The organism is Streptomyces lycii (assembly GCF_009735685.1).
Classification (GTDB): domain Bacteria; phylum Actinomycetota; class Actinomycetes; order Streptomycetales; family Streptomycetaceae; genus Streptomyces; species Streptomyces lycii.
Window position 1 is genome coordinate 1 of sequence record NZ_WHPN01000391.1, and the last position, 56971, is coordinate 56971.

General features: G+C 72.4%; 46 protein-coding genes and 1 pseudogene. 21 read left to right on the forward strand and 26 right to left on the reverse strand.

The window, feature by feature from the left end:
* Positions 1-126: 126 nt before the first annotated feature.
* From GCU69_RS26600 to GCU69_RS26610, 3 genes are all read right to left on the reverse strand, one after another.
* Positions 127-1158, reverse strand: coding sequence for an alanine racemase (locus tag GCU69_RS26600; protein WP_098752896.1), 1032 nt, complete (start codon positions 1156-1158; stop codon positions 127-129).
* A gap of 116 nt (positions 1159-1274) precedes the next feature.
* Complete coding sequence (locus GCU69_RS26605; protein WP_098752897.1) at positions 1275-2393, reverse strand: lipid II:glycine glycyltransferase FemX; 1119 nt, start codon at positions 2391-2393, stop codon at positions 1275-1277.
* A gap of 194 nt (positions 2394-2587) precedes the next feature.
* Positions 2588-2914: a hypothetical protein gene (locus tag GCU69_RS26610; protein WP_098752898.1), complete on the reverse strand. Its 327-nt coding sequence runs from the start codon at positions 2912-2914 to the stop codon at positions 2588-2590.
* A gap of 277 nt (positions 2915-3191) precedes the next feature.
* On the opposite strand from GCU69_RS26610, the gene rpsF reads away from it, so the two are divergent.
* The 4 genes from rpsF (at position 3192) to rplI (ending at position 4935) form a co-directional block, all read left to right on the forward strand.
* On the forward strand, positions 3192-3482 hold the full coding sequence (gene rpsF, locus GCU69_RS26615) for a 30S ribosomal protein S6 (RefSeq protein ID WP_003978891.1): 291 nt from the start codon (positions 3192-3194) through the stop codon (positions 3480-3482).
* 102 nt (positions 3483-3584) lie between these two features.
* On the forward strand, positions 3585-4175 hold the full coding sequence (locus GCU69_RS26620; protein ID WP_098752899.1) for a single-stranded DNA-binding protein: 591 nt from the start codon (positions 3585-3587) through the stop codon (positions 4173-4175).
* 58 nt (positions 4176-4233) lie between these two features.
* Positions 4234-4470, forward strand: coding sequence for a 30S ribosomal protein S18 (gene rpsR / locus GCU69_RS26625; RefSeq protein WP_004950692.1), 237 nt, complete (start codon positions 4234-4236; stop codon positions 4468-4470).
* 18 nt (positions 4471-4488) lie between these two features.
* Complete coding sequence (gene rplI, locus GCU69_RS26630) at positions 4489-4935, forward strand: 50S ribosomal protein L9 (RefSeq protein WP_098752900.1); 447 nt, start codon at positions 4489-4491, stop codon at positions 4933-4935.
* Between the two features lie 145 nt (positions 4936-5080).
* Here the strand turns inward: rplI and GCU69_RS26635 are convergent, their stop codons facing one another.
* On the reverse strand, positions 5081-6418 hold the full coding sequence (locus GCU69_RS26635) for an MATE family efflux transporter (protein WP_098752901.1): 1338 nt from the start codon (positions 6416-6418) through the stop codon (positions 5081-5083).
* 472 nt (positions 6419-6890) lie between these two features.
* On the opposite strand from GCU69_RS26635, the gene dnaB reads away from it, so the two are divergent.
* Positions 6891-9515, forward strand: coding sequence for a replicative DNA helicase (gene dnaB, locus GCU69_RS26640; RefSeq protein ID WP_257155770.1), 2625 nt, complete (start codon positions 6891-6893; stop codon positions 9513-9515).
* A 22-nt stretch (positions 9516-9537) separates the two neighbouring features.
* Positions 9538-10917, forward strand: a complete 1380-nt coding sequence (locus GCU69_RS26645; RefSeq protein ID WP_156207393.1) for a serine hydrolase domain-containing protein — start codon at positions 9538-9540, stop codon at positions 10915-10917.
* A 120-nt stretch (positions 10918-11037) separates the two neighbouring features.
* On the opposite strand, the gene GCU69_RS26650 is transcribed toward GCU69_RS26645, so the two are convergent.
* On the reverse strand, positions 11038-11490 hold the full coding sequence (locus GCU69_RS26650; protein ID WP_156207394.1) for a GNAT family N-acetyltransferase: 453 nt from the start codon (positions 11488-11490) through the stop codon (positions 11038-11040).
* Between the two features lie 213 nt (positions 11491-11703).
* Positions 11704-12393, reverse strand: a complete 690-nt coding sequence (locus tag GCU69_RS26655; RefSeq protein WP_408055849.1) for a DUF2269 domain-containing protein — start codon at positions 12391-12393, stop codon at positions 11704-11706.
* Positions 12394-12945: 552 nt separating this feature from the next.
* Here GCU69_RS26655 and GCU69_RS26660 point away from each other — a divergent pair.
* The gene (locus tag GCU69_RS26660) at positions 12946-14403 is read left to right on the forward strand and encodes a globin domain-containing protein (RefSeq protein ID WP_156207395.1); all 1458 of its coding nucleotides are present in this window, start codon (positions 12946-12948) and stop codon (positions 14401-14403) included.
* A complete protein-coding gene (locus tag GCU69_RS34105; protein ID WP_408055850.1) occupies positions 14400-15479 on the forward strand; it encodes a pyridoxamine 5'-phosphate oxidase family protein in 1080 nt (359 codons plus the stop codon). The genes GCU69_RS26660 and GCU69_RS34105 overlap by 4 nt, the downstream gene beginning before the upstream one ends.
* 405 nt (positions 15480-15884) lie before the next feature.
* Here the strand turns inward: GCU69_RS34105 and GCU69_RS26670 are convergent, their stop codons facing one another.
* The 3 genes from GCU69_RS26670 to GCU69_RS26680 form a co-directional block, all read right to left on the reverse strand.
* On the reverse strand, positions 15885-16364 hold the full coding sequence (locus GCU69_RS26670) for an NUDIX domain-containing protein (RefSeq protein WP_156207396.1): 480 nt from the start codon (positions 16362-16364) through the stop codon (positions 15885-15887).
* Positions 16365-16740: 376 nt separating this feature from the next.
* The gene (locus GCU69_RS26675; protein WP_408055851.1) at positions 16741-17877 is read right to left on the reverse strand and encodes a cystathionine gamma-lyase; all 1137 of its coding nucleotides are present in this window, start codon (positions 17875-17877) and stop codon (positions 16741-16743) included.
* A 47-nt stretch (positions 17878-17924) separates the two neighbouring features.
* A complete protein-coding gene (locus GCU69_RS26680) occupies positions 17925-18305 on the reverse strand; it encodes a phage holin family protein (protein WP_098752916.1) in 381 nt (126 codons plus the stop codon).
* A 58-nt stretch (positions 18306-18363) separates the two neighbouring features.
* Between GCU69_RS26680 and GCU69_RS26685 the strand changes: the two genes are divergently transcribed.
* The 3 genes from GCU69_RS26685 to GCU69_RS26695 all read left to right on the forward strand — a co-directional run bounded on the left by GCU69_RS26685 (position 18364) and on the right by GCU69_RS26695 (position 19793).
* Positions 18364-18681 carry a cupin domain-containing protein gene (locus tag GCU69_RS26685; protein WP_156207411.1) on the forward strand — a complete coding sequence of 106 codons (318 nt, stop codon included), beginning with the start codon at positions 18364-18366 and terminating at the stop codon, positions 18679-18681.
* Between the two features lie 136 nt (positions 18682-18817).
* The gene (locus GCU69_RS26690; RefSeq protein ID WP_098752909.1) at positions 18818-19039 is read left to right on the forward strand and encodes a DUF5326 family protein; all 222 of its coding nucleotides are present in this window, start codon (positions 18818-18820) and stop codon (positions 19037-19039) included.
* 316 nt (positions 19040-19355) lie between these two features.
* Positions 19356-19793: an SsgA family sporulation/cell division regulator gene (locus tag GCU69_RS26695; protein ID WP_098752910.1), complete on the forward strand. Its 438-nt coding sequence runs from the start codon at positions 19356-19358 to the stop codon at positions 19791-19793.
* A 55-nt stretch (positions 19794-19848) separates the two neighbouring features.
* Here the strand turns inward: GCU69_RS26695 and GCU69_RS26700 are convergent, their stop codons facing one another.
* Entirely contained in the window at positions 19849-21306 is a 1458-nt protein-coding gene (locus tag GCU69_RS26700) for a YibE/F family protein (RefSeq protein ID WP_156207398.1), read from the reverse strand.
* Between the two features lie 215 nt (positions 21307-21521).
* On the opposite strand from GCU69_RS26700, the gene thiC reads away from it, so the two are divergent.
* The gene (thiC, locus tag GCU69_RS26705) at positions 21522-23318 is read left to right on the forward strand and encodes a phosphomethylpyrimidine synthase ThiC (protein WP_235978713.1); all 1797 of its coding nucleotides are present in this window, start codon (positions 21522-21524) and stop codon (positions 23316-23318) included.
* Positions 23319-23360: 42 nt separating this feature from the next.
* On the opposite strand, the gene GCU69_RS26710 is transcribed toward thiC, so the two are convergent.
* Positions 23361-24782 (reverse strand): serine/threonine-protein kinase, encoded by a 1422-nt coding sequence (locus GCU69_RS26710; RefSeq protein ID WP_156207399.1) that lies wholly within the window; start codon positions 24780-24782, stop codon positions 23361-23363.
* Positions 24783-25183: 401 nt separating this feature from the next.
* Here GCU69_RS26710 and GCU69_RS26715 point away from each other — a divergent pair, with 401 nt between their 5' ends.
* A complete protein-coding gene (locus GCU69_RS26715) occupies positions 25184-25519 on the forward strand; it encodes a hypothetical protein (RefSeq protein ID WP_107644910.1) in 336 nt (111 codons plus the stop codon).
* Positions 25520-26110: 591 nt separating this feature from the next.
* Here GCU69_RS26715 and GCU69_RS26720 read toward each other — a convergent pair.
* Entirely contained in the window at positions 26111-27022 is a 912-nt protein-coding gene (locus GCU69_RS26720; protein WP_156207400.1) for an LLM class flavin-dependent oxidoreductase, read from the reverse strand.
* Between the two features lie 167 nt (positions 27023-27189).
* On the opposite strand from GCU69_RS26720, the gene GCU69_RS26725 reads away from it, so the two are divergent.
* Positions 27190-28104, forward strand: a complete 915-nt coding sequence (locus GCU69_RS26725; RefSeq protein WP_098752915.1) for an HAD family hydrolase — start codon at positions 27190-27192, stop codon at positions 28102-28104.
* Between the two features lie 476 nt (positions 28105-28580).
* Here GCU69_RS26725 and cydC read toward each other — a convergent pair.
* From cydC to hisC, 4 genes and pseudogenes are all read right to left on the reverse strand, one after another.
* A pseudogene (gene cydC, locus GCU69_RS26730) lies at positions 28581-32720 on the reverse strand (thiol reductant ABC exporter subunit CydC); the annotation flags it as partial.
* 73 nt (positions 32721-32793) lie between these two features.
* Positions 32794-33795 carry a cytochrome d ubiquinol oxidase subunit II gene (gene cydB, locus GCU69_RS26735; RefSeq protein ID WP_156207401.1) on the reverse strand — a complete coding sequence of 334 codons (1002 nt, stop codon included), beginning with the start codon at positions 33793-33795 and terminating at the stop codon, positions 32794-32796.
* A 39-nt stretch (positions 33796-33834) separates the two neighbouring features.
* The gene (locus tag GCU69_RS26740) at positions 33835-35403 is read right to left on the reverse strand and encodes a cytochrome ubiquinol oxidase subunit I (protein WP_156207413.1); all 1569 of its coding nucleotides are present in this window, start codon (positions 35401-35403) and stop codon (positions 33835-33837) included.
* 474 nt (positions 35404-35877) lie between these two features.
* A complete protein-coding gene (gene hisC / locus GCU69_RS26745; RefSeq protein ID WP_098752920.1) occupies positions 35878-36951 on the reverse strand; it encodes a histidinol-phosphate transaminase in 1074 nt (357 codons plus the stop codon).
* A 406-nt stretch (positions 36952-37357) separates the two neighbouring features.
* Between hisC and GCU69_RS26750 the strand changes: the two genes are divergently transcribed.
* The 7 genes from GCU69_RS26750 (at position 37358) to GCU69_RS26780 (ending at position 44522) form a co-directional block, all read left to right on the forward strand.
* Positions 37358-38461 carry a LacI family DNA-binding transcriptional regulator gene (locus GCU69_RS26750; RefSeq protein ID WP_098752921.1) on the forward strand — a complete coding sequence of 368 codons (1104 nt, stop codon included), beginning with the start codon at positions 37358-37360 and terminating at the stop codon, positions 38459-38461.
* Positions 38462-38745: 284 nt separating this feature from the next.
* A complete protein-coding gene (locus GCU69_RS26755) occupies positions 38746-39738 on the forward strand; it encodes a metallophosphoesterase (protein ID WP_408055852.1) in 993 nt (330 codons plus the stop codon).
* Between the two features lie 178 nt (positions 39739-39916).
* Positions 39917-40783, forward strand: coding sequence for a hypothetical protein (locus GCU69_RS26760; RefSeq protein WP_098752922.1), 867 nt, complete (start codon positions 39917-39919; stop codon positions 40781-40783).
* 133 nt (positions 40784-40916) lie between these two features.
* On the forward strand, positions 40917-41948 hold the full coding sequence (locus tag GCU69_RS26765; protein ID WP_098752923.1) for an ABC transporter ATP-binding protein: 1032 nt from the start codon (positions 40917-40919) through the stop codon (positions 41946-41948).
* Complete coding sequence (locus tag GCU69_RS26770; RefSeq protein ID WP_098752933.1) at positions 41938-42855, forward strand: ABC transporter permease subunit; 918 nt, start codon at positions 41938-41940, stop codon at positions 42853-42855. The genes GCU69_RS26765 and GCU69_RS26770 overlap by 11 nt, the downstream gene beginning before the upstream one ends.
* A gap of 2 nt (positions 42856-42857) precedes the next feature.
* Positions 42858-43775, forward strand: a complete 918-nt coding sequence (locus tag GCU69_RS26775) for an ABC transporter ATP-binding protein (RefSeq protein WP_098752924.1) — start codon at positions 42858-42860, stop codon at positions 43773-43775.
* A 27-nt stretch (positions 43776-43802) separates the two neighbouring features.
* Positions 43803-44522: an ABC transporter permease subunit gene (locus GCU69_RS26780; protein WP_156207402.1), complete on the forward strand. Its 720-nt coding sequence runs from the start codon at positions 43803-43805 to the stop codon at positions 44520-44522.
* A gap of 258 nt (positions 44523-44780) precedes the next feature.
* Here the strand turns inward: GCU69_RS26780 and GCU69_RS26785 are convergent, their stop codons facing one another.
* The 10 genes from GCU69_RS26785 to GCU69_RS26835 form a co-directional block, all read right to left on the reverse strand.
* Positions 44781-45530, reverse strand: a complete 750-nt coding sequence (locus GCU69_RS26785; RefSeq protein ID WP_176604661.1) for a hypothetical protein — start codon at positions 45528-45530, stop codon at positions 44781-44783.
* A 211-nt stretch (positions 45531-45741) separates the two neighbouring features.
* Positions 45742-46560, reverse strand: coding sequence for an HAD family hydrolase (locus GCU69_RS26790; protein ID WP_156207403.1), 819 nt, complete (start codon positions 46558-46560; stop codon positions 45742-45744).
* The gene (serS, locus tag GCU69_RS26795) at positions 46557-47894 is read right to left on the reverse strand and encodes a serine--tRNA ligase (RefSeq protein ID WP_098752927.1); all 1338 of its coding nucleotides are present in this window, start codon (positions 47892-47894) and stop codon (positions 46557-46559) included. The genes GCU69_RS26790 and serS overlap by 4 nt, the downstream gene beginning before the upstream one ends.
* A gap of 697 nt (positions 47895-48591) precedes the next feature.
* Entirely contained in the window at positions 48592-49527 is a 936-nt protein-coding gene (pheA, locus tag GCU69_RS26800) for a prephenate dehydratase (RefSeq protein WP_098752928.1), read from the reverse strand.
* A 72-nt stretch (positions 49528-49599) separates the two neighbouring features.
* Positions 49600-50868: an iron uptake transporter deferrochelatase/peroxidase subunit gene (gene efeB / locus GCU69_RS26805; RefSeq protein WP_156207404.1), complete on the reverse strand. Its 1269-nt coding sequence runs from the start codon at positions 50866-50868 to the stop codon at positions 49600-49602.
* The gene (locus GCU69_RS34110; protein WP_408055853.1) at positions 50868-53288 is read right to left on the reverse strand and encodes a copper resistance CopC/CopD family protein; all 2421 of its coding nucleotides are present in this window, start codon (positions 53286-53288) and stop codon (positions 50868-50870) included. Before GCU69_RS34110 ends, efeB begins: the two co-directional genes overlap by 1 nt.
* Positions 53289-53679: 391 nt before the next feature.
* Positions 53680-54147, reverse strand: coding sequence for a copper chaperone PCu(A)C (locus tag GCU69_RS26820; RefSeq protein WP_098752934.1), 468 nt, complete (start codon positions 54145-54147; stop codon positions 53680-53682).
* The gene (locus tag GCU69_RS26825; protein ID WP_098752935.1) at positions 54144-54827 is read right to left on the reverse strand and encodes an SCO family protein; all 684 of its coding nucleotides are present in this window, start codon (positions 54825-54827) and stop codon (positions 54144-54146) included. The genes GCU69_RS26820 and GCU69_RS26825 overlap by 4 nt, the downstream gene beginning before the upstream one ends.
* Positions 54828-55139: 312 nt before the next feature.
* Positions 55140-55895, reverse strand: a complete 756-nt coding sequence (locus tag GCU69_RS26830) for a YcnI family copper-binding membrane protein (RefSeq protein WP_156207405.1) — start codon at positions 55893-55895, stop codon at positions 55140-55142.
* A 100-nt stretch (positions 55896-55995) separates the two neighbouring features.
* Complete coding sequence (locus GCU69_RS26835; RefSeq protein WP_156207406.1) at positions 55996-56796, reverse strand: hypothetical protein; 801 nt, start codon at positions 56794-56796, stop codon at positions 55996-55998.
* Between the last annotated feature and the right edge of the window lie 175 nt (positions 56797-56971).

Sequence of the window (56971 nt, forward strand, 5' to 3'; positions counted from 1 at the left end):
CCGACCGGGCAGGTCGGCTGTGCCGGCCCACCGTGCGGATCGGCCGTACGGCCGCGCTGTGCGGCAGCGCTGTACGGGCGCGATCCCGGCGCGGCGGTCCGTACGACGCCCGGACCGCCGTACGGCTCAGCGGTCGACGACCCGGTCGAACTGCGTCGTGGTGTGCCGCAGGTGCGCCACCAGCTCGTCGCCCACCTGCGGCGGCGGCACGTCGCCCGGGATGAAGAGGATCGACACCTGCATGTGCGGCGGCTCGGCGAACCAGCGCTGCTTGCCCTGCCAGACGAACGGCGACAGATTGCGGTTGACGGTCGCCAGCCCGGCCCGGGCCACGCCCTTCGCCCGCGGCATCACGCCGTGCAGCGCCTTCGGGGACTCCAGGCCCACCCCGTGCGAGGTGCCGCCCGAGACGACCACCAGGGCGCCGTCGGAGGTCGCCCGCTGCTGCCGGTAGCCGAAGCGGTCCCCCTTGGCGACCCGGACGACGTCCAGCACCGAGCCGCGGTACTCCGTCGCGTCGTGGTCCCCCAGCCACAGCCGGGTGCCGATGCGCGCCCGGAAACGGGTCTGCGGGAACTGCTGCTGAAGCCGCGCCAGCTCCCCCGCGGCCAGATGGCTGACGAACATCGTGTGCAGCGGCAGCCGGGCCGCGCGCAGCCGGTCCATCCAGCCGATGACCTCCTCGACCGCGTCCGAGCCGTCCGTACGGTCCAGCGGCAGGTGCAGCGCGAAGCCCTCCAGCCGTACGTCCTCGATCGCGGCGTGCAGCTTCGGCAGGTCCTCCTCGGTGACGCCGTGCCGCTTCATGCTGCTCATGACCTCGATGACGACCCGGGCGCCGACCAGGCCGCGCACCCCGTCCACCGACGACACCGAGCGGATCGCCCGGTCCGGCAGCGGCACCGGTTCCTCGCCCAGCCGGAACGGGGTGAGCACCAGCAGGTCGCCGCTGAAGTAGTCCTTCATCCGGGCGGCCTCGTAGGTGGTGCCGACCGCGAGGATGTCGGAGTCGAAGCGGGTCACCTCCTCGGAGAGCCGCTCGTGGCCGAAGCCGTAGCCGTTCCCCTTGCACACCGGGACCAGCCCGGGGAACTGCTGGAGAACGGCACTCTGATGCGCCCGCCAGCGAGCGGTGTCCACGTAAAGGGTGAGCGCCATGGCCGTTCCGGAACCTCTCTTGTGTCTGGGGTCGGGATCGTGCGGTGTGGGGCCGCGGGTGCCCGCGGGGTGGTCCGCGGGGTGGAGCGGGTGCCGCCAGGGGGAGCGGCGGGGGTTCAGCGGCGCGACATGTAGATGTCGAGTGCCTTGTGCAGCAGCTTGTTGAGCGGGAAGTCCCACTCGCCGAGATACTCGGCAGCCTGCCCACCCGTGCCCACCTTGAACTGGATGAGCCCGAAGAGGTGGTCGTTCTCGTCGAGGGAGTCGCTGATGCCGCGGAGGTCGTAGACGCTCGCGCCGAGCGCGTACGCGTCGCGGAGCATGCGCCACTGCATGGCGTTCGACGGGCGCACCTCGCGCTTGTGGTTGGCCGAGGCCCCGTAGGAGTACCAGACGTGCCCGCCGACGATCAGCATCGTGGCCGCGGCGACGTTCTCCCCCTCGTGCCGGGCGAAGTAGAGCCGCATCCGGTTGGGGTCCTCGGAGTTCAGCGCCGTCCACTGGCGCTGGAAGTAGCTCAGCGGCCGCGGCCGGAACCGGTCCCGCTCGGCCGTGATCTCGTACAGCCGCTGCCACTCGGCCAGGTCGTCGTAGCCGCCCTGGACGACCTCGACACCGGCCTTCTCGGCCTTCTTGATGTTCCGCCGCCACAGCTGGTTGAAGCCCTTGTGGACGTCCTCCAGGGAACGGTTCTCCAGCGGCACCTGGAAGACGTAGCGCGGCTGTACGTCACCGAAGCCGGCCCCGCCGTCCTCGCCCTGCTGCCAGCCCATCCGGCGCAGCCGGTCCGCGACCTCGAAGGCGCGCGGCTCGATGTGCGTGGCCTCGACGTCCCGCAGCCGCTTGACGTCGGGGTTCTGGATGCCGGCCTTGATGGCGGGCGCGTCCCAGCGGCGGATGACGACCGGCGGGCCCATCTTCACCGAGAAGGCGCCCTGCTGCTTGAGATGCGCCAGCATCGGCTGGAGCCAGTCCTCCAGATTGGGGGCGTACCAGTTGATGACCGGGCCCTCGGGGAGATAGGCGAGATAGCGCTTGACCTTCGGCAGCTGGCGGTACAGCACGAGCGCCGCGCCGACCATCTGCCCGGCGGCGTCGAACCAGCCGAGGTTCTCCGAGCGCCATTCGGCCTTCACGTCCGCCCACGCCGGCACCTGGCAGTGGCTGGCCGAGGGCAGGCTCTGGATGTACGCCAGATGCTGCTCGCGGCTGATGGTCCTCAGGGTCAAGCTCATTGCGGGGCGCTCCTCGGCAGGTGTGTCCCCGGGTTGGCGGGGCTCCGGCTCTCGCGGCGAAGCCTACTGCGCGCGGGAGCGCCGCGTTTCGGGCACACGGGGCCCTCCCCCGGACTCCGGCCGGGGGAGGGCCCCGCGCGCCCGGTGGGGCCGCGGGAACGGTGGACACGGGAGGCCGGCCGGCGCCGGCCCGGTCAGCCGAACATGCCTCCGAAGAGCCCCCCGTGGGCCATGCCGAGGAAGAAGCCGAGAGCGGCGGCACCGAGGCCGACGATCAGCAGGAAGCGCTCCGCCGTGGTCGCGGAGATCATCTGGCCCCACGCGCCGGTCACGATGCCGATCAGCCCGGTCCACGAGCTGAGGATGTGCAGCCCGTGGAACTGCGCCGTGACGACGGCCACCAGGCCGAGGACGATCGTCGCCGCGGCGAAGCCGTTCTCGACGGGATGAGCCCTGCCGTCGCTGTTCAGCAGCGAGCCGATACGGGAGAGGGGACTGCGATGCCGTGCTGCCTGTGCCATGAAGACACCTCCTGGCGGGAACCGCGGAAAGGCCCGGCGCTGTAGCGCCGGTCACACCCGATGTGTCCAGGTTGCGGTGTCCCGCGGCCGGATTTCAACCGGAAGCACGGGTACGGGTACTCTGGTCGGTCTGCATCGGTGTCCGCCTCGCGGCCGCCCCGGACCGGAAACTCCCGGGCCGGGATTGTCAGTGCCGGCCGGTACCGTTGCGTACGCATCACGACCCTCCTGCCACGGAAAGACCGTGGCCGCTGAGTCCAGAGGAGGTGGGTTCCACATGCGTCACTACGAGGTGATGGTCATCCTCGACCCCGATCTCGAGGAGCGAGCAGTCTCCCCGCTGATCGAGAACTTCCTTTCCGTCGTCCGTGAGGGCAACGGCAAGGTCGAGAAGGTCGACACCTGGGGCCGTCGTCGTCTCTCGTACGAGATCAACAAGAAGCCCGAGGGCATCTACTCGGTCATCGACCTGCAGGCCGAGCCCGCAGTCGTCAAGGAGCTCGACCGTCAGATGAACCTGAACGAGTCGGTCCTCCGGACCAAGGTCCTCCGTCCCGAGACCCACTGAGCGCTCCCAGCTCAGCGGTGATGCCCGGGACCTCGGGCACCCCCGAGTAGTCCGGTACACCCAGCAACCCGCAGCCAGCAGCACCCGCCGAGAGGTTCCCCAATGGCAGGCGAGACCGTCATCACGGTCGTCGGCAATCTCGTCGACGACCCCGAGCTGCGCTTCACCCCGTCCGGTGCGGCGGTCGCGAAGTTCCGCGTCGCGTCCACTCCCCGCACCTTCGACCGGCAGACCAACGAGTGGAAGGACGGCGAGAGCCTCTTCCTCACGTGCTCGGTCTGGCGGCAGGCGGCGGAGAACGTCGCCGAGTCGCTCCAGCGCGGCACGCGCGTCATCGTGCAGGGCCGGCTGAAGCAGCGGTCCTACGAGGACCGTGAGGGCGTCAAGCGCACGGTCTACGAGCTGGACGTCGACGAGGTCGGCGCCAGCCTGCGCAACGCCACGGCCAAGGTCACCAAGACCACCGGCCGCGGTGGCCAGGGGGGCTACGGCGGCGGTGGCGGCGGCGGCCAGGGTGGCGGCGGCTGGGGCGGCGGCCCCGGTGGCGGCCAGCAGGGCGGCGGCGGTGCACCCGCCGACGACCCCTGGGCGACCGGCGCGCCGGCCGGCGGCGGCCAGCAGCAGGGTGGCGGCGGTGGCTGGGGCGGCGGCTCCGGCTCCGGCGGCGGCTACTCGGACGAGCCGCCCTTCTAGGCCCGGGCGGGCCTGGTCGGGCGATCGACACACTTTTTGATCACACTGGAGAGAGACAATGGCGAAGCCGCCTCCGCGCAAGCCGAAGAAGAAGGTCTGCGCGTTCTGCAAGGACAAGACCGCGTACGTGGACTACAAGGACACGAACATGCTGCGGAAGTTCATTTCCGACCGCGGCAAGATCCGTGCCCGCCGCGTCACCGGCAACTGCACACAGCACCAGCGCGACGTCGCCACGGCCGTGAAGAACAGCCGTGAGATGGCGCTGCTGCCCTACACCTCGTCCGCGCGATAAGGGAAGGGTGACCGAGAAATGAAGATCATCCTCACCCACGAGGTCTCCGGCCTCGGTGCCGCGGGCGACGTCGTGGACGTCAAGGACGGCTACGCTCGCAACTACCTGGTCCCGCGCGGTTTCGCGATCCGCTGGACCAAGGGCGGCGAGAAGGACGTGGAGCAGATCCGCCGGGGTCGCAAGATCCGCGAGATCGCCACGATCGAGCAGGCCAACGAGGTCAAGGCCAAGCTCGAGGCCGTGAAGGTCCGTCTGGCCACCCGTTCGGGTGACGCCGGTCGGCTGTTCGGCTCCGTCACCCCGGCCGACATCGCTTCGGCGATCAAGCAGGCCGGCGGTCCGGACGTGGACAAGCGCCGCATCGAACTCGGTTCGCCGATCAAGACCCTGGGCGCGCACCAGGTGTCCGTGCGGCTGCACTCCGACGTTTCCGCCAAGGTGGGCGTCGAGGTCGTCGCGGCCTGACCGGCCGCGCTCGGCAGAGCAGTGACGAAGGGCCGCATCCGGCGGGATGCGGCCCTTCGCCTTGTCCGGGGGGTGGTCCGGTGCGGGCGGTGGCTGACCGGGCGAGCGGGCGGAGGACGAGGTGCGGGCGGCGCGCCCGGCCGGGTCAGGCGCGCACCGCGCCGGTGACGAGCCAGCGGCCGGAGCGTGCCCGCAGGGCCAGGGTGAGCAGCCGGACCGCCATCATCAGGCCCATCACCCACCACAGCGCCGTGAGCCCGCCGCCCAGCGCGGGAACCGCGAAGGCGGCCGGGACGAAGACGGCCAGGGTCACCAGCATCGCCCACGCCAGGTACGGCCCGTCGCCCGCGCCCATCAGCACCCCGTCCAGCACGAAGACGACGCCCGAGACCGGCTGGACCAGCGCCACCACCAGCAGCGCCGGGAACAGCAGGTCCCGCACCGCCTCGTCGCCGGTGAACAGCGGCAGGATCAGCGGGCGGGCCAGCACCAGCAGCAGTCCGAACACGACTCCGGATGCCACGCCCCACAGCACCATGCGGCGGCACACGGCCCGGGCCCCGTCCGCGTCGTTCGCGCCGAGATACCGGCCGATGATCGCCTGCCCGGCGATCGCGATGGCGTCAAGGGCGAAGGCGAGCAGCGACCAGATGGCCAGAACGACCTGGTGAGCGGCGACATCGGCGTCACCGAGCCGCGCGGCGACAGCGGTCGCGATCATCAGAATGGCGCGCAGCGACAGCGTACGGACCAGCAGCGGCGCCCCGGCGTGGGCGCAGGCCCGGATTCCTGCGGCGTCGGGTCGCAGCGAGGCGCCGTGCCGCCGGGCGCCGCGGACGACCACGGTGAGATAGACGGCCGCCATGCCGCACTGGGCGACGACCGTGCCCCAGGCGGAACCGGCGAGGCCGAGGCCGGCGCCGTACACGAGCAGGACGTTGAGCACGGCGTTCGCGGTGAAGCCGGCGACGGCCACGTAGAGCGGGGTGCGGGTGTTCTGGAGGCCGCGGAGCACGCCGGTGGCGGCGAGTACCACCAGCATGGCGGGAATGCCGAGGGCGCTGATGCGCAGATAGGTGACGGCGTGCGGGGCCGCCGTGCGGGAGGCGCCGAGGAGATCGGCCATCGCCGGGGCGGCCGGGACGACGACCGCGATCACGAGGGCGCCGAGCAGCAGGGCGAGCCAGACGCCGTCCATTCCCTGCTTGATGGCGGCCCCGAGGTCCCCGGCGCCGACGCGGCGGGCGACGGCCGCCGTGGTGGCGTAGGCGAGGAAGACGAAGACGCCGACGGCGGTCGTGAGGAAGGCCGCGGCGACACCGAACCCGGCCAGTTGCGGGGTGCCGAGGTGGCCGACGATGGCGCTGTCGGCCATGACGAAGAGGGGTTCCGCGACCAGTGCGCCGAAGGCGGGGACGGCGAGGGCGAGGATCTCGCGGTCGTGGCGGCGGCCGGGCCGGACGGGCGCGGGTGCCTCGGTCATGGGGGTGCGTCCAATCTTCCACAGGTAAGAGTCGTAATCCTATGCCACTCCTTACTTTCGTGTCCGTCCCGTGATGCCTTGCGGGTCGGTTGCCGCGATCTCGTCACAGATGGGGGATTTTTTCTTCTGCACAGCCGGTGGATGACAAAAGGGCAGGTCAGCGCGGTGTGAATGGTGTGATTGGCAGGTTGTCCACAGCGCTTTCCCCCGTGTCGTACACAGGTTGGGGCGTGTTCTCCACAGGGCGGGACCGGCCGTCCACACACCCTGTGGATAACTTTCTTGGTCCTCCGGCTCCGCGGCCCTACCGTGGTGCGGCCACCCCTGCCGAACCCGGCGTGCCGAAGGCCGCGTCGCGGCCCCGACTGTCAGTGCCGTGCCGTAGGAAAGAGTCGCACGGCGAGTGGGTGAGCCGGGTGAAGAACAGTCCGCGCCGCGGACGGGAGGAGGTGCCGGGATGACCCAGCCGGACATGGAAGACCCCTGGGCCCCGGACGTCGTTCCCGGCGACCGGCTGCCCGCTTCCCGGTCCGCCCAGCGGGCCGACCGCGGGCGGCTGGACCAGCACGAGCGCGGCCGGGACGACTGGTCCGGGCCGGGCGCGGCCTCCGGTTTCGAACGGGTGCCTCCGCAGGACCTCGACGCCGAGCAGTCGGTGCTCGGCGGCATGATGCTCTCCAAGGATGCCATCGCCGATGTGGTGGAGGTCCTCAAGGGCAACGACTTCTACCGCCCCGCGCACGAGACGGTCTATCAGGCGGTCCTCGACCTCTACGCCAAGGGTGAGCCGGCCGACCCGATCACCGTCGCCGCCGAGCTGACCAAGCGCGGCGAGATCAACAAGGTCGGCGGGGCCTCCTACCTGCACACCCTGGTCCAGTCGGTCCCGACCGCCGCCAACGCCGAGTATTACGCCGAGATCGTCCACGAGCGCGCCGTGCTCCGCAGGCTCGTCGAGGCCGGCACCCGCATCACCCAGATGGGATACGCGGCCGACGGCGACGTCGACGAGATCGTCAACAGCGCCCAGGCGGAGATCTACGCCGTCACCGAGCAGCGCACCAGCGAGGACTATCTCCCGCTCGGCGACATCATGGAGGGCGCGCTCGACGAGATCGAGGCGATCGGCTCCCGCAGCGGCCAGATGTCCGGGGTGCCCACCGGCTTCACCGATCTGGACTCGCTGACGAACGGCCTGCACCCCGGGCAGATGGTTGTCATCGCGGCCCGTCCGGCCATGGGCAAGGCGCTCGCCCTGGACACTCCGCTGCCCACGCCCCGCGGCTGGACCACCATGGGAGCGGTGCAGACCGGCGACGAGCTGCTCGACGCGCACGGCAGGCCGACCCGGGTGACGGCCGCCACCGAAGTCATGACGGACCGCCCGTGCTACGAGGTGACGTTCGACGACGGCACCAGCGTGATCGCCGACGCGGAACACCAATGGCTCACCGACACCCGCGCCTCCCGGCGTTCCGCCCGAGAAGCCGCCACCGGACACCACGACTCCCGCAACCGGCGCGACGTGCCGACGGTGAAGACGACCCGGGAGATCGCGGAAACCTTGCGCTGCCGGACGGCCGGCCGGCGGCTGAACCACTCGGTCGGCAATGCCGCACCCCTGGAACTCCCCGAACGGGAGCTGCCGGTTCCGCCCTACACCCTCGGAGCCTGGCTGGGCGACGGCCATGGCGGCTCCGCGTCCGCGGACATCACCACAGTCGACCCCGAGATCCTTCTGCACATCGAGGACGACGGTTTCACGACCCTCCGCGTCGGCGATTCGGCCGACTACAGCATTCTCTTGCCGGAGCAGCGGTTCATCTCCGCTCCGGTCGGACAAGCGGTCTGCGCCGACTGCGGCGGGAAGCGTCATTCGTCCCCCGTTCCGGCGCGCTGCCCGAGGTGCGCCGGGGAGAACGGCGGTCTACAGGCGATCCTGCGGAGCCTGGGCCTGCCCGGGAACAAGCACATTCCCCAGGCCTACCTGCGCGGCTCGATCGAGCAGCGTCGCGCGCTCCTCGCCGGGCTGATGGACACGGACGGCACCGTTGACGAGGCCGGTCGTGTCGGACTCACCGTGGCCGGCCAACGGCTTGCTGAGGATTTCCGCGAGCTGGTCGTGAGCCTGGGGTACCGCTGCGACTGGTCCACCCGGCAGACCAAGGGGAGGACGGAGGCGGCGTCCATCCTGTATTCGGTCACCTTCACCGCCCCCGACGAGGTGTTCCGCCTGGAGCGCAAGCGGCTGGCCCACAAGGAGCGCGGGAGGGACAGTCATCCCGGCACGGGTTCCCGTTTCATCACCGACGTACGTCCCGTCCCGTCCGTGCCCGTCCGCTGCGTCCAGGTGGACAATCCCGACCACCTGTATCTGGCCACCCGGTCGATGGTCCCCACGCACAACAGCACGCTCGCTCTGGACTTCGCCCGTGCCTGCTCGATCAAGAGCAATCTGCCCAGCGTCATCTTCTCCCTCGAGATGGGGCGCAACGAGATCGCGATGCGCCTGCTGTCGGCCGAGGCGCGCGTCGCGCTGCACCACATGCGGTCCGGCTCCATGACCGACGAGGACTGGACCCGGCTCGCGCGCCGGATGCCCGACGTCTCGCAGGCTCCGCTCTACATCGACGACTCGCCGAACCTCTCGATGATGGAGATCCGGGCCAAGTGCCGCCGCCTCAAGCAGCGGAACGACCTCCAGCTTGTCGTCATCGACTATCTCCAGCTGATGCAGTCCGGCGGGGCCAGGCGCCCCGAGAGCCGGCAGCAGGAGGTCTCCGAGATGTCCCGTAACCTCAAGCTCCTCGCCAAGGAGCTCGAAGTGCCCGTCGTGGCGCTCTCCCAGCTGAACCGAGGGCCGGAGCAGCGCACGGACAAGAAACCGATGGTCTCCGACCTGCGTGAGTCCGGTTCGATCGAGCAGGACGCCGACATGGTGATCCTGCTGCACCGCGAGGACGCGTACGAGAAGGAGTCGCCGCGGGCGGGTGAGGCCGACCTGATCGTGGCCAAGCACCGCAACGGTCCGACGGCGACCATCACCGTCGCCTTCCAGGGGCACTACTCGCGCTTCGTGGACATGGCGCAGATCTGACGAGGCTGTTGTAGTGGTGCGCATGAGCGCACCCTTCGAAGAACTGCTGCCGGGCACGGCCCGCGCCCTCTACCACCGGATCGCCGTCGCACAGGCCAAGGGGCGGGCCCCGTCCCTGGTCGCTGCCGTCGCCCGGGACGGCGGGACGGTGTGGACGGGGGCGCGCAGCTGTGTCGAGGGGGAGGTGCCGACGGCGGACACGCAGTACCGCATCGGTTCGCTCACCAAGGTGTTCACGGCGGTGCTGGTGCTGCGGCTGCGGGACGAGGGACTGCTGGACCTCGGGGACCGGCTGGAGACGCATCTGCCCGGTACGGGCGTCGGCGGCGTGACGATCGCTCAACTGCTCTCCCACAGCGCCGGGCTGGCGGCCGAGGCACCGGGTCCGTGGTGGGAGCGGACCCCGGGCGAACTGCGGCCCGGGCTGCCGGACGTACTGGGGGAGAAGCCGGTACTGCATCCCGCGGGACGGCTGCACCACTACTCCAACCCCGGTTACACGCTGCTCGGTTCGCTCGTCGAGAAGCTGCGCGGCGAGTCCTGGGAAGCGGCGCTGCGCCGGGAGGTCCTGGAGCCGCTGGGCCTGGCACGGACCACCGTACGGCCAGAGGCGCCGCACGCCGGGGGGTGGGCCGTGCATCCGTGGGCCGATGTGCTGCTGCCCGAACCGGCCGAGGACCTCGGGCTGATGGGCCCGGCAGGGGTGCTGTGGTCGACGGCCGGGGACCTGGCCCGGTTCGCCGTCTTCCTGACCCGGGGGGACGAGCGGGTGCTGCGCCGGGAGTCGGTCGAGGAGATGCGGGTGCCGGCCGTACCGCCGGGCTCCGGTGGCTGGGACGCCGGTTACGGGCTCGGGGTGCAGCTGCTCCGGGCGGAGGGCCGGGCGCTGTTCGGGCACACCGGGTCGCTCCCGGGGTTTCTGGCGACGCTGTGGATCGACGCCGAGGAGGACGTCGCGGGGATGGTGCTCGCCAACACCACGTCCGGGCCCGCCGTCCCGGCGGTCGCCGCGGACCTGGTGGCGATCGTGGCCGAGCGGGAGCCCCGTATCCCGGAGCCCTGGCGGCCGCTGCCCGCGGCCGATCCGGCGGTGCTGGAGCTGACCGGCCCCTGGTACTGGGGTCCCACGCCGTTCGCCCTGCGGCTGGGCGCCGGCCGGGGGCTGGAGCTGACGGCCCTCGCGGGCGGGGGCCGCACGTCCCGGTTCCGCGCCGAGCCGGACGGCACCTGGACCGGACTCGACGGTTACTACCTCGGTGAGACGCTCCGCGCGGTGCGCACGCCCGACGGCCGGGTCAGCCATCTCGACCTGGGATCCTTCGTGTTCACCAGGGAGCCCTACGACCCGTCGGCTCCGGTCCCCGGCGGCGTGGACCCGCAGGGATGGCGTCCCCTGCCGTGAGCCCGCTCGTGAACCCGGCTCGCGTCCGGTGGTGAACCCGGCTTCGAGCCCGGTGGCGGGCCCGGCTTCGAGTCCGTTTGGCGCGGCCGGTTTTGAGTCCGGCTGTGCCCGTCCCGCGCGTCAGAGCTGGAGCTTGAACCCGACGTGCGAAGCGGTGAAGCCCAGCCGCTCGTAGAAGCGGTGGGCGTCGGTTCGGGAGGCGTCCGAGGTCAGCTGCACCAGGAGACAGCCCTCACGGCGCGAGGTGTCGACCGCCCATTCGATCAGCCGGCTGCCGAGGCCGCTGCCCCGCTCGTCGGCGTGGATGCGCACCGCCTCGATGAGCGACCGGGTGGCGCCTCGCCGGGAGAGCCCCGGGATGATCGTGAGCTGGAGCGTGCCGACCGTACGTCCGCCCCGTACCGCGACGACGAGGCGCTGGTTCGGGTCGGCGGCGATCCGTTCGAACGCGGCGCGGTAGGGCGTCAGGTCGCCCGGGGACTCGCGCCGGGCGCCCAGCGGGTCATCGGCCAGCATCGCCACGACGGCTGCCAGATCGTCGGCGGTGGCGGGGCGTATCTCGAGGTCGCTCATGATCGGGAGCTTAGGCGGAGGGCGGCACGACGCCCGTTTGTTTCACGTGAATCATGGCTGGTCCTGTTTCACGTGAAACGGAGCTTGTCCGTCACGGTCCACCGTCGCCGGTCGCCGGTCGCCTGTCGCCTGTCGCCTGTCACCGGTCACCAGTCACTGGCCGCCGGTCATCGCCCATTGGGCACCGGGCACCGGGGTACCGGGCGCGCCGATTCACCGGGCCGCTCGTACGGCCGGGGCCGGAGCCGGGCGCGAATCCGTGGCGGAGGACGGGTCGGAGGACGGGTTCGAGGGGGAGGCGGAGGATGTGGGCGACGCGGCAGCGGGGGCCGTGGCTGCGGCCGTGGCGGAGGGCGGGGCCGGAGTGCCGGTCCGGCCGCCGGTCCGGCCGGTTCCGCTCCCGCGTGCGGACTCGCGCGACCGGCGTCCCCACCGGGTGAGCCCCCAGGGCTTGAGAACCGAGATCGCCGTCATGAACGTATAGGCGGTCAGCGACACCGAGGGCGCGGCGACCAGGGAACTCGCCGCCTCCCCGGCCGCGTCCCCGGCGGCGACCGCTGCCGCCGCCTGGTCGATGGTGCCGCGCAACGCGAAGATCGAGGCGGCCGTGGTTGCCAGCGTGAGCCAGAACTTGACCACCACCCATCGGTGGCGGAGAAGGCCCCAGGGCGTGCCGAGGGACAGGACGAGTCCGCTCACCAGGGTGAGCAGCGAGACGGGCACGATCAGCCAGTCGCCGAAGATCTTCATGGCGCGGTAGGCCGCCTCGGCCGTCGCCGTGGACCCCGTTCCGGCGGCGGTGGCGCCCAGGGCGAGCAGCCCGACGGTCAGGCCGAGCCAGCCGGCGGACGCCGAGACATGGACAACGAGGACCGCCCTGCGGGCGGGACGTGGTAGGCGCATGCCCTTACGGTCCCGCCGGGGGACGCGCGGGGCATCGCACAGCGGGAGTATCCGCGGGGCCTCCCCGTGGAGCACACGATCCGTGTGGTCTCGGGAGCGGGACGGTGTGCATCCCCGGCACCTTCTGTGAAGAAGGTGCGGAGAATGTTCCGGCCGGCCCGGGGTCCGCGGGGAAATGATCTCCGTGCCGGTGGAACCGGGATATGTGCGCGGGGCAGCATGTAGGAGGTAACTGGTGGTAATGGCGGATTTGCCCGGGAGTCCTGCGCGGTGAATTGTCGTCGAGTCGCGCAGGGTAATGGGTAACGTTCCTGCCCGGACGGTCTTCCCAGAGCGGGACTTGTGGATTCGGGGACTGCCGGTAAGGTCGAATCCGGCTCGACGCCGGAGAGCTGCCCCGGAATCGGGGCGATTCCGGAACCGTAGCGGGGCAGGGGGATGCCGGGGGTTTCCGGCGCGTAAAAGAACGCGAACCCCAGCGGTCTTGTGCGTGCCGAATTCCATGGCGGAAGTGTCAGGACCGACTGAAAGACGTTCGAGGCGAGGCAGACCATGGACGCTCCGACCACCACGCCGGCGGACGGCGGAGGCCCCGGCGGAGGCAGTGGGGGCGGGGGCTGGTTCACGCCGACCCGGGACACGACCCGGAGGCCGCCCGAGACGGACCCCCGGAGCGCGGATCCCGCGGCCGCGGGCCAGGCCCGCCCGGCGCCGCCGCGGCCCGGTCCGCAAGGGTCCGGTCCGCAGGGGCCGGGCCCGCAGGGCTCCGACCAGCGGCGGCCCGGCACGCGGAGTCCCGGTTCACCGGCCGCCGGTCCGCAGCAGCCCGGTCCGCAGCAGCCCGGCCCGCAGCGCCGTCCCGCTTCCGGGAACGCCCCGCGGCCCAGCGCCGACGCGCTGATCATCCGCCGGACGCTGGCCGAGGTCGAGCCGTCGGCCGACGCGGTCACCGCGTACTTCTACGGGCTCCTCTTCAGCCGCCATCCGCATCTGCGGAGCCTCTTCCCGGTCGCCATGGACGCCCAGCGCGACCGCCTCTTCAAAGCGCTGGTCACCGCGGCCACACGGATCGACGACCTGCCCGCGCTCACCGAATACCTCTCCCATCTCGGCCGGGGCCACCGGAAGTACGGCACACAGCCCGAGCACTACCCCGCCGTCGGCGAGTGCCTGATCGGCACGCTCATGGAGCACGCGACCGAGACCTGGAGCGGTGAGGCGGAGGCCGCCTGGGTGCGCGCCTACACCAAGATTTCCCAGATCATGATCGACGCGGCCGCGGAGAACGAGCGGCACGCACCGGCCTGGTGGAACGCCGAGATCGTCTCCCACGAGCTGCGCAGGCGCGACATAGCGGTTGTCACGGTCCGCCCCGACCAGCCGTATCCGTTCCGGGCCGGCCAGTACACGACCGTGGAGACTCCCTGGTGGCCGCGGGTGTGGCGGCACTACTCCTTCTCCTCGGCGCCCCGGGCGGACGGTCTGCTCACCTTCCACATCAAGGCGGTCCCGGCCGGCTGGGTCTCCGGGGCGCTGGTCAACAAGGCCCGCCCGGGTGACGTCATCCGGCTCGGCCCGCCCGCCGGTTCCATGACGGTCGACCACAGCACCGACAGCGGCCTGCTCTGCCTGGGCGGCGGCACCGGGATAGCGCCGATCAAGGCTCTCGTCGAGGACGTCGCCGAGCACGGCCGGCAGCGCCCGGTCGAGGTCTTCTACGGAGCCCGCAGCGACCAGGATCTGTACGACATCGACACCATGCTGCGGCTCCAGAAGACGCACCGCTGGCTGTCGGTCCGCCCGGTCGTCGCCCACGGGCCGTCGACCGGACTCACCGGCGATCTCCCCGACGCCGTACGGAAGTACGGCCCGTGGAACGCCTTCGACGCCTATCTGTCCGGGCCGCCCGGGCTGATCCGCAGCGGCGTCGACACCCTGGTGGGCATCGGGATACCGGCCCACCGCATACGGCACGACTCGATAGAAGAACTGGTTGCGGCAGGGGAATGAGCATGTGGGACGACGTCGAGCACCAGCGTCCGGGAGCCCCGGGATCCGCCCGCCGGCCCGGCAGCGACGGCGAGCACCGGCTCCAGCGGCGGATGGGCACGACGGACCGCGCCAACCGGTTCTACGACGAGCAGGTGCTCGACCGGCTCAACCCGCGGATGATGGAGTTCGTCGGCCGCCAGGAGATGTTCTTCCTGGCCACGGCCGACCGCAACGGTGAGTGCGACAACACCTTCCGGGCGGGCCCGCCCGGCTTCCTCCGGGTCCTCGACGAGCGCACGCTCGCCTATCCCGAGTACCGGGGCAACGGCGTCCTCGCCAGCATCGGCAACATCGAGGAGAACCCGCACCTCGGCATCCTGATGGTCGACTTCCTGCGGGACCGGATCGGGCTGCACGTCAACGGCCGTGCCCGGACCATCCCGGACGAGGAGATGCGCCGCGCGTTCCCCGGGCTGCCCACCGACCCGGTGCCCGGCCGGCGCCCCCAGCTGTGGGTCGAGGTCGCGGTGGAGGAGGCGTACATCCACTGCGCCAAGCACATCCCGCATCTGCAGAAGGTCTCCCAGCAGGAGCGTGCGAGCTGGGGAACCGACGACCACAAGCGCAAGGGCGGCGACTACTTCGGTGCGGCCGCCGATGCCGCGGGCCGGGTGCGGCAGGAGAACCCGGCGCGCGAGCACGCACCCCGCGGAGCGCCGCAGCCGCCACCCGCCGAACACCCGGCGGCGGCCCCGGCGCCGACGCGCGCACCGGCACCCGCACCGACGCCGACACCGGCACAGGCACAGGCACCGGCACCGGCATCCGGACCTGCGCACACTCCCGCGCCCGCGCACGCGTCCGCACAGGCACCTGGCGCAACGTCCGCGCAGGCACCGGCGCCGGTGTCCGCGGCAGTCGCCCCGTCCCCGAGCACCCCCGTCGCCGACTCCCCGGTCCCGCCGGCTCCCCGGGCCCCCGCGGGCCCGGCAGCAGCCGCCTGGCAGCAGGAGGCGGAGCGGGCTCTGGCAGCCGCGCGGAGCGCCGCGGCACGAGGCGGCGGGCAGCAGCCGTTCAGCGGCTGGTTCGGCTGAGGCGAGAGCTTCGGACCAGTCCGCGCGGGCTGCGCAGGTCGCGCAGGTCGCGCAGGGCCGTGCACGTCGTGTCAGGCATGCGGGCCCGGGCGGCTTCGGCAGACGGCCCGCTGCCGCAGGCCGAGCCGAACGGCCGGGCGGCAAGAGCGGTCGAGCGGGGCGGTGAGGGCGGCCGAACGGCAACGGTCTCCCGGAAGGCCGCCGCGCCGAGCACACCCGCGCCCGAGCACATGCGCGCCCAGCACACCCGAGCACACCGCGCCCGAGCTTGGCGCCCGGATCATGCGGTGCCAAGATCATGCGGCTCCCGGATCTCGCCGCGCCAGGACCGGGACGTCAGGTCCGGGACGTCAGCCCAGGTCTGAGCCGTCAGCCCGGCCTGAGCCGTCAGCCCGGCCTGAGCCGTCAGCCCAGGTCCGGGGCGTGCAGTGCCCGTACGCCCTCGATGTTGCCGTCGAGGTAGTGCCGCAGCGACAGCGGAACGACCTCGACCGACGCGAGCCCGACCCGGGTGAAGGGGATCCGCACGATCTCGTACTCCCCGCAGGGCTCGTCGACCTCGGGGCCGTGCCGCCGCGCGGGGTCCATCGACTCCAGCCGGCAGACGAAGAAATGCTGCACCTTCACCCCGCAGGCGCCGTCCTCGCGGGTGTGTTCGACGGTGTCGACGAAGGCCGGGACGATGTCGGAGACCTTGGCGCCCAACTCCTCGTCGACCTCCCGGTGCAGGGCGTCGACCACGGTGGCGTCCTCCAGCTCGACGCCGCCACCAGGGGTGATCCAGTACGGCGGACGGTCCGGCTTCGTCCGCTTGATCAGGATCATGTCGTCACCGTCGAGCAGGATGGCGCGGGCCGTGCGCTTGACCACGAACCGTTCGGTCATGGGGAAGATGTCGCCCGCGGAACAGCCTCCGAAACTCCCCGCGAACAGGTTGTTCCGAGGCGCGCGCGGCCGGGACGCCCCGCCCGTCGGCAGACCCCGTCCCCGGACCCGTCCGCAGCCCCTGTCCGCGAACCGCCCGACCACCGGCCGGTCCGCGCCCCGCCCGCAGGCCCTGCCCGCGAACCCCCCGTCCACAGGCCCTCGGAACCGTCCGACCGCCCGGGCCACCGGGCCCGCCCCCGGGAACAGCCCCAGCCGCCCGCCCAGCGAGCCCCGCGAACAGCCCGAGCCTCCGGCCCGCCCCGCCAACCGCCGAGTCGCGCCGCCGCTCCGACCGCGCGCCGCCTCGTCGCCGTGCGCCGCCGCGCACCGCGTTTCAGCCGCGCGCCGCCTCGTCCAGCGCCGCCAGCACGTCCGCCACCAGGTCCGCCGTGTCCTCGACGCCCACCGAGAAGCGGATGAAGCCCTCCGGCACGGCGTCACCGCCCCACCGTCCGCGGCGCTCGGCCGTGGACCGTACGCCGCCGAAGCTCGTCGCGTCGTCCACCAGCCGCAGCGCGGCCAGAAAGCGCTCCGCGCGGTCCTTGTCCGGCAGCGTGAAGGACACCACACAGCCGAAGCGCCCGCCCCGCATCTGTGCCTTCGCCATCCGGTGCGCCGGGTCGTCCGGCAGCCCCGGGTGGCGCAGCCCCGTGACGTCGGGCCGTTCGCGCAGCGCCTCGGCGAGCGCGAGCGCGGTGGCGGCCTGCCGGTCGACCCGCAGCTGGAGGGTGGACAGCGAACGGTGCGCGAGCCAGGCCTCCATGGGCCCGAGAATGGCGCCCGCGGTCTTCCGCCAGAGGCGGACGGCCGCCGCGAGTTCCGGGTCGCGGCAGGTGACGTAGCCGAGCAGGACGTCGCCGTGTCCGGTCAGCGCCTTGGTGCCGCTGGCCACGGAGAAGTCGGCGCCGAGTTCCAGCGGACGCTGGCCGAGCGGGGTGGCGAGGGTGTTGTCGACGGCGACGAGGGCGCCCCGGTCGTGCGCCGCGGCGGCGAGCCGCCGGATGTCGCACACGTCCAGGCCCGGGTTGGAGGGCGTCTCGATCCACAGCAGCTTCGCGCCGTCGAGGACGTCCAGCTGCGCGTCGCCGGCCGTCGGGGCGGTGCGCACCTCGACGCCGTACGTCTCCAGCCGCTCACGTACCAGGGGCAGCGCCTGATAGCCGTCGTCGGGCAGGACGACCGCGTCCCCCGTCCGCGCCTGGGACAGCAGGACGGCCGAGATGGCGCCCATGCCGGAGGGGAAGACCACGGTCTCCGTGTCGCCACCGGGGTGTTCCAGCTCGCCGATGGCCGCTTCGAGCCCGGTCCAGGTGGGGTTGTTCTCGCGGCCGTAGGTGTACGGGCCGGCCGGCTCGCCGGGCAGGTGGTAGTGGGCGGCGAACACCGGCCCCGGCATGGTCGGCTCGTGGGCCACGGGCTCGGGCAGTCCTGCCCGTACGGCGCGGGTTCCGTCTCCGGTCGTGTTGCTCATACGGCCATCATCGGCCATCGGTTCTCAGCCATTGCCCTTGGGAGGCGTCAGTCCTTGCCGTCGGGCAGGGCCACGTTCACCGCCCAGGACACCACGGCGATGATCAGGCCGCCGAGCACCGCCGTCCAGAAGCCGTCCACGTGGAACGCGAGGTCGACCTGGTCCGCGAGCCAGGAGGTGAGCAGCAGCATCAGCGCGTTCACGACGAGCGTGAACAGGCCGAGGGTGAGGATGAAGAGGGGCAGCGACAGCAGTTTCACGATCGGCTTGACCACGAGGTTGACCAGCCCGAAGATCAGCGCGACGAGAATCAGCGCGAGGGCCTTCTCCCCGGTGCTGTTGCCGGTCAGCGTGATGTCCTGGAGCAGCCAGGTGGCCACGGCCAGGGCGCAGGCGTTGGCGATCGTCTTGACTACGAAGTTCAGCATGGTGTGATCGTCCCAGACGGGGGCGGGCGAGTGGGAGACCGAGGGGACAGGGGTGGAGATGAAGGCGTTCCGGCTGGACGACCTGGAGGCCGAGCGGGCGGCCAACAACGGCGCGTATCTGCAGTTCCTGCGGGAGCGGAACATGTCGGTCGGGCTGTACGCCCTCGACGCGGGCACCGTGGACCCGCAGCAGCCGCACCGGCAGGACGAGGTCTACTTCGTCGTCAGCGGACGGGGCGTGATCACGGTCGGCACGGAGACCACCCCGGTCGCCCGGGGCAGCGTCGTCTACGTGCCCGCGGGGGTCCCGCACAAGTTCCACCACATCAGCGAGGATCTGCGGGTCATGGTGGTGTTCTCTCCCCCGGAGAGCTGAGCCGCCCGGGTCCGGGCCCTAGGGGGCGGATCAGGGGACGACCGGGGATGCGGGCCCTCCGCCGGGGGCGGGTCCGCGGCTAGCATCGGAAGCAGCCGGAGAGCCCGGTGCCGGATGTGGGAAGCAGGGGACGACAGTGGCAGTCAAGGAGATCTTCGAGGGCCTGCCGTGGTGGGTGAAGTGGATCGCTGTGCCGGTCCTCGCGATCATCATCTTCGGTGGCCTGGTCATGAATGTGGTCGGCTTCGTCATAGGCCTGCTCTTCAAGCTGCTGGTCTTCGTGGCGCTCGTCGGCGGAGTGGTCTACGTCGTGCGGAAATTCAGCTCCTCGTCGTCCTCCTCGCGCGGCGACTGGTGAACGACGGAGCCGGCGTCCCCCGCCGGCTCCTCGTTTTTCGCAGCCGCGTACGGCCGTTCGCACTCATGTCGGAGCGCGGGCGGCCGTTCGCGTTGCGCGGGCGCGTACGCGGACATTTCTTTCCGCGCCGGTCGGCTACTCCACGCGCATGAGCGGCTACGCTCCATAGCGGGCGGACCGCTCGGCGGTCCCGTCCTCTCTCGCGGTATCAGAAATATCACTCCTTGTAATTCCTGGGTGCACTGCGGACGGTAGTGACGAAAGGGATCAATCAGGCTCAATCGAAGCCACTTCGAGCGACACGGGGCAGTGGACCATGCGCGACACGATTCAGGCAGAGCTGATGATGAGCTTCCTCGTCTCCGAGGAGCTCTCCTTCCGGATTCCGGTGGAGCTGGAGTACGACCCGGTCGATCCGTACGCGGTGCGCTTCACCTTCCACCTGCCCGGCGATACGCCGGTGACCTGGGCGTTCGCCCGGGACTTGCTGTTGGACGGGCTGAGCGCGCCGACCGGGGACGGTGACGTGCACATCGCGCCCGTCTCCGCCGGTCTCCTCTCGGACGTGTACATCCGGCTCCAGGTCGGCGACGAACGCGCCACCTTCCGGGCCAGTGCGGCCCCGCTGGTGGCGTTCCTCGACCGCGCCGACCGGATCGTCCCGATGGGACAGGAGCAGACGGTCGGCGACTTCGACGGCCGGCTCGTCGAGACCCTCGACCGGATCCTGACCCAGGCCCGCAACGCGGGCTGAACCGGTCCGGCCCCTCCCTCGGCGCCCTCAGGGGCCCGGGGCGGGCCGGGCCGGTTCAGTGCTTGCGGCGCCTGCCGCGCCCCCGGCTCCCGCGGGCCGCGCCCTCACGGCGGGCCGGACCCGGCTCCCCGTGCTGCGGGACCGCGTTCGCCGCCCCCTCCCGCCCCGCTCCGGACTGCCCCGGAAGAACGGCCCCGCCGCCGAACCCGCCCCGGTCCGCCGAGACGACCAGCGCGGCGAGCCCCGTGGTCACCGGCACCGACGCGATCAGTCCGATGCTGCCGACGAGCGTACGGACGATCTCCTCCGCGACGATCTCGCTGTTGGCCACCGTGCCGACCCCGGCCTGCGCCACGGAGAACAGCAGCAGCAGCGGCAGCGCGGCACCCGCGTAGGCGAGGACCAGGGTGTTCACCACCGAGGCGATGTGATCCCGGCCGATCCGTATGCCGGCCCGGTACAACTGCCGCACGGTCATCGACGGGTCCGCCTGCTTCAGCTCCCACACCGCCGAGGTCTGGGTGACCGTCACGTCGTCGAGGACCCCCAACGAGCCGATGATGACCCCGGACAGCAGCAGACCGCTCATCTCGATGTCCGGATACAGCCCGTGGATCAGCCCGGTCTCGTCCGAGGTGTTGCCGCCCAGCGCCGCCCAGCCGATGAAGACGGAGCCCAGCAGGCCGATCAGCAGCAGCGACACCAGGGTGCCGAGCACCGCGACGGACGTACGGGCCGTCAGCCCGTGGCACAGATAGAGCGCGGCCAGCATGATGGCGCTGCTGCCGACCACCGCGACCAGCAGCGGATCCGAGCCCTGGAGTATGGCGGGCAGGATGAACAGCGTCAGCACGGCGAAGCTCACCACCAGGGCGACCAGCGCGAACACCCCGCGCAGCCGGCCGACCGCGACGACCGCGAGCGCGAAGATCCCCGCCAGCAGCGCCATCGGGAACTTCCGGTCCACGTCCGTGACGGAGTACTGGAGCGCCCGGGGCGCGTCCGGGGCGTGGGCGACGACCACGCCCTGGCCCTCGGTCAGCTTGCGGGTGGAGTCGGGCCGGACGATCTCGGTGAAGGTGCGCCCCTTGTCCTTGCCCGTGGTGACCTCGACGGTCGCCTTGTCGCATACGCCGCCCTCGGCCTTCCCGCCGGACCCCTCTCCCCCGGCCGCCGGGGCGCCGCCCGCCGCCTCGCCCGGCGGTGCCTCGGCACCCGGCCCGCCCTGGCCGCCGCCCCCGGCACCGGTCTTCGAGCAGTCGACCCGCTCGACGGCCGTGACCTTCGCCTGTTCCATCTGCCGGTCCATGCCGACACCGCTGGGCTCGTGGCCGGGCGTGCCGCTGGGCCACAGCACGGCCAGCCCGACGACCACGGCCGTCGCGAAGGGGATCAGCACGGCGGCGATCACCCGGCGCAGCCGCCGGGAGACGGGCGCGGCCGGACCGTGGCCGTGGCTGTGCCCGTGCGCGTGGCCGGACGGGTGGGCGGGAGCTTCGGACGTCTGAGTCACCCCCCGATCATCGCAAGAACCGAGGCCCCCTGTTCAGTGCGGAGGGAAGGCCGTTAGCGTGGGGGTGCTGTTGAACACGCGGGAGCTCGGAGCACCGGGCTGAGAGGGCGCTGACCTCCGTGGGACGTCCGGCACGGGCCGGCATCGGACACGGAAGCCGCTGCGTCGACCGCCGAACCTGTTACCGGGTAATGCCGGCGTAGGGAGTAGGTCTCATGACCTTGTCCGATGCACACCAGAAGTCTGTCCCCACCCCCGGCGGCGCCTCCGGCGGGCCGGCCGGATGGCACAAGGACCACATCACCGGATCCCGCCCGGACCTGCGGGTCCCCGTGCGGCGGGTGCACCTCACCAACGGCCGCGACGTCACGCTGTACGACACGTCGGGTCCGTACACCGATCCGTCCGCCGACACGGACGTCCGGCGCGGCCTGGCCCCGCTCCGGGAGAACTGGATCACCGAACGCGGTGACACCGAGACGTACCCCGGGCGCGAACTCCGCCCGGAGGACGACGGGCTGAAGCACACCGCGCCGCGCGGCGGGCTCAGGAACCTCGACGCGGTCTTCCCGGGCCGTCCGCGGCAGCCGCGGCGCAGCCGGGACGGCTCGCCCGTCACCCAGCTCGCGTACGCGCGGCGTGGTGAGATCACGCCGGAGATGGAGTTCGTCGCGCTGCGGGAGAACGTCTCCCCGGAGGTGGTCCGGGAGGAGATCGCGGCGGGCCGCGCGGTGCTCCCGGCCAACGTCAACCACCCGGAGACCGAGCCGATGATCATCGGCAAGCGGTTCCTGGTGAAGGTCAACGCCAACATCGGCAACTCCGCCGTCACCTCCTCCATCGAGGAGGAGGTCGAGAAGATGACCTGGGCGACCCGCTGGGGCGCGGACACGGTCATGGACCTGTCCACCGGCCGGAACATCCACACCACCCGCGAGTGGGTGCTGCGCAACTCGCCCGTGCCGATCGGCACCGTCCCCCTCTACCAGGCCCTGGAGAAGGTCGACGGCAAGGCGGAGGAGCTGACCTGGGAGATCTACAAGGACACCGTCGTCGAACAGGCCGAGCAGGGCGTCGACTACATGACGGTGCACGCGGGCGTGCTGCTGCCGTACGTCCCGCTCACCGCCCGGCGCAAGACCGGCATCGTCTCGCGCGGCGGTTCCATCATGGCGGCCTGGTGCCTGGCCCACCACAAGGAGAGCTTCCTCTACGAGAACTTCGAGGAACTCTGCGACATCCTCGCCTCCTACGACGTCACCTTCTCGCTCGGCGACGGCCTCCGGCCCGGCTCGATCGCTGACGCCAACGACGAGGCCCAGTTCGCGGAGCTGCGCACGCTCGGCGAGCTGAACACCGTCGCCAAGTCCCGCGGGGTGCAGACGATGATCGAGGGCCCGGGACACGTCCCGATGCACAAGATCAAGGAGAACGTCGACCTCCAGCAGGAGATCTGCGAGGAGGCCCCGTTCTACACCCTGGGGCCGCTGACCACGGACATCGCCCCGGCGTACGACCACATCACCTCGGGCATCGGCGCCGCGATGATCGCCTGGTGGGGCACCGCGATGCTCTGCTACGTCACCCCGAAGGAGCATCTGGGGCTGCCGGACCGCGACGACGTGAAGACCGGCGTCATCACGTACAAGATCGCGGCCCATGCGGCGGACCTCGCCAAGGGCCACCCGGGCGCGCAGGAATGGGACGACGCGCTGTCCGACGCCCGCTTCGAGTTCCGCTGGGAGGACCAGTTCAACCTGGCACTCGACCCGGACACGGCGCGCTCCTTCCACGACGAGACACTGCCGGCCGAGCCCGCGAAGACGGCGCACTTCTGCTCGATGTGCGGGCCGAAGTTCTGCTCGATGAAGATCAGCCGGGACATCAACGAGCGGTTCGGGTCCGACGAGGACGGAACGCTCGGGGAGGAGGAGGTCAGGGAGGGGATGCTGCGGAAGTCCCGGGAGTTCGCCGAGGCGGGCAACCGGGTCTATCTGCCGATCGCCGACTGACCGGGACGGCCGGGTGAGGGGTGACCGGGCCGGGGCGCCCGGTCACTGCCTCGTGCCCTGCCCCTCGGTGCCCTTCCGGCCGGCTTCCTCCCGCTGTTCGCGTCCCCGCTCCCCCGCCCCGTCGGCGTGTCCGGTCGCGTTCCCGGTGGCGTTGCCCGCGGCGTTGTCGGTGGGGTTCCCGGCGTTGTCGGTGGGATTTCCCGCGGATCCCTCCGCGGGAGCGCCGTGGGTCTCCTCCGCCGGCGGCCCGTCCGTGGTGTCCTGCGGTGCCGGTTCGCTCTCCGCCGGACCGGACGGTGACTCGTCCGGTGTCTGCGGCTGGTGCTCCAGCGCCGCCCGCCCGTCTCCGGGCCCGCTCTGCTGATCGCCGTCCGCGGGCGTCCGGCCGGGCTCGGAGGACGTCGGCGGGCCGGACTCGCCCGGGACGGGGCCGCGGAGCGTGTCTCCCGGACCGGAGCCGAGGTGGAACCCGAGATAGCCCGCGGCCAGCAGGGCGGCGGCCGCGGCCGCGGCGACGGGCACCGCCGCCCGGCGGGAACGGCGGCCCCGCCCGGGCGGGGCCGGGGTCTCCGGGCTTCCCGGCTCAGCCGCCGCTGCCGCTGCCGTGGCCGTGGCGGCGGGGGCCGTGGCGGCGGCCACGGTGGCGGGTGCCACGGCCACCGTCTCCGCGGACTCCCCGGCGAGGAAGCGTGCCGTCTCCGCGGCGGTCGGGCGGGCGAGGGGGTCCTTCGCCAGCATCCGCAGCACGAAGCCCGCCAGGGCCGCGGGCACTCCCGAGCGCAGTTCGTCGGGGGACTGCGGCTGGGCGTTGACGTGCTGATAGGCGACGGCGGCCGGCTCGCCGAAGAACGGGGGGCGGCCGCACAGCGTCTCGTACAGCACGCAGCCCAGCGCGTAGACGTCGCTCGGCGGCCCGGAGTCCCGGCTCCGGAGGCGCTCCGGGGCGAGATAGGCGCTGGTGCCCAGGAGCGCGTTCTTCCGGGTCAGGGACGAGGAGGACGCGGTCGCCCGGGCGATGCCGAAGTCGGCGATCTTGACCGTGCCGTCGTCGGCCAGCAGCAGGTTGGCGGGCTTGATGTCCCGGTGCACCACGTCGCAGGCGTGGGCGGCGACCAGTCCGGTGGCGGCCTGTCCCACGACCCGGCGGGCCTCGCCGAGAGCGAGCGGGCCGTACGCCTCGAGTTCCTTCCGCAGGCTGTGTCCGGAGACCAGCTCCATCACCAGATAGCAGCGGCCGTCCTCGTCCCCGAAGTCGTACGCGGCGACCACGTTCGGATGGTTGAGCCGGGCGGAGATACGGGCCTCCTGGCGGAAGCGCTCCGCGGCGTCGTCCACCGCCGCGTGTTCGAGCAGCAGCTTGACGGCGACCTCACGTCCGAGTTCGGTGTCCTCGGCCCGCCACACCTCTCCCATGGCGCCGCGGCCGATCAGCTCCACCAAGCGGTACCGCTCAGCTGTCAGCACGACGTCGCCTCCTTCACCGGCTGCCGGAACGCGCGATGCCGGGCCCGGGCGCGCCCGGGAGCCCCGCCTGCGGGTGGAAGCGTGATTCTGCCCGCACCCCGCCCGTCCGGCGAGGGCGCGCGGCCGCAATTCCCACCGCGGCACCGCGGCGCCCAATCGTCACACAAATCCTGTGGACGGGGTGTGAAGTTTCCATGACCGGTATCTCCGGGGGAATGCGCGGCTACGAGTAACGGGTGCGGAGCGGAACTCGCAGTGAGGAATACGCGCGGGACGGAGCCGTCCGTGCGCCGGCACGGCGGAAAGCCGGGACGGCCGGCCGAAGAGGCGGAGCCGCCCGGCCCGGGAGTGACTGTCCCACCTTGCCTCCGGTACATCGCACCACAGCCGATTGGATCAGCATGAGCCACATACACGAGCCCGCCCCCCTGCCCACCCGGGAACCCGAACCCCGAGGTGAGACGGCGTCCCGCCGCACCGCTCTGGTCATCCACACGATCGCCGACATCGCCGCCGCTTTCCTCGGGCTCTGGATCCTGCTCCACCTCCTGGAGGCGAACGAGGGCAATGTGTTCGTGCAGTTCGTGGAGGCCGTGGCCGACTGGCTCGCCGGCTGGTCACAGGACATCTTCACCATGGAGAGCGAAAGCGTGCGTTTCGTTCTCAATTACGGCCTGCCCGCCGTCGTCTATCTCGCGGTCGGCCACGGCATAGCGGCGCGGCTCCGCCGGGCCTGACCGGACCGGACAGGCCCGGAACCGACAGGCCGGGAACCGGCAGGCCAGAACCGGCAGGCCCGGAACCGACAGGGCCGACCGGAACGGACGGGCCCGCGCCGGAGGCCGTTCGCGTGTGGATCGGGTGAACACCCGGCGCTTTTGCCGGGCGGATTTTCACCGGATCGATACGGTCCGCAAGGTTGCTCACGCGCAGCAGCTTTGCGGGCCGTATCGCCTTCTCGCGGCGCCCGCGCACCGAGCGGGGCTCCTGCACGGCATTTCCGGACGGGGCGTGGCTCCCATGCGGCGCTTGCGGACCGGGGCGCGGCTTCTGCGCGGCGCTTCCTCACTTCTTCTCCGCGGCGCTGCGGTATTCCTTCTCCGCGGCGCCGCCGCACGGCGCCGTGGCTTTCCCGCGGCTTCCCACGGTTTTCCCGCGGCTTCCCCAGGGCTTCCCCAGGGCTTGGCAGCGTTTCCCGTCGGCCCGTCGGCCCGTCGGCCCGTCGGCCCGTCGGCCCGTCGGGCCCGTCGCGCCTCGCGCCTCACTCCTTGCCGCCGTCGTCCCGGACACGGGCTTCCCGGGGTCGCGAGCACGCCGCCCCGGGGCCGTCAGCCCGAGCGCGCGAGGCCCTCCATCGCGATGCGCTCGAATATCTTCTCGTCGGCGGCGAACAGCGAGTCCTGGATCGGCCAGTGCAGCACGATCTCGGTGAAGCCCAACTCCGCGTGGCGTCCGGCGAAGTCCCGGAAGGCCTCGACGGAGTCCAGCGGACGGTCCGGTGTGAAGCCCGTGAGCAGGATCCTGTCCAGCTCCGCCGGGTCGCGCTCCACCTCGGCGCAGGCGTCGGCCAGGCGCTCCGTCTGGCGGCGGATCGCGGCCAGGGACTCGTCCGGGGTGCCCGTCTCGAAGACCTTCGGGTCGCCGGTCGTCACCCAGGCCTGCCCGTGCCGGGCGGCCAGCCGCAGCCCGCGCGGGCCCGTCGCCGCGACGGCGAACGGCAGCCGGGGGCGCTGGACACAGCCGGGGATGTTCCGCACCTCGTGGGCGGAGTAGAAGTCGCCCTCGTAGGAGACGACGTCCTCGGACAGCAGGCGGTCCAGCAGGGCGGTGAACTCCCCGAAGCGGTCGGCGCGCTCGCGCGGGGACCACGGGTCACGGCCGAGGGCGGTGGCGTCGAAGCCGGTGCCGCCCGCGCCGATGCCCAGGGTGACACGGCCGCCACTGATGTCGTCCAGGGAGATCAGCTCCTTGGCGAGGGTCACCGGGTGGCGGAAGTTCGGGGACGTCACCAGGGTCCCCAGGCGCATCCGCCGGGTCGCGGCCGCGGCGGCGGTGAGGGTCGGCAGGGCGCCGAACCAGGGGCCGTCGCGGAAGGTACGCCAGGACAGGTGGTCGTAGGTGTAAGCGGTGTGGAAGCCGAGCTCCTCGGCGCGGCGCCACACCTCACCGCCGCCCTCGTGCCAGCGGCGGACGGGCAGGATCACGGTGCTGAGGCGCGGTGGACGCGGAGAGGAAGCCATGGCGCCGAGCTTAGGACGGGGTCGTGACAGCCCGGGCCCCCGTCTGTGGAGAATCGTTTATGCACAGGCGCGCGGAAGCGCAAGACCCCAGAGGCGTCGTACCGGCGCACACCCCGGACGGCGTGTGCTGCTCCTCTGCGCGCCCCGTCGCACGCCTGTGCGCGCATATGCGGGAGGATGGAGCGGTGACGTCTGCTACCGAGCGGCCAGAGCCGCACCAACCGGATCCGCCCGGGTCCACCGGCCCGTCGGTCCGCGCCCCCCGGCCCGTACGGATGATCGCCACGGACCTCGACGGCACCCTGCTGCGCGACGACAAATCGGTCTCGCCCCGCACGGTCGCGGCCCTGGCCGCCGCGGAAGAGGCGGGTGTCGAGGTGTTCTTCGTCACCGGCCGGCCGGCCCGCTGGATGGACGTGGTCAGCGACCACGTGCACGGCCACGGCCTCGCCATCTGCGCCAACGGTGCCGCGGTCGTCGACCTGCACCGCGGCGGCGAGGTCCTGGAGGTCCGCCCGCTGCACCGCCCCGACGCCCTGGAGGTGGTCGCCGCGCTGCGCACGGCCGCGCCCGGCACCTCCTTCGCCGTCGAGCTGACCACCGGCATCCACTACGAGGCCGAATACCCGCCGTTCCACCTCGATCCCGGCGCCACGGTGGCCGCCGCCGAGAAGCTGCTGGCCGAGGACGCCCGGGACGCGGACCAGCCGGTGCTCAAACTGCTCGCGCACCACCCCGAGCTGACCCCGGACTCCTATCTGTCGCTCGCCCGGTCGGTGGCCGGCGCGCACGCCTCGTTCACCCGTTCCAGCCCCACCGCGCTGCTGGAGATCAGCGGACTCGGGGTCAGCAAGGCGTCGACACTCGCGCACTGCTGCGCCGAGCGCGGGATCGCGCCGGAGGAGGTGGTCGCATTCGGCGACATGCCCAACGACGTGGAGATGCTCACCTGGGCGGGCACCTCGTACGCCATGGCCAACGCGCATCCCGACGTGCTGGCGGCGACCTCGGCCCACACGGTCGCGAACAACGAGGACGGCGTGGCCGTCGTCATCGAACGGATCCTGGCCGGTCGCGGCTAGCGCGGGAACGCGGCGCCGGACGACGTGCCCGGCCGGGACGGCTCACGCAGTACCGGCCGCGGAGCCGGCTCACGGCCCGCGGTACGGGCTCACGGACCGCGGTACGGGTTCGCCCGGCGGGCACCGCAGTACCGGTTCGCCCGGCGGGCATCGCACGAACCGGCTCACGCGGTGGGGACCGACGCCGCCCGGCCGCCGCCGTGCGGGCTGCCCGTGCCGTTCGTGCCGTTCATGCGACCCGTGCCGCCCGTGCTGTCCGTGCTGTCCGTGCTGTTCGAGCGGTTCGTGCCGTCCGGGGCGCTCGCGCGGGCAGGTTGCGGAGCGTCCGGAGCGCCCGCCGCACCAGCACAGGCCTCCGCACCGGCCCCGTCCTCCGCACCGGCTCCGGCCCCCGCAGCCGCCCCCTCATTGTCCGCTCCCCCCGGCGGAATCCGCCGGTCGTCCGCTTCCCGCTCCCGGTCGAGCATCCGCCGGAACGGCCCGTCGGCCGCCGCCAGCGCGTCGTACGCACCGCGCTGCACGGCGCGCCCCGCCTCCAGGACGACGATCTCGTCGACCGCGTCGAGCCCCGCCAACCGGTGGGTGATGAGCACGGTGGCCCGGCCCTCGGTCGCGGCCAGCAGATCGGCCGTGAGGGCGTCCGCCGTGGCCAGGTCCAGGTGCTCGGCGGGCTCGTCCAGCACCAGTACGGGGAAGTCGGCGAGCAGCGCGCGGGCCAGCGCGAGGCGCTGCCGCTGGCCGCCGGAGAGCCGTGCGCCGTGCTCGCCGACCAGCGTGTCCAGCCCGTCGGGAAGCCCGTCGGCCCAGTCGAGCAGCCGGGCGCGCCGCAGCGCCGCGCGCAGTTCGGACTCGTCCGCGGCGGGCCGGGCGAGCCGGAGGTTCTCGCGCAGTGAACTGTCGAAGAGGTGGGCGTCCTGCGCGCACAGCCCGACCAGCCGGCGTACGGCGTCGCCGTCGAGCGCCGCGGCGTCGGTGCCCGCGAGGGTGTATGTGCCGGACTCGGCGTCGAGGAAGCGCAGCAGTACCTGGGCGAGGGTCGTCTTGCCCGAGCCGGAGGGTCCGACGACGGCGATCCGCCGTCCGGGGCCGAGATCCAGGCCGATCCCGTCGAGGGCGGGGGACCGCTGTCCCGGGTGGCGTGCCGTCAGGTTCCGTACGGCCAGCGGGAACGGTGTCGCGGGCGGTCCGGCCGGCCGCTCCGGTTCGCGTACGGGCTCGGGCGCGGTCAGCACCTCCTGCACCCGCCCGGCCGCCCGGTGGGCCCGCTGCCGGTAGCGCACGGCGAGCGGCAGCCCGGACACCGCCTCGAACGCCGCGAGCGGAGTGAGCACCACGACGGCGAGGGCCACCCCGGCGAGCCGCCCGTCGTGCACGGCCCGCACACCGGTCCAGGCCGACGCGGCCACGGTGAGCCCGCAGATCAGCGAGGCGAGCCCGGCCCCGGCCCCGGCGGCGGTCGCGGAGCGGGCCGCGAGAGAGGTGAGCAGCACGTCGGCGCGGCGTACGTCCTCCGTACGGGCGGGAAGGGCGCCGGCGACGGTCAGTTCGGCGGTGCCGGTCAGGAGGTCCAGCACTCGTACGGACAGGGCGCCGCGGGCCGGGGCCAGCCGGCGCTCGGCCCGCCGGGAGACCGCGGCCGAGAGCAGGGGCACCCCGGCCCCGGCGGCGAGCAGCCCGGCGGCGAGCACCGCCCCGGCCTCCGGCAGCAGCCAGGCCGTGAAGCCGACGGCGCCCGTGCCCACCAGGAGCGCCGCGCCGACCGGGAGCCGCCAGCGCAGGAAGTAGTCCTGCAACGAGTCGACGTCGGCGACGAGCCGTGACAGCAGGTCACCGCGGCGGGTGTCGCGGAGCCCGGCGGGGGCGAGCCGTTCGAGCCGCCGGAAGACGGCCACCCGGAGGTCGGCGAGCATGCGGAAGACGGCGTCGTGCGCCACGAGCCGCTCGGCGTAGCGGAAGACGGCCCGTCCGATGCCGAACGCCCGGGTCGCCGTGACGGCCACCATCAGATAGAGGATCGGGGGCTGCTCCGATGCCCGGGAGATCAGATAGCCGGACACGGCCATGAGCCCGACGGCGCTGCCCAGCGCGAGACTTCCGAGGAGCAGCGCCAGCGCGAACCGGCCGCGGCGTGCCTTGGCCATCCACCGCACCCGGCGCAACGGGTCACTGGCCCGGTCACCGCCGGTCCGGTCACCGCCGGCCCGGACAACGCGCGCCCGATCCGGGACCGCCGAGCCCGGGACCGCCGAACCCGGCACCCCGGAACTCGGTACCCCCGAGCCCGCGGCCCCCGAATCCGGGACCGTCGAGCCCGGGGTCGCCGAACCCGGCACCCCCGAGCCCGGGGTCGCCGAACCCGGCACCCCCGAGCCCGCGATCCCCGAACCCACGTCCGTCGAGCCGGGTACCACTGAATCCGGCACCCTCGAACCCGGTGCCACCGAACCCGGCGCCACCGGACCAGCGCTGTCCGCGTCCGCCGTCACCGCACGCGCGATCCCCCCGGCACCGTACGCGGCAGGTGATGCGGTGATCCGCTCCGGACGCGGACGGCCGGAGCCCTCCGGCGAGGGCCCGCCGGTCCTGCCGGCGGCGGACGGGGCAGGGATGACGGAGACCGGACCACGGATGACGGAGGCCGGGGCCGAGTCGGCGGGCCGGGGGAGGGCGACCACCCGGTCCGCGACCGCGAGCAGTGCGGGCCGGTGCACCGTCATCAGGACCGTGCGCCCCGCCGCGAGTCGCCGTACGGAGTCCACGACGGCCGACTCCGTCTCCCCGTCCAGGTTCGCGGTCGGCTCGTCCAGCAGCAGCACCGGCCGGTCCGCGAGGAACGCCCTGGCCAGCGCGATCCGCTGCCGCTGCCCGGCCGACAGCCCGGCGCCGCCCTCACCGATCGTCGCCTCCGGTCCGTCGGGAAGCTCCGATACGAAGCCGAGCGCGCCCGCGTCGCGCAGAGCGGCCCGTACCGCCGTGTCGTCGGCGTCCGGCACGGCCAGCCGTACGTTCTCGGCGATCGTCCCGGCGAAGAGGTAGGGATGCTGCGGTACCCAGGCGATCTGCCGCCGCCAGCTGTCCGGGGCGACCGTCCGCAGATCGGTGCCGTCGAGCAGCACCCGGCCGGCCGCGGGCTCCGCGAAACCGAGGACGGCGGCCAGCAGCGTCGACTTCCCGGCCCCGCTGGGTCCGGTCACGGCGACCGTCTCGCCGGGCGTGATCTCCAGCGTCGTCTCCGGCAGCGAAGGACCGGGGCGCCCGGGGTGCCGCACCACCAGCCCTTCGATCCGCAGGGCCGCCCGCCGCGCGTCGGGGGCCGGGAGGGGACCGGTCCGGGCCGAGTGGCCGGCACCGCACGACGCGGCACCGGGACCGCCCGCCGCCGGATCGTGGCTGCCCGACGCCGTACCGGAGCCGGCCGCCGGTGCCGTACCCGCACCGTTGACCGCGGCCCTTGAACCCCGCGCCCCCGAGCGGTCCGCCGTCCTCCCCGAGCCTTGCGCCTCCGAACCGTCCGCCTCCGAACCGTCCGCCTCCGAACCGTCCGCCCCCGAACCGTCCGCCCCCGAAGCTTCGACCCCCGAACCTGCACCCCCCGAGCCGTCCGCCGTCCTCTCCGAGCCCCGCGCCCCCGGATCTCCAGCCCCCGTGCCCGTCCCCGTCGGCTCCGTCTCCAGGACCGCGAACACCTCCTCCGCCGCGGCCACCCCCTCGGCGGCCGCGTGGTACTGCGCACCGACCTGCCGCAGCGGCAGATACGCCTCCGGCGCGAGAATCAGCACCACCAGCCCGGTGGTGAGGTCCAGATCGCCGTGGACCAGCCGCATGCCGATGCCGACGGCGACCAGGGCCACGGACAGCGTCGACAGCAGTTCGAGCGCGAAGGAGGACAGGAAGGCGACCCGCAGCGTGCGCAGCGTCGCCCGCCGGTAGTCGGCCGTGACGGCGCGGATCGAGTCGGCCTGCGCACGGGCCCGTCCGAAGACCTTCAGGGTGGGCAGACCGGCGACGACATCGAGGAAGTGCCCGGAGAGACGGGCGAGTTGGCGCCACTGCCGGTCCATCATCGAGCGCGTGGCCCAGCCGATCAGGACCATGAACACCGGTATCAGCGGGAGGGTGGCCACGATGACCGCCGCGGACACCCAGTCGTCCAGGACGATCCGGCTGAGCACGGCTGCCGGTACGACGACCGCCAGCCCGAGCTGGGGCAGATAGCGCGCGAAGTAGTCGTCCAGCGCGTCGACACCGCGGGTGGCCAGTGCCGACAGTTCACCGCTGCGCCGCGATCCCAGCCAGCCCGGTCCGAGGCGTGTGGCGTGCCGCAGCAGCCGCATCCGCAGCTCGGACTTGGCCGCCGCGCTCGCCCGGTGCGCGGCGAGTTCGGTCAGCCAGGACACGATGCCGCGCCCGGCGGACACGGCGACCAGCAAGAGCAGCTGGGTGTTCAGCGCGCCGGTGTCCAGGCCGCGCTGGAACGCCCCGACGACGATCTCGGCGAGCAGCACGGCCTGGGCCACGACCAGCCCCGCCCCGGCCAGCCCGAGCGCGACGACCGCCGCGAGGAAGACGCGGGTCGCGCGTGCGTAGCGCAGCAGTCGCGGGTCGACGGGTTTCACGTGAAACAACCTCCTCTTCCGGGTCCCAGCAGGCCGAGTCCCGGCGGGCCGAGTCGTCGGGGCGGACAGAGACTCAGTGCGCGTCCGCGATGTGCTGTGTGCCGATCCGCTTGCGGAAGACCCAGTAGGTCCAGCCCTGGTAGAGCATCACCAGCGGAGTCGCCACCGCGGCGCACCAGGTCATGATCTTCAGCGTGTACGGAGTGGAGGAGGCGTTGTCGACCGTCAGGCTCCACTCCTCGTTGAGCGAGGACGGCATGACGTCCGGGAACAGCACCAGGAAGAGCATGGCGACGGCGGCCACGATCGTGACCCCGGACAGAGCGAACGCCCAGCCCTCCCGGCCACGTGCGTTCATCACGATCGCCGCCACCAGCGCGACGGCGGCGACCAGCATCGCCGCGAGGCTCACCCCGTCACCGCCGTCCGCCTGCGTGAGGCCGAGGAAGGCGACCGCGAGCACGGCCGCGGCCGAGCCGACGCCCGTCGCCAGCCTGCGCGCCCGCACCCGGATGTCGCCGAGCGTCTTGAGCGCGATGAACACGGCCCCGTGGAAGGTGAAGAGGGTGAGCGTGACCGCGCCGCCGAGCAGGGCGTACGGGTTCAGCAGATCCAGCAGGCCGCCGGTGTACTCCATCCGGGCGTCGATCTCCACACCGCGCACGATGTTGCCGAAGGCCACGCCCCACAGCACGGCGGGCAGCAGCGAGCACCAGAAGATGGCGTGCTCCCAGTTGGTCTGCCAGCGGTCCTCGTCCCGCTTGTGCCGGTACTCGAAGGCGACACCGCGCACGATCAGGCAGACCAGGACGGCCAGCAGCGGCACGTAGAAACCGGAGAAGAGGGTGGCGTACCACTCGGGAAAGGCGGCGAAGGTGGCGCCGCCGGCGGCGATCAGCCAGACCTCGTTGCCGTCCCAGACCGGCCCGATGGTGTTGATGAGGACGCGCCGCTCCTTGCGGTTCCGGGCCAGTCCCTTGGTGAGCACACCGACCCCGAAGTCGAAGCCCTCCAGGAAGAAGTAGCCGGTCCACAGGACGGCGATGACGACGAACCAAAGATCGTTGAGTTCCATGCCTCGCTCCCCAGCAGTTCAGTACGAGAAGGCCGACGGTCAGTACGAGAAGGCCATCGGCCGGTCGGCCTCGGCGGCGCCGTCCCCGGAGCCGGAACCGGGGCCGGAACCGGGGCCGGGACCGGAGCGCGGGCCGCCGTGGCCGCCGATCCGGGTGGGCGGGTCGAGGTCGGCCGCGGTCAGCTCGGGCGGTCCGGCCTTGGCGTACTTCACCAGGAGCCGGACCTCGATCACCGCCAGCACCGCGTAGAGCAGGGTGAAGACGCTCATCGACAGCAGGACCTCGGCCTGGGAGGTGCCGGGGGAGACCGCGTCCTCGGTGCGCAGGACCCCGTAGACGACCCAGGGCTGCCGGCCCATCTCGGTGAAGATCCAGCCCCAGGAGCTGGCGATCAGCGGGAAACCGATGGTCAGCACGGCGACGCGCCAGTACCAGTCGGTCAGCGCGGGGCCGAGCGTCCGGCGGCGGGTGAGCGCGAGTCGCGGCACCTCGTCCTCGGTGGTACGGAGTTCCGGGGCGAGCCAGAGCCGCTTGCGGGTGAGATACAGGCCGGCGAGGCCGATGGCGAAGGAGGTCATGCCGAAGCCGATCATCCAGCGGAAGCCCCAGTAGGCGACGGGGATGTTGGGCCGGTAGTCGCCGGGGCCGTACCGCTCCTGCTCGGCCTCGTTGACGTCGTTGATGCCGGGGACCTCGGATTCCAGGTCGCCGTGCGCGAGGAAGGACAGCAGCCCCGGGATCTCGACGGCGACGTCGTTGTGGCCCTCGTCCACGTCCCCGTAGGCGAACACGGAGAACGGCGCCGGTGCCTCGCTCTCCCAGAGCGCCTCCGCCGAGGCCATCTTCATCGGCTGCTGCTCGAACATGACCTTGCTGAGCTGGTCGCCGCTGACCGCGGTGAGCAGGCCGCCGGCGACCAGCGTCACCAGCCCGAGGCGCAACGAGGTCCGCATCACCGGCACATGCCGCCCGCGCCGCAGATGGACGGCGGCGATGCCGGTCATGAAGGCACCGCCCGCCAGGAAGGCCGCGGTGAGGGTGTGGAAGACGACGACGAGCGTGGTGTCCTGGGTGAGCACCGCCAGGAAGTCGGTCAGCTCGGCCCGGCCGGTCCGCTCGTTGATGCGGTAGCCGACCGGGTGCTGCATCCAGGAGTTCGCCGCGAGGATGAAGTAGGCGGAGAGCACGGTGCCGATCGCGACCATCCACATGCATCCGGCGTGGATCCGCTTCGGCAGCTTGTCCCAGCCGAAGATCCACAGGCCGATGAAGGTCGACTCGAAGAAGAAGGCGATCAGGGCCTCGAAGGCAAGCGGGGCGCCGAAGACGTCCCCGACGAAGCGCGAGTAGTCGGACCAGTTCATGCCGAACTGGAACTCCTGCACGATCCCGGTGACCACGCCGAGGGCGATGTTGATCAGGAAGAGCTTGCCCCAGAACTTGGTCGCGCGGAGGTACTTCTCCTTGCCCGTCCGCACCCAGGCGGTCTCGAGCCCGGCCACCAGGGAGGCGAGGGAGATCGTCAGTGGGACGAAGAGGAAGTGGTAGACGGTGGTGATACCGAACTGCCAGCGGGCCAGCGTCTCGGGCGCCAGCGCCAGGGTCATGTCCGCGGTCACGGTCGTTGCTCCTCACATCGCTGCGAAACCGGCGCGACGTATCACCTGCTTCGTCCCGTACATACGGGGCAAAGCAGGTGCGCTTGTGAACGCGTTCACATTCACAAGCCCAGTATGCCGCACAGCTTTTCCGTAGATGTGACCGGGGGTGTGTGCCCTGTGACACACACCCCCGCAGACGCCGCGGACCGGCGGGCTCCGGTCGGCCCTCGGCCACGGCCGGCATGCCCGGGCAGTTGCCCGGCCGTGGTCAGGCAGTTGCCCGGCCACTGTGCGGCCGTGGTCAAGCCGTGCCCGGCCCTGTGTCGGTCCTGCTCCGGTTCCGGCCCGCGGGCCGCCGCGCGAAGCGCCTCGTAAACCGGCTCGCGAACGCCCCGCGAACCACCCCGTGAAACACCTCTCAAACCGCCCCGCGAACCACCCCGCGAGCCGCTTCCGGCCGGCACCCGCCGGTACCGCCCGCTACAGCTCCTTGCGGAACGCCTCGGCCGCGCCCAGCAGCAGGTCGTTCGCCTCCGCCTCGCCGACCGTGATCCGTACGCCCTCCCCCGGGAACGGGCGGACGACCACTCCGGCGCGCTCACAGGCCGCCGCGAACTCGGCCGTCCGCTCCCCCAGCCGCAGCCAGACGAAGTTCGCCTGCGACTCCGGCACCGTCCAGCCCTGTTCCCGCAGTGCCGCCGAGACCCGGTCCCGCTCCGTGACCAGCGCGTCGACCCGCTCCAGCAGGGCGGCCTCGCTGCGCAGCGACGCCACCGCGGCGTCCTGCGCCAGCTGGCTCACCCCGAAGGGCACCGCCGTCTTCCGCAGCGCCGCCGCGACCGGCTCGTGCGCCACCGCGAAGCCGACCCGCAGCCCGGCCAGCCCGTACGCCTTGGAGAAGGTGCGCAGCACACAGACGTTCGGCCGGTCCCGGTAGAGCTCGACGCCGTCCGGCACCGCGGGGTCACGGATGAACTCGCGGTAGGCCTCGTCCAGCACCACCAGGACGTTCCGCGGCACCCGGTCCAGGAACTCCTCCAGCTCCGCGCGCCGGACGACCGTGCCGGTCGGGTTGTTCGGGTTGCAGACGAAGACCAGCCGGGTGCGTTCGGTCACCGCGCGGGCGATCGCGTCCAGGTCGTGCACCTCGCCGCCGGTCAGCGGGACCTGGACGGACGAGGCGCCGGAGATCTGCGTGATGATGGGGTACGCCTCGAACGACCGCCAGGCGTAGATCACCTCGTCGCCGGGGCCCGCGGTCGCCTGGAGCAGCTGCTGGGCGACGCCCACCGATCCGGTGCCGGTCGCCAGGTGCGTGGCCGGCACGTCGAAGCGCTCCGACAGCTCCGCCATCAGGCCGCTGCACGCCATGTCCGGGTAGCGGTTGAAGGAACCGGCCGCGGCGATCGTGCTCTCCAGCACACCCGGCAGCGGGGGATACGGATTCTCGTTGGAGGACAGCTTGTACGTCACCGGCCCGTCACCGGCGGCGGCCGGCTTGCCCGGCTTGTACGTCGGGACACCCTCCAGCACCTCGCGCAGCTTCGGGCCCACCGGGGGCTCGGGGGTCTTCCCCCGGGAATCAGTGCTCACCGCAGTCCTCCTCGACCGTCCCGTCGTCGCCAATGCTGCATACCTTATGAGGATTGCGGCGCCGGGCCCACGGGGGACGGAATCCCGGCCGAAGAGGCCCGCAACGGGGGCGTGCGCGCCCGGTTCTCCGTGCGCCGACGGCGTGCGCCGAGGGCGCTTCACCCGTCCGGGTGACTTGAGACCTCTTCGAAACAAACACCGTTCAGTGGGCATGAGTCCCTACAGGCTGCTGAGAGTGCCCACAAAGTGCACAACAGCCTGTGTTTTCAAGCCGGTTGGTGTTATGTGATCTTGCAAAAACGTACCTCTTGACGCTTCTTCACGGGCCACTACCGGGACGCCTTCGGGCCCCTACTATCGGCTGGCCATGACAGCAGCAGGGAAGCACCAGGTGAGCCGGTCGACCGGACGCCGGCTGGGGCGGGCGGGCATCCGGGACGTGGCCGCCGCGGCCGGTGTCTCGATCACGACTGTCTCCGACGCACTCAACGGCAAGGGCCGGCTCCCCGACGCCACACGCCGGCATGTCCGGGAAGTGGCCGAGCGGCTGGGGTACCGCCCGTCCGCCGCCGCCCGCACCCTCCGTACCGGCAGATCCGGCCTGATCGGCCTGACCGTGACCACCTACGGGGACGAGCCCTTCACCTTCACGGAATTCGCGTATTTCGCGGAGATGGCCCGGGCCGCCACCTCCGCCGCGCTCGCCCGCGGCTACGCCCTGGTGATCCTCCCCGCCACGTCCCGGCACGACGTCTGGTCCAACGTCGCTCTCGACGGCACCGTCGTCATCGACCCCTCCGACCACGATCCGGTCGTCTCCGAACTCGTCCGCCAGGGCATCCCCGTCGTCTCCGACGGCCGCCCGGCCGGCTCCCTTCCCGTCACCGCCTGGGTCGACAACGACCACGAGGCCGCGGTCCTCGGCCTGCTCGACCACCTCTCGGAGGCCGGAGCCCGCCGGATCGGCCTGCTCACCGGCACCACCACGGACACGTACACCCGGCTGTCCACCACCGCCTACCTCTCCTGGTGCGAGCGGACCGGGCAGGACCCGGTCTACGAGGAGTACCCGGCCCACGACCCGTGCGCGGGCGCGATGGCCGCCGACCGGCTGCTGGCCCGCCCGGACCGCCCCGACGCCGTATACGGTCTCTTCGACCCCAACGGCACCGACCTGCTCGCCGCCGCCCGCCGCTACGGCCTGCGGATCCCGGACGACCTGCTCCTCGTCTGCTGCAGCGAGTCGAACGTCTACGACAACACCGAACCGCCCGTGACGACGCTCTCCCTCAAGCCGCGCCGCATCGGGACCGCGGTCGTGCAGCTGCTGATCGACGCCATCGAGGGCCTGGACGCGGGCGGCCCCACGCAGCAGGTGATACCGACGGAGCTCATCGTGCGGTCCTCCTCGCGGCGGCGCCCCCCGCGCACGACGGTGAGCGCGCCCCGGCCTCCGGGCGACCGCTCCTGACGGAGCGCGGACGGCCGGCGGAGGGCCCGTTCGTTCCGCCGCGGTGTGCTACCAGGACAATCCGGGAGGAAATTCCGGCGATTCCCCCGGCGGCCACGATTGGCAGCCCCCTGGTGCGTCACAACCCGCGAGCGACATTCCTATGATGGGCGCACGACATCGCGGACCTCGCTGGCCATGGGCCCATGCCGACCGGCGCAGGGGGAGTCCGAGCGGTGCACGGCGGCGCGATGGTGGAGGGGTCGATGACTCAGGGGGCCGGTCAGGGACCCGTGGTGCGAGGCATGATGATCATGCCGGTCGTGCCCATGGACACGGTGACACCGACGGAGCCCCCCGACGACGGCTACACCCCGACCCGGCGGGACCTCCCGGTCATCGGACGCGCCCCCGCCCCGGAAGCGCCCACGGTCGCCTTCACCCCCGTGCCCGAGCCGGAGCCCGGCCACGCCCCCGTGGACGGCCCCGGCCCGCTGTACGTCGTCGGGGACGTGCACGGCTATCTCGACGAATTGCTCGCGGCGCTGGCCGAGAAGGGACTCATCGACGCCGAGGGCCGCTGGTCGGCCGGGAACGCCCGGGTGTGGTTCCTCGGCGACTTCACCGACCGCGGCCCCGACGGCATCGGCGTCATCGACCTGGTGATGCGGCTGTCGGCCGAGGCCGCCGCGGCGGGCGGCTACTGCAAGGCCCTGATGGGCAATCACGAGCTGCTGCTGCTCGGCGCGAAGCGGTTCGGCGACACCCCGGTCAACTCCGGGGCGGGCACGGCCAGCTTCCAGGCGGCGTGGCTGCTCAACGGCGGCCAGCGCACCGACATGGAGCGGCTGCGCGACCACCACCTCCAGTGGATGTCCCGGCTCGACGCGATGACCGCCGAGGACGGCCACCTGCTGGTGCACTCGGACACCACGGCCTATCTGGAGTACGGCGACTCCATCGAGGCCGTCAACGACCGGGTCACCGAGATCCTCCAGCGCAGCGACCCCGACGAGTGCTGGGACCTCTTCCGGAAGTTCACCAAGCGCTTCGCCTTCCGCGACGACGGTTCCCGGGCCGCCCAGGAGCTGATGGGCATCTACGGCGGCCGGCGCGTCGTACACGGCCACAGCCCGATTCCGTACCTCACCGGAGAGGTCGGCTCCGAGGACGAGGACGGCGGTTCTCCCGTGGTCAACGGCCCGCACGTGTACGCCGACGGGCTGGCGATCGCCATGGACGGGGGCGTCACCATGGCCGGAAAACTGCTTGTTCAACAACTTCCCCTGGCCGACTGAGGATTGAACCGGCCGCGGCCTGGGCAGGTGATCAGGTCCGACGGCGCGGGCCGATTTTCCGGCAACACCTGTCACCCCGTGCCGTTGGCGCTCTACCATCGGCTTATCCGTAGCAGGCTCTCCTCCGTTTCCGCCCGCCCGGTGAGAGCCGGCATGCAGGCCTACGGAGCATCGGGGGATGCACATGAAAAGCGCTCCGCATCTGCTTCCCGAGGACCGCCCGGAGTTCGACCGGGTCCTCGACGAGGCGCTGCGTTCGGCCCATCGGCGGCCCGATCTGGCCGCCGTCGGACAGCGGCTCAACGCCGAGCAGCTGCGCACCATGGCCCTCGGGGCCGCCGCGGCCATCTCGGCCTGCGCCGCCGCCGAGTACCAGGCGTACGTCAAACTCCGCGACGAGCTGCGCAGACCGGCCTCCGGCGGCGGATACCGCCCGGGCGACTCCGAGGGCGGTGAACAGCGCGGTGGTCTCGGCTTCGCCACCAGCGTCGGCGAGGTCGCCGAGGCGTCCGGGGCGGGGCTCATCGCGGTGTTCGCGGTGCTCGCGCCGGTGCTCGCCGGATCCGCCGCCGCGATCTTCCTGGTGATCGGTTATGTGCTGCACGCCCTCAGCCCCGACGAACCGATGGCCGACTCGATCATCAACGCCGGCTGGGTCTTCACGGCACTGACCGCCGCGGCCATCCTGGTCGCCATCTGCGGGCTGCTGCTCACGGCCCGGCGCGACGGCTCGGGGTCGCTGCGGGCCTCCGGCGGCGAGGACCGCACCAGCGAGGTCGCCCGGGCACGGGAGGCCTGGCGGCAGGCGCTGCTGGAGCGCGGCGTCGTACCGTTCCTCCGGCAGGCCCTCGGCGAGCCCGCCGCGGCCGGTGCGGACGGCCCCGACGAGGGCCGTACGCCACCGCTCGGCTACAGCCGCCCCGGGTTCAGCAGCCCCGCAGTGGAGTCCGGTGACGAGGCGGGCCGGGGCAGCACCCGGCCGACGTTCGACAGCCCCGGCTTCTCCAGCCCCGACTACGGCGGCCCCGACCACCAGCCGGAATGACGGCACCCCTGCCTTCCGGCAACGACTTTCGATGACAGCCCCTACGGGCTCGTACGCCTCCAGGCTGACGCGGAAGCAGCCGCCTGGTCTGACGACGGCACCGGGAGGCGGCACTAGCGTCGTCCACGTGACTGTGATCGCGACCGAAAGCCTCAGCAAGCGGTTCCCCGGGGTGACCGCGCTCGACCGGCTCTCCATGACCATCACACCGGGTGTGACCGGTCTGGTGGGCGCCAACGGAGCCGGCAAGTCGACCCTGATCAAGATTCTCCTCGGCCTGTCCCCCGCCACCGAGGGCCGGGCCGCCGTGCTCGGCCTCGACGTGTCCACCGAGGGCGGCGCGATCCGGGAGAGCGTCGGCTACATGCCGGAACACGACTGCCTGCCACCGGACGTCTCGGCCACCGAGTTCGTCGTCCACATGGCGCGCATGTCCGGCCTGCCGCCGAGCGCCGCCCGCGAGCGCACCGCCGACACCCTCCGCCACGTCGGCCTGTACGAGGAGCGGTACCGGCCCATCGGCGGCTACTCGACGGGCATGAAACAGCGGGTGAAGCTCGCCCAGGCGCTCGTCCACGACCCGAAGCTGGTCCTCCTCGACGAGCCGACGAACGGCCTCGACCCGGCCGGCCGGGACGAGATGCTGGGCCTGATCCGCCGGGTCCACACCGACTTCGGCATCTCCGTGCTGGTGACCTCGCACCTGCTCGGCGAGCTGGAGCGCACCTGCGACCACGTCGTCGTCATCGACGGCGGGGCCCTGCTGCGGTCCAGCTCCACCAGCGACTTCACCCAGGCCACCGCGACCCTCGCGGTCGAGGTCACCGACACCGACCGGCATCCGGACGGGGCCGCGGCGCTCGCCGCGGCGCTGGCCGGCGCGGGCGTGGAGACGGAGGCCGGCGGCCGCGCTCCGGGCGCGGGCCGGGTGCTGCTCCTCCAGGCCGACGGCGAGAGCACGTACGACATCGTCCGCGACACCGTCGCCGGGCTCGGCCTCGGGCTGGTGCGCATGGAGCAGCGCCGCCACCACATCTCCGAGGTCTTCCGCTCCGAGAACTCCAACGGCTCCGGAAGCTCCGGGAATTCCGGCAGCCCCGGGCGCCCCGAGGGTCCCGACAGCAGCCCGGCCGGGCAGAACGGAGGTGGCCGCGATGCCGCCTGAGACGACGACCGCCGCGGCGGCGGGCACCGCCGGCGCCACCCGCATCCACAACATCGGCTACCGGAACTACGACGGACCGCGGCTGGGCCGCGCCTACGCCCGCCGCTCGCTCTTCGTGCAGAGCCTGCGCGGCGCGTACGGACTCGGCCGCTCGGCCAAGTCCAAGGTGCTGCCGATGATGCTGCTGGCCGTGATGTGCCTGCCCGCGGGCATCATCGTCGCCGTCGCCGTCGCGACGAACGCCGACGACCTGCCGCTGAAGTACACCAGCTACGCGCTCTACCTCCAGGCCGTGATCGGGCTCTACGTGGCCTCGCAGGCCCCGCAGGCCGTCTCGCGCGATCTGAGGTTCCGCACCGTTCCGCTGTACTTCTCCCGGCCCGTCGAGCGGGTCGACTACGTCGCGTCGAAGCTCGCGGCGATGTCCTCGGCGCTGTTCGTGCTGACCGCGCTGCCGCTGGTGGTCCTCTACGCCGGTGCGCTGCTGGCGAAGCTCGACTTCGCCGACCAGACCGAGGGGTTCGGGCAGGCGCTGGTGTCCGCGGCGCTGCTGTCCGTCCTGTTCGCCTGCGTCGGGCTGGTCGTCGCCGCGCTCACCCCGCGGCGCGGCTTCGGCGTGGCCGCGGTCATCGCCGTGCTGACCATTCCCTACGGGGCCGTGAGCACCGTCCAGGTCATCGCCTGGGAGCAGGGCAGCCAGGCCGCCGTCGGCTGGCTCGGCCTGTTCTCGCCGATCACGCTGATCGACGGGGTGCAGACCCGGTTCCTCGGCGCCGACTCCGCCTTCCCCGGCGCCCAGGGACCGGACGGAGCGCTGGGCGGCCTGGTCTACCTCGCCGTCGTCCTCGCGCTCATCGCCGGCTCGTACTTCCTGCTGATGCGCCGCTACCGAAAGGTCGGGCTGTAGCCATGACGACCCTCACCATCGACCACGTCTCCCGCTGGTTCGGCAACGTCGTCGCGGTCAACGACATCACCATGAGCATCGACCCCGGCGTGACCGGGCTGCTGGGCCCCAACGGCGCCGGGAAGTCGACGCTCATCAACATGATGGGCGGCTTCCTGGCCCCCTCGGCCGGCAAAGTCTCCCTCGACGGCCGGCAGGTGTGGCGCAACGAGGACAGCTACCGGCACATCGGCATCGTCCCCGAGCGCGAGTCCATGTACGACTTCCTGACGGGCAAGGAGTTCGTGCTCGCCAACGCCGAGCTGCACGGACTGCCCGATCCCGGTGCCGCCGCCCGCCGGGCGCTGGCCACCGTCGAGATGGAGTACGCCGAGAGCCGGAAGATCGCGACGTACAGCAAGGGCATGCGGCAGCGCGTGAAGATGGCCTCCGCGCTGGTCCACGACCCGTCCGTGCTGCTGCTGGACGAGCCGTTCAACGGCATGGACCCGCGGCAGCGGATGCAGCTGATGGAACTGCTACGGCGGATGGGCGAGGACGGCCGCACGGTGTTGTTCTCCTCTCACATCCTGGAGGAGGTCGAGCAGCTCGCCGACCACATCGAGGTCGTCGTCGCCGGACGGCACGCCGCCTCCGGCAACTTCCGCGAGATCCGCCGCCTGATGACGGACCGGCCGCACCGCTATCTCCTGCGGTCCAGCGACGACCGGGCGCTGGCGGCCGCGCTGATCGCCGATCCGTCCACGGCCGGCATCGAGGTCGATCTGGCCGAGGGCGCGCTGCGCGTCCAGGCGGTCGACTTCCCGCGCTTCACCGAGCTGCTGCCGCGGGTCGCCCGCGAGCACGGCATCCGGCTCCTCACGGTCTCGCCCTCCGACGAGTCCCTGGAGAGCGTCTTCTCCTATCTCGTAGCGGCCTAGTGGCCCGGTCCCAAGGAGCCTGAACCGATGTACAACCCCACGGTCGCCCGGCTCACCTACCGGGCCCTGCTCGGCCGCCGCCGGGCACTCATCCTCTTCATCCTGCCGGGTCTGCTGCTGGTCACCGCGATCGCGGTGCGGCTGCTGACCGGCGCCGACGACCAGACGACCGCCGATCTGCTGGGCGGCTTCGCGCTGGGCACGATGGTCCCGCTGATCGGCGTGATCGCCGGTACCGGAGCGATCGGTCCGGAGATCGACGACGGGTCGATCGTCTATCTGCTCGCCAAGCCGGTGAAGCGGCCGGTGATCATATGCACCAAGCTGCTCGTGGCCGTCGGTGTGACGATCGTCTTCTCGGCGGTGCCCACGCTGATCGCGGGCCTCGTCCTGGGCGGCAACAGCCAGAACCTCGCGGTGGCCTACGCGCTCTCCGCCGCGGTCGCCTCGGTGGCCTACAGCGCCGTCTTCCTGCTGCTCGGCACGGTGACCCGGCACGCGGTCGTCGCCGGTCTCGTGTACGCGCTGGTGTGGGAGTCGCTCTTCGGCAGCCTGGTGGCCGGGGCGCGGACCCTCAGCGTGCAGCAGTGGGCGCTGGCGCTGGGCGGGAAGGTCGCGGACGGCGGCCTGGTGACCTCCGACGTCGGGCTGCCGGCGGCGGTGGTGCTGCTGGCGGTCGTCACCGCGGGCGCGACCTGGTACGCGGGACAGAAGCTCCGCGGACTGACGATCGCGGGCGAGGAGTGACGGCCCGCCGGTGATCTCCACGACCCGCCGGTGATCTCCACGGCCTGCCGGTGAACTCCTCGACCAGTCGGTGATCTCCCGACCCGTTGGTGAAGTTCACGAAGGGGGCGCGCACGACTGGGTGCGCGCCCCCTTCGTCATGGCCGGACGGGGCCGTCCCGGGCGACGGGCCCGTCATGGGCGACCGGCCGTCACCGGCGGCCCGGTCCGCCGGGGGGCGGGCCGGGCCGTTACGGGCGTACCGGGCGTCCCGGTCCGTTACGGGCGGCTCTCCCCGGGCAGCCGCGGCCTGACGGCCTCGGTCCGCAGCTCGCGCAGCCGGGTGTCCATGTCGGCCATGCGCTCACTCATCGCGCAGACGACGTGGTGGGTGTTGTCCAGCCGCCGGTCCATGAAGGCCATCCTGCTGTCCATGGTGTCCAGCCGCTGATCGATCCGGTCGAGCCGCGCCGACGTCCTCCGCAGCACCGGCCCCAGATCGCGCAGCGCCTCCCCGACGTCGCCGAGGCAGGACTCGACGACCGTCAGCCGGGCGTCGAGCGAACGGCCGCGGTGGTGCTCCCGCCCCCGGTTCCGGCCACTCGCCGCGGGGTGCGGCCGGGACCGCTCCTCCGTGTCGAGGAGATACGTCCGGACCCGGCGCGCGACCTCGCTGTCGCGGAGCAGCATCGCGACGCAGAGGACGGCGCGACGGGGGAGAACGGTGAGGTGCGCACGACCCTGTGGATAACTTTCCTTTGAAAGGTCCAAGTTGGACCTTTCAAAGAAGTGCAGCTCAGAGCCCCTGAGCGTGTGCATCCCATGGGACGCGAGTTCGTCACGGTGCCGTTTGACGAGAGTCTTCGCGGTGTTCTCCGGAACCTCGAAGTACTCGGCGACCATGCGCGTCGTGACGTGCAGCCCGTCCGGCAGCGTCACCAGTGTCTTGACCTTGTCGAGCGCCTCGGTGCGGGCGGCGACGCTGTCGCGCAGCGAGCGGGACTCGGTCAGGGCGGATTCGGGTGGCATGAGGATGCCCTCCATCTGTCTGGAACGGTTGAGGAAACTGCCCGTATCCAGGGACCAGGAGCGAAGACTGCTCACGTAGCCACATACTCGCCCACCGGATGCTCAGTCCGGCCACCACCACTTCACATGCCCTCGACGCCTCGAACTCCAGTTGCCTTCGCGCGATCTGTCCAACGAGCGCCGGTGCGAGAAGTCACCCGCCGGAGCAGCGTCAGCCGTACAGGCGTTCCAGTACGACCGCGATGCCGTGCTCCTCCTGGGAGCCGGTGATCTCGTCGGCCACGGCCTTCAGCTGGTGGTGGGCGTTGCCCATGGCCACCCCGTGGGCCGCCCAGTCGAACATCGGGATGTCGTTCGGCATGTCGCCGAAGGCGATCGTGTCGGCGGGCCCGAGGCCGAGCCGGCGGGCCGCCAGCGAGAGCCCGGTCGCCTTGGTCAGCCCGAGCGGCAGCAGTTCGACGGTGCCGGGGCCCGCCATGGTCACCCCGACCAGGCCGCCGGCCGCGGCGAGCGCGGCCGCGGCGAGTTGGTCGTCGTCGAGCCGGGGGTGCTGGATGTAGATCTTGTTGAGCGGCGCGGCCCAGATCTCCTCCGGGTCCCGGAAGGCGACGCTGGGCAGCATGCCCCCGGGCTCCCGGTAGCCGGGGCCGACCAGCACCTCGCCGTCCAGCCCGTCGCGGCTCGCGGCCAACAGCAGCGGGCCGGTCTCCGCCTCGATCTTGGCCAGCGCCAGCCCGGCGACCTGCCGGTCCAGGGTGACGGAGGTCAGCAACCGGTGTTCGCCCGCGTGGTAGACCTGGGCGCCCTGGCCGCACACCGCCAGTCCGTTGTAGTCGAGGTCGTCGAGGACGTGCCGGACCCAGGGCACGGCCCGTCCGGTGACGACGATGTGGGCCGCCCCCGCCGCGGCGGCCGCGGCGAGCGCGTCCCGGTCGCGCCACGAGACGGTCTCGTCCCGGCGCAGCAGCGTGCCGTCGAGGTCGGTCGCGATCAGCCGGTACGGGACGCCGGCGGCGGAGGGCGGACTCACTTGGCGCCGGGCTCCAGAAGCTCCCGGCCGCCGAGGTGGGGCCGCAGGACCTCGGGCACCCGCACCGAGCCGTCGGCCCGCTGGTGGTTCTCCAGGAGCGCCACGATGGTGCGGGGTACGGCGCACAGCGTGCCGTTCAGCGTGGCCAGCGGCCGGACGTGCCCGCCCGTGCGCCCGCCGCCACCGGAAGACGGGGTGGACGCGGAAGCCGCCGCCCCCGGCCATTCACCGCGCATCCGCACCGACAGCCGCCGGGCCTGGAACTCGTCGCAGTTGGAGGCCGAGGTCAGCTCGCGGTACTTGCCCTGGGTGGGGATCCAGGCCTCGCAGTCGTACTTGCGGGAGGCCGAGGCGCCCAGGTCGCCGGTCGCCACGTCGATCACCCGGAAGGGCAGCTCCAGGCCGGTCAGCCACTGCTTCTCCCACTCCAGGAGCCGCATGTGCTCGGCCTCGGCGTCCTCCGGCGCGACGTACGAGAACATCTCGACCTTGTCGAACTGGTGCACCCGGAAGATGCCCCGGGTGTCCTTGCCGTACGTCCCGGCCTCGCGGCGGAAGCAGGGCGAGAAGCCCGCGTAGCGGAGCGGCAGCCGGTCGGCGTCGATGATCTCGTCCATGTGGTAGGCCGCGAGCGGGACCTCGGAGGTGCCGACCAGGTAGTAGTCGTCCTTCTCCAGGTGGTAGACGTTCTCGGCGGCCTGGCCGAGGAATCCGGTGCCCTCCATGGCCCGCGGCTTGACCAGCGCGGGGGTCAGCATCGGCACGAAGCCGGCCTCGGTGGCCTGCGCGACGGCGGCGTTGACCAGGGCCAGCTCCAGCAGCGCGCCGATGCCCGTCAGGTAGTAGAAGCGCGATCCGGAGACCTTGGCGCCGCGCTCGGTGTCGATCGCGCCGAGCAGCTGGCCGAGCTCCAGGTGGTCCTTGGGGGTGAAGCCCTCGGCCGTGAAGTCGCGGGGTTCGCCGACGGTCTCGCGGACGGTGAAGTCGTCCTCGCCGCCGACGGGCACCTCGGGGTGGACGAGGTTGCCGAGCTGGGCCAGCAGTCGCTGGGTCTCCTCGGCGGCCTGGTCCTGCTCGGCGTCCGCGGCCTTGACGGCCGCGGACAGCTCGCCCGCCTTCTTCAGCAGCTCGGTCTTCTCCTCGCCGGCCGCCTTGGGGATGAGCTTGCCGAGCGCCTTCTGCTCGGAGCGGAGGGCGTCGAAGCGGACGCTGGAGGACCGGCGCCGCTCGTCGGCGGAGAGCAGGGCGTCGACGAGGGCGACGTCCTCTCCACGGGCGCGCTGGGAGGCGCGGACACGGTCGGGATCCTCACGGAGCAGGCGAAGGTCAATCACCGCTCCAGGCTACCGGTGTCCGGAGCGGGTGCTCGAACCTGTTATGGAACTGCGTGTCTTTTGACCGTTTTCGACTGAAAAGAGAATTTCTTTGAAAAGGTAGCCGAAGGGCGGCAGGGAGCGGTCAAAAGTGATCAAAGGGCGGTCGAATGGCGGTCGAAGGGCCGCCTGAAGCGGGGCGCGGAGCGGGCGGTGCGGAAATGCGGAATGCCGGCTCCCGGTCGCCGGAGGTGGTGCCGGGCCCGGCGCCGGTCCGGCACCGACTGGGCGCCGACCCGGTACCGGAAGCGGTGCGGAACGGCCGCCCGGCCCGACGCCGTACGCGGCCCGCACCGGGCCGAGTCGCCGTGGTCCGCGTGCGGTTGTCCACAGGGGTGCCCGTGGGTGGATGTGTTATCCACAGGCTGTGACCTGGAACTGTGGAAGTCGGAATTGATCATTCCTGCGGCCTTGTGAAAGGCGGAGAATTCCCCGCCCAAACCCGTTCCACACACTCTTTCGGGCGGTAATGTCTCACCCCAAAGAGTTGATCGATGGAATTGGGGTGACGAAGACCTATCCGGCCCCCTGTGGGAAAACTGCGATCGCTAGAGCGCTTTGTCGACCTTGTCCGGTTCCGGAGTTGAGTTTTCCCCAGGCCGTACTCATTGCCTGTGGATAACTTTTTCGAGCTGTGCACATCCGGTGAAAGGGACGGTCACGCCCTGCCGTCGAGGCAGCGGGCCAGCCAGTCCGAGGCGGCCGCGAACTCCCCGTCCGAGGTGCCGTGCCGGAGCGCCGGCAGCTCCGCGGGATCCACCCCGGCCCGCGGATAGGAGCCGAGGAAGCGCACCTTCGGGCAGATCCGCTTCAGCCCCATCAGCGCCTCCCCCACCCGCCGGTCCGTGATGTGCCCCTCACAGTCGACGGAGAAGCAGTAACGGCCGATGCCCTCGCCCGTGGGCCGCGACTCGATCCGCATCATGTTGACCCCGCGGGCCGCGAACTCCTGGAGCAGTTCCAGCAGCGCGCCCGGGTGGTCGTCGCCCAGCCAGATCACCACGGACGTCTTGTCCGCCCCGGTCCGTGCCGCGGGCCGGGCGGGCCGGCCGACCAGCACGAAGCGGGTCGCGGCGTTGTCCGCGTCGTGGATGTCGGTGACCAGCGGCTCCAGACCGTACGCCGCCGCCGCGAACTCCCCCGCGAACGCCGCGTCGTACCGGCCCTCCTGCACCAGCCGGGCGCCGTCGGCGTTCGACGCAGCCGACTCCCACAGCGCGTCCGGCAGATGACGCGCCAGCCACTTGCGGACCTGGGGCTGCGCCACCGGGTGCCCGGTCACCGTCTTGACGTCACCGAGCAGCGTCCCCGGCCGCACCAGCAGCGCGAACGCGATCGGCAGCAGCACCTCGCGGTAGATCATCAGCGGCTCACCCGTGGCCAGCTCGTCGAGCGTGGCCGTCACCCCGCCCTCGACGGAGTTCTCGATCGGGACCAGCGCGCCGCCCGCCTCACCGGCCCGTACGGCGTCGAGGGTGGCGGGCACCGAGACCATCGGGACCAGCTCCCGCGTCGCCGCCTCGGGCAGGGTCCGCAGGGCGGCTTCGGTGAAGGTGCCCTCGGGCCCGAGGTACGTGTAGCGGCTTGCCGACATGCTGCGCAGCTCCCTTGTCCCGACGGGCTCCCACGATACCGGCGCGCGCGGGTGCGCCGGTCCGGGAGCTGATCAGCCCTCCAGCAGCCGCTGGCCCACGTACTCGCCCGGCGCGCAGCCGCCCGGCACCGCGTACAGCCCGCTGGCCTCGTGCCGGATGAACGCCGAGAGCGCGTCGCCCCGGTCCAGCTTCCGCTGCACCGGCACGAAGCCGCGCAGCGGATCGGCCTGCCAGCAGATGAACAGCAGCCCGGCGTCCGGTGCCCCCTTCTCGTCGTAGCCGTCGTGGAAGGAGAACGGCCGGCGCAGCATCGCCGCGCCGCCGTTCGTCTCCGGCGCCGCGACACGGGCGTGCGCGTTGGCGGCGATCACCGGCCTGCCGTCCGCGTCCCGCGCCTCCAGGTCCGGGAGCGTGGTCTCGCTGCCGCCCGTGAGCGGCGAGCCGTCGGACTTCCGCCGGCCGATGACCTGCTCCTGGTCGCCGACGGACAGGCCGTCCCAGTCGTCGAGCAGCATCCGGATGCGCCGGACGACGGCGTACGAGCCGCCGGCCATCCACGCCGGGTCCTTCGCGCCACCGCCGTCGGGTACGAAGATCCGCTCGTCGAAGTCCTCGTCCTCGGGGCGCGGATTGCGGGTGCCGTCGACCTGGCCCATCAGGTTGCGGGTCGTCATGGGCTCGGCCGTTGCCCCGGACGAGCGGTTGAACCCGTTCATCTGCCAGCGCACCCTCGCGGTGTCCGCGGCGTCCTTCTGCAGGGCACGCAGGGCGTGGAAGGCGACGAGGGCGTCGTCGGCCCCGATCCGTACCCAGAGGTCGCCGTTGCTCCGGTCCGCGTCGAGGGCGTCGGAGGAGAAGTCGGGAAGCGGGTCGAGCGAGGCGGGCCGCTGCTTCTCCAGGCCGGTGCGATCGAAGAACGTCCGCCCGAAGCCGAAGGTGACGGTGAGCGAGGACGGGCCCGCGTCGAGCGCGATCCCGGTGTCGTCCGTCGTGGTCCGCCCCGCCGCCAGCCGCTCGGCCGTTCCCGTCCACCGGCGCAGCAGGGCGGCGGCGGCCTTCCGGTCCGCGCCGGGAGCGAGGTCGAACGCGATCAGATGCCCGCAGGCCTGCGGGGCGACGGTGATGCCGGGCTGATGTTTCCCGTGAAACGGCACGGCGGTCGAACCGACGGTGCTCAGCGCGACGGGGGTGTCCCGGGTCACGGCGGTGCCGACGGCGCCACCGGTCGCGCCGATCGCGGCGCCGGCGGCTCCGATCGTGCCCAGCAGCCGTCGCCGGGAGAGCCGGGGGAGGCGCGGCACCCGCGAGCTGCGGGGGCCGGGGTGGTGCTCGTGCGTCATCAGCCGATCTTCACGTTTCTGGTCTCCGTCACCTGGTCGATGTCGGAGGTCCGTACGGTCAGGGACAGTTTCCAGGTGCCGGCCATCGGGAGCCGCACCTCGGTCGCGATCCAGTGGTCCGGGGTGATCCTCTTCAGCGGCACGGCGATCGGGCCGAGATCCTTGTCCGGCAGGGTGAAGGACAGCTTCACCTCCGGGGCGCCGAGGGGCGCGCCGTCCTTGTGCTCGGTCCTCAGATGCACCGTGTTCTCCCCGGCGAAGCCGGGGTCCACGTCGAGGAAGGCGTTGCCCTGCCCGTTCTCGCCTCCGGTGTCAAAGGGTATGTCGACCGCGACGGGACGGTGCGGTGCGGTGGCGGAGGCGCCTGTCGCCGCCCGGGCGGAGTCCTCGGTACGGGCCGGCTCGGTGCCGGTCAGCACGGTCGTGACGGCCAGTACGAGCACGGCGACCGCTGCCTCGGCGAGCACCGAGCGGCGCAGCCCGGTGCGCTCGGGATCGGCGTCGCGGGCCCGCTTGTCGCGAGCGGTCGCGAGCGCGGCACGCTGCCGGGCGAGCTGGGCGGCCCGCGCGGGGTCGATGGGGTCTGCGGGGCTCATGGGGCCAGCGGGGCCGGCGGGGCCGGTGAGGTCTACGGGGCCGGTGTGGCCGGTGGGGGCAGAGCCTTCGGATACGCGGCCACCCGAGGCGGAATCGGCGGGTCCGGGGCCGTCGGGTCCGGGGGAGTGCGCGGTGGCGTCCGGGGCGACCGTGGCTTTGATGGCCTCCGCCGGTGCCGGGGCCTCTGCCTCGGTGGCCTCCGCCGGTGCCGGTGCTTCCGCCTCGGCGGCCTCCGTCCCGGCGGCCTCCGTCCCGGCGGTCCCCGTCCCGGCGGCCTCCGCCCCGGCGGTCCCCGTCCCGGCCGCGCCGTCGGCACGGGCCGCGCCGGCCGTACCGTCCGCCAGGCGTGCCGTCCAGCGCCGGGAGTACCGGGCCAGCGCGACCATCAGCAGCACCAGCGCGATCTTCGCCAGCAGCAGCCTGCCGTACGCCGTGGAGACCAGCGGGTCCCAGCTGCCGACCTGCCGCCAGGACTGGTAGAGCCCCGTCACCACCAGCGCGATCACACTGCCGAAGGCGATCCGGGAGAAGCGGCGCACCGCCTCCCGGTCCACGGCCGGTCCCCGGTACAGCGCCACCAGCAGAGCCGTCAGCCCGCCCAGCCAGGCGGCGACGGCCAGCAGATGGACGACGTCCACCGGCATGGCCAGCTGCGGCTGGATCCCGGTCGAGGCGTGCTCGGACATCGCCCAGGTCCCGGCGAGTCCGGCGGACACGACCAGCCCGCCGATCGCCAGGCCGCGGAAGAGATCGCGCCGGTCCGTTCCGTCACCGTCGCCGTCACGGTCACCGTCGCCGCCGAGCGGCCCGGGCCCGTCCAGCCGGTCCTCCGCCGCGTCCTGCCGTTCCTTCGCCGTGTCCCGCCGGTCCTCGGGTACGTCCTGCCGGTCCTCGGACACGGCCCGCCGGTCCTCGGGTACGTCCTGCCCGGCCTCCGCCGCGTCCCGCCGGTCCTCCCGTACGCCAGGCGGGCCCGCGCGATCCTGCGCGTCCGCTCCGTCCCGCCCGGGGGCCGGCTCGTCCTCCCCGGGGTCCGGCGCGTTCCGCACGGAGCCCGGCGCGTTTTTCCCGCTCCGCTCCCCCTCCCGGCTTGCGTCCCCGTCCCCGTCCCCGTTCCCGTTCCCGTTCCCTTTCGTGTCCGGCTCCCCGCCCCCGCCGGACGCGGCGAGCCGCCGCCCGTAGGTGCCGAAGAGCACGCCGACGAAGAGCGCGGCGGCGGCGAGCAGCAGCAGCCGGGAGAGCAGCGCCCCGCCCGTCTTCGTCTCCAGCACGTCGCGCAGCCCGTCGAGGTCGAACGCGTCGGCCAACTCGCCCGATCCGGTGTACGGGGTGCGGAGCAGCAGCAGTGCGAGGGTGGCCGCGGTCAGCGTGATCCAGCTCCGCACCACGAGCCGTTGCAGGGCCCGTACGCCCGTCCCGCGCGGCCAGCAGACGAGGACGAAGGCGGCACCGCCGGTGAGCACGACGAAGCTCCCGTACGAGGCGTACCGCGCGATGTCGTGGAGGAGGCCGACCAGGCCGCCGCCCGCCTCCTGTTCGGGGATCTCGGCGGTGCTCTCGGACGGCGCCCCGACGGCGAAGGTGAACGCTCCGGAGATGGGGTGGCTGTCGGTGGACACGACCTGCCAGGCGACGGTGAAGGTGCCGTCGGGCAGGCCTGGGCGCAGCTCGACGCCGTACCGGGCGGCACCGCCGCCGAGCGCCTTCGGCTCGCCGGCGTCGACACGCCGTCCCTCGGGGTCGAACACCCGGATCGAGTCGTCCGCGAGGGACACGCCCTCGGAGAAGGTCAGGGTGACCTGCTCCGGGGCGCTGTCGGTCACCGCACCGTCCTCGGGTGTGCTCGCGGTCAGCGCCGCGTGCGCCGCCGCCGGAGGGGCGCCCGTGAGGAGCAGGCCGAGCAGGGCCGCCGCCGCGAGCAGCAGCTGCGCGGCCGTACGCCGTGCCGTTCGCCGTGCCGTCCGCGCTGCCGTACGCCCCGCCGAGCGGCGTGCCGACCGGCGGCAGGCACGACCGTCGGGGCAGGCGCCACCGTCGGGGACGGCACGACCGGCGAGGACCGCGGAATCGCCGCGGCGCGCTGTCTCCTCGCGGCCTTGGCGGCCTTGGCGGCCCGGGTGGCCCTGACAACCCTGACGGCCCGGGTGGCTCTGGCGGCCCGGGCGGTCGGCGGCGGGCGGGGGAGGTGCGGTGACGGGCATGGTGGTCGGTCCCTCACTGCCGGGGATGGTGGTTGGTCGCCTCGACCGGCACGTCCAGCCCGATGGGGCCGGACTCGGCGAAGTGGAGTTCGAGCGACACCTTCTCGCCCTCGACGGGTTTCCGTTTGAGGTCCTGGAACATCAGGTGACTGCCGCCGCGGGTCAGTTCGAGCTTTCCGCCGGCCGGTACGGGAAGGGAGTCGACCTGCCGCATCGTGTTGCCGGTGGTCCGGTGCAGTTGGACGTCGTCGGAGATGTCGCTGGTCACCCCGGTCAGCTCGTCGTCGGTGCCGCCGGAGTTGGTCAGCGTCAGATAGCCGGCGGCCATGTCGGCCATCACCGGCTGCGGGACGTACGCCCCGCCGGCCTTCACCTCGGGACCGTCGGGTGCCGTGGAACACCCGGTCAGGGCGGCCCCGCCGGACAGCACCAGGGCGGCGGCGAGGCTTCCGGCGCGGCGCGCGGTGAGCCGGCGGGTCACGGGGTCTTCCCCTTGACGAGCTTCGGCAGGTCCTCGGTGTACGCGTCGACGGAGGTGTCCTCGCCGTAGAGCACGTGGGCCTTGTCGTCCTTCGGCGAGAAGGCCAGGACCTGGGCGCCGTGGGTGGACTCGATCTCGCCGTCCTTGTTCTTCTTCGGCGGCGCGATGCCGATGCCGACGCTGCGGGCACCGGCCTGGATGGTTTCGAAGTCCCCGGTCAGGCCGATGAAGTCGGGGCTCTGCCCGCGCAGCCAGGAGCCGAGCCGCTTCGGGGTGTCGCGCTCGGGGTCGGAGGTGACGAAGACGACCCGCAGGTCCTTGCGCTCGGACTCGGGGAGCGACTTGGCCGCCACGGCGATGTTGCTCATGGTGAGCGGGCAGATGTCGGGGCAGTTGGTGTAGCCGAAGTAGAGCAGCGTCGGGTGGCCCTTGGTCTCCTTCACCAGGTCGTACTTCTCACCGGAGGTGTCGGTGAGGGTGAGGTCCGGCTTGGTGAAGGGGGTGTCGAGGACGGTCGCGGCCCGGGCGGGCTGCGTGGAGACCTCGGCGGCGGGCTCGGCGCTGTCGCCACCTCCGCCGCAGGAGGTGAGGGCGAGCACGGCGGCGGCTGCCAGCGCGGCACCGGAGAGGGTGCGACGCCGGGTGTGGGAGGCGCGCGTGACGCCGGGGGTGGTGCGCATGTGAGTCTTCCCTGGGGGTTGTTCTGTCGGTGGTACGGGCCCGGTGGCGGCACGCCGCCGGGCCGCCCGCCCGGACCGGTGCGGCCCGGGCGGGCGGCGGTCGCAGCGTGGTCCGCCCGCCGGGTGGCGATGCCGCTGCCGTGGCCGGGCGGTGAACCCGCTCCCGGACCGGCGGCGACGCCGTGGCCGGGCGGCCGTGGCGACACGGCCGCCCGGCTGGCGGGACGGCTGCCGTCGGACGGACCGGCGGCCGTGTCAAGCGGTACGACGGCCGTCAGGCGGTACGACGGCCGTCAAGCGGCCGGGTGGCCGTCACGTGGTCCGGCGGCGGCCCGCGAGGACGCCGAACGCGACACCCGCGACGCCCGCGACGATCCCGACGATCCCGAGGGCCCGCGCGGTGGTGTCACCGCTGTCGGCCGCCGCGGTCTCCTGCCCGTCGGACTCCGGGCCGCCCGCGGCCTCGTCCTCGGCGTCGCCGGTGTTCGCGGCGTCGGCCGACGCCGCGGCGCCGTCGTCCTCCTCGGGTTCGGTGAGCCGGAGGACCGGTGCGGGGCTCTCGACCTCTCCGCCGTCCGCCTTCGGCTCCTCGATCCAGCGGACGACCTCGTCGTTGTCGTACGTCTGGACGGCCTTGAAGACCAGCTGGTCGGCGTCCTCGGGCAGCGCGCCGACGGACAGCGGGAACTGCTGGAAGGTGCCCGGTTCGATCTTCCCGCCCGACCAGGTGACCTTGGTGACGGCTTCGTCGATCTTGTTGCCGTGCGACTCGATCGGCTTGTCGAGCTGGGACTTGGTCACGTCCACGTCCCAGCCGGGCACCGGCTGCGGCATGACGGAGGCCAGCGGATGGTCGGCCGGCAGGGTCACCTCGAGCTTGACGGTCGAGGCCTTGTCCCGCTCGTTGGGGACCTTGAAGGCGATCGTGCTGTAGCCGCCCTTCTCCGCCTCGCCGGGCTGCACGGACACATGGGCGAAGGCGGGGGCGGCGAGCAGCAGGACGGTACCGGCCGCGGCGCCGCCGAGAAGCGGAAGACGGCGGACGAATCGGGCGCGTGATGCGTTCATCGGGAAGACACTCCACAGGCAGTGCTGACAGGGGGACGGTCCGGCGCACGGATGGCGGCGGCGCGGACCCGCCCCGGCGGAAAGCCGGTGGAGGACCGCGTCAGGCCGCCAGTCCGAGGGCCGGCGGTCCCCGCCTGCTGACGGAGTGCTCCAGGGCCAGGACCTGGGGTCCGGCGGTGCCGGGTCCGTACGCCCCCGAGATCCCGGCCCGGGGCCCGCGGCAGTCCGGGAGCCCGCCGTGCAGGGCGCGCGCCAGCGCGAGAGCCGCGCGCAGCGCCCGTACGGGCGCCCCCGCGGCGAGTTCGCGCACCGACAGCCGTACGAGCCGGAACAGCGCGGCCTCACCGCGCCGCAGCAGCAGGCCGAGCACGACCGCGGCCAGCAGATGCGCGAGCAGCATGGGCAGCGAGGGCAGCAGCGCCCCGGTGAGCGCGTCACCGCCGGAGAGGGCCGCGGGTGCGCCGCCCGCCCCGGGGGCGCCGGTCGCGGGCGTGATTCCGGCCGCGGCGACGACCCGGCCGGCCTCCGCGGGGGAGATCGGGCCCCCGTTGCAGAGCAGGCTCTGCGCGAGCGCCGTCACCTGGTGGTGCGAGGTCCCGCCGTGCCCGGGCGGCGCGGCGGGAGTGGCGGCACCGTGCTGGGCGTAGCCGAAGACCGTGTGCAGGGCCAGCTGGCCCGCGGCCAGGGCGCCCGCGATCCCGGGCAGCGACCGCTCCCGGCCGGCGAACGACGCGGCCGCCGCCAGCGCGGCGAGAAATCCCGCGCCGAGCGCCCACAGCGGTACGTGGCCGAGGGACGCGAGGGCGTGACCACCGCCGGACAGCACGACACAGACCGCGGCGAACACCGCGGCCCGGACGAGACGCAGACCGGCGCCTGCGCGTGCTGGGGGGACGGACATGGCCGCGCCATCATCCCACCGAGCCGTTCCGTATTTCACGCCAGGGTCGAAACGTGGGGATAGGCGAGCAGCGCCGGTCGTGTACGGATACGCCCGCTCCGTGCCCGCCCGGATGACCGGAGTCACGTCGTTCGTACGCTTACGGAAGGTGAGGACGGGCAATACGTATCGATAT

What these genes read in the sequence shown, in the direction of transcription:
- GCU69_RS26695 (WP_098752910.1), top strand. Translation starts at nt 19,356, where the DNA reads ATGCGCGACACGATTCAGGCAGAGCTGATGATGAGCTTCCTCGTCTCC.
- dnaB (WP_257155770.1), top strand. Translation starts at nt 6,891, where the DNA reads ATGGAAGACCCCTGGGCCCCGGACGTCGTTCCCGGCGACCGGCTGCCC.
- pheA (WP_098752928.1), bottom strand. Translation starts at nt 49,527, where the DNA reads ATGTCGGCAAGCCGCTACACGTACCTCGGGCCCGAGGGCACCTTCACC.
- GCU69_RS26770 (WP_098752933.1), top strand. Translation starts at nt 41,938, where the DNA reads ATGCCGCCTGAGACGACGACCGCCGCGGCGGCGGGCACCGCCGGCGCC.
- GCU69_RS26600 (WP_098752896.1), bottom strand. Translation starts at nt 1,158, where the DNA reads ATGGCGCTCACCCTTTACGTGGACACCGCTCGCTGGCGGGCGCATCAG.
- GCU69_RS26715 (WP_107644910.1), top strand. Translation starts at nt 25,184, where the DNA reads ATGAGCCACATACACGAGCCCGCCCCCCTGCCCACCCGGGAACCCGAA.
- GCU69_RS26605 (WP_098752897.1), bottom strand. Translation starts at nt 2,393, where the DNA reads ATGAGCTTGACCCTGAGGACCATCAGCCGCGAGCAGCATCTGGCGTAC.
- GCU69_RS26780 (WP_156207402.1), top strand. Translation starts at nt 43,803, where the DNA reads ATGTACAACCCCACGGTCGCCCGGCTCACCTACCGGGCCCTGCTCGGC.
- GCU69_RS26720 (WP_156207400.1), bottom strand. Translation starts at nt 27,022, where the DNA reads ATGGCTTCCTCTCCGCGTCCACCGCGCCTCAGCACCGTGATCCTGCCC.
- GCU69_RS26750 (WP_098752921.1), top strand. Translation starts at nt 37,358, where the DNA reads ATGACAGCAGCAGGGAAGCACCAGGTGAGCCGGTCGACCGGACGCCGG.
- GCU69_RS26835 (WP_156207406.1), bottom strand. Translation starts at nt 56,796, where the DNA reads ATGTCCGTCCCCCCAGCACGCGCAGGCGCCGGTCTGCGTCTCGTCCGG.
- thiC (WP_235978713.1), top strand. Translation starts at nt 21,522, where the DNA reads ATGACCTTGTCCGATGCACACCAGAAGTCTGTCCCCACCCCCGGCGGC.
- GCU69_RS26740 (WP_156207413.1), bottom strand. Translation starts at nt 35,403, where the DNA reads ATGACCCTGGCGCTGGCGCCCGAGACGCTGGCCCGCTGGCAGTTCGGT.
- GCU69_RS26785 (WP_176604661.1), bottom strand. Translation starts at nt 45,530, where the DNA reads ATGCCACCCGAATCCGCCCTGACCGAGTCCCGCTCGCTGCGCGACAGC.
- GCU69_RS26775 (WP_098752924.1), top strand. Translation starts at nt 42,858, where the DNA reads ATGACGACCCTCACCATCGACCACGTCTCCCGCTGGTTCGGCAACGTC.
- GCU69_RS26610 (WP_098752898.1), bottom strand. Translation starts at nt 2,914, where the DNA reads ATGGCACAGGCAGCACGGCATCGCAGTCCCCTCTCCCGTATCGGCTCG.
- GCU69_RS26760 (WP_098752922.1), top strand. Translation starts at nt 39,917, where the DNA reads ATGCACATGAAAAGCGCTCCGCATCTGCTTCCCGAGGACCGCCCGGAG.
- GCU69_RS26680 (WP_098752916.1), bottom strand. Translation starts at nt 18,305, where the DNA reads ATGCTGAACTTCGTAGTCAAGACGATCGCCAACGCCTGCGCCCTGGCC.
- GCU69_RS26725 (WP_098752915.1), top strand. Translation starts at nt 27,190, where the DNA reads ATGCGGGAGGATGGAGCGGTGACGTCTGCTACCGAGCGGCCAGAGCCG.
- GCU69_RS34105 (WP_408055850.1), top strand. Translation starts at nt 14,400, where the DNA reads ATGAGCATGTGGGACGACGTCGAGCACCAGCGTCCGGGAGCCCCGGGA.
- GCU69_RS26685 (WP_156207411.1), top strand. Translation starts at nt 18,364, where the DNA reads ATGAAGGCGTTCCGGCTGGACGACCTGGAGGCCGAGCGGGCGGCCAAC.
- GCU69_RS26635 (WP_098752901.1), bottom strand. Translation starts at nt 6,418, where the DNA reads ATGACCGAGGCACCCGCGCCCGTCCGGCCCGGCCGCCGCCACGACCGC.
- GCU69_RS26620 (WP_098752899.1), top strand. Translation starts at nt 3,585, where the DNA reads ATGGCAGGCGAGACCGTCATCACGGTCGTCGGCAATCTCGTCGACGAC.
- GCU69_RS26675 (WP_408055851.1), bottom strand. Translation starts at nt 17,877, where the DNA reads ATGAGCAACACGACCGGAGACGGAACCCGCGCCGTACGGGCAGGACTG.
- GCU69_RS26645 (WP_156207393.1), top strand. Translation starts at nt 9,538, where the DNA reads ATGAGCGCACCCTTCGAAGAACTGCTGCCGGGCACGGCCCGCGCCCTC.
- GCU69_RS26830 (WP_156207405.1), bottom strand. Translation starts at nt 55,895, where the DNA reads ATGAACGCATCACGCGCCCGATTCGTCCGCCGTCTTCCGCTTCTCGGC.
- GCU69_RS26755 (WP_408055852.1), top strand. Translation starts at nt 38,746, where the DNA reads ATGATGATCATGCCGGTCGTGCCCATGGACACGGTGACACCGACGGAG.
- cydB (WP_156207401.1), bottom strand. Translation starts at nt 33,795, where the DNA reads ATGGAACTCAACGATCTTTGGTTCGTCGTCATCGCCGTCCTGTGGACC.
- GCU69_RS26655 (WP_408055849.1), bottom strand. Translation starts at nt 12,393, where the DNA reads ATGCGCCTACCACGTCCCGCCCGCAGGGCGGTCCTCGTTGTCCATGTC.
- efeB (WP_156207404.1), bottom strand. Translation starts at nt 50,868, where the DNA reads ATGACGCACGAGCACCACCCCGGCCCCCGCAGCTCGCGGGTGCCGCGC.
- GCU69_RS26670 (WP_156207396.1), bottom strand. Translation starts at nt 16,364, where the DNA reads ATGACCGAACGGTTCGTGGTCAAGCGCACGGCCCGCGCCATCCTGCTC.
- rpsF (WP_003978891.1), top strand. Translation starts at nt 3,192, where the DNA reads ATGCGTCACTACGAGGTGATGGTCATCCTCGACCCCGATCTCGAGGAG.
- rpsR (WP_004950692.1), top strand. Translation starts at nt 4,234, where the DNA reads ATGGCGAAGCCGCCTCCGCGCAAGCCGAAGAAGAAGGTCTGCGCGTTC.
- GCU69_RS26650 (WP_156207394.1), bottom strand. Translation starts at nt 11,490, where the DNA reads ATGAGCGACCTCGAGATACGCCCCGCCACCGCCGACGATCTGGCAGCC.
- GCU69_RS26660 (WP_156207395.1), top strand. Translation starts at nt 12,946, where the DNA reads ATGGACGCTCCGACCACCACGCCGGCGGACGGCGGAGGCCCCGGCGGA.
- rplI (WP_098752900.1), top strand. Translation starts at nt 4,489, where the DNA reads ATGAAGATCATCCTCACCCACGAGGTCTCCGGCCTCGGTGCCGCGGGC.
- GCU69_RS26825 (WP_098752935.1), bottom strand. Translation starts at nt 54,827, where the DNA reads ATGCGCACCACCCCCGGCGTCACGCGCGCCTCCCACACCCGGCGTCGC.